Origin of the sequence: Mesorhizobium sp. M0870 (assembly GCF_040319775.1) — a bacterium.
Classification (GTDB): domain Bacteria; phylum Pseudomonadota; class Alphaproteobacteria; order Rhizobiales; family Rhizobiaceae; genus Mesorhizobium.
This window is the reverse complement of the sequence record NZ_JAMYOI010000001.1, coordinates 227656-283496: the sequence shown is the minus strand read 5'-3', so window position 1 is coordinate 283496 and position 55841 is coordinate 227656. Positions and strand designations below refer to the sequence as shown.

The 55841-nt window shown below is 61.5% G+C and carries 54 protein-coding genes and 1 tRNA gene (2 of these 55 only partly in view); 28 read left to right on the top strand and 27 right to left on the bottom strand.

Annotation, left to right across the window (positions count from 1 at the left end):
* Positions 1 to 214: the final stretch of a ribonuclease HI gene (rnhA, locus tag NKH97_RS01320; RefSeq protein ID WP_352795248.1), read on the top strand. Its footprint begins 317 nt before the window's first position; 214 of the gene's 531 nt are visible here — the last part of the coding sequence; its start codon lies off the left edge, out of view; the stop codon is at positions 212 to 214.
* Between the two features lie 137 nt (positions 215 to 351).
* Here rnhA and NKH97_RS01315 read toward each other — a convergent pair whose 3' ends face one another.
* The 3 genes from NKH97_RS01315 to NKH97_RS01305 form a co-directional block, all read right to left on the bottom strand.
* The gene (locus NKH97_RS01315) at positions 352 to 822 is read right to left on the bottom strand and encodes a DUF2938 domain-containing protein (protein WP_352795247.1); all 471 of its coding nucleotides are present in this window, start codon (positions 820 to 822) and stop codon (positions 352 to 354) included.
* 91 nt (positions 823 to 913) lie between these two features.
* Positions 914 to 1390, bottom strand: a complete 477-nt coding sequence (locus NKH97_RS01310) for a peroxiredoxin (protein WP_023808596.1) — start codon at positions 1388 to 1390, stop codon at positions 914 to 916.
* Positions 1391 to 1474: 84 nt separating this feature from the next.
* Complete coding sequence (locus tag NKH97_RS01305; RefSeq protein WP_027164141.1) at positions 1475 to 2281, bottom strand: protein-disulfide reductase DsbD domain-containing protein; 807 nt, start codon at positions 2279 to 2281, stop codon at positions 1475 to 1477.
* Positions 2282 to 2453: 172 nt separating this feature from the next.
* Between NKH97_RS01305 and NKH97_RS01300 the strand changes: the two genes are divergently transcribed.
* Complete coding sequence (locus NKH97_RS01300) at positions 2454 to 3062, top strand: YqgE/AlgH family protein (protein ID WP_292185166.1); 609 nt, start codon at positions 2454 to 2456, stop codon at positions 3060 to 3062.
* A gap of 298 nt (positions 3063 to 3360) precedes the next feature.
* On the opposite strand, the gene NKH97_RS01295 is transcribed toward NKH97_RS01300, so the two are convergent.
* The 4 genes from NKH97_RS01295 to thrC are packed head-to-tail and all read right to left on the bottom strand — an operon-like array spanning position 3361 to position 9569.
* The gene (locus NKH97_RS01295; protein ID WP_352795246.1) at positions 3361 to 6249 is read right to left on the bottom strand and encodes an EAL domain-containing protein; all 2889 of its coding nucleotides are present in this window, start codon (positions 6247 to 6249) and stop codon (positions 3361 to 3363) included.
* Between the two features lie 3 nt (positions 6250 to 6252).
* On the bottom strand, positions 6253 to 6849 hold the full coding sequence (locus NKH97_RS01290; RefSeq protein WP_352442778.1) for a GNAT family N-acetyltransferase: 597 nt from the start codon (positions 6847 to 6849) through the stop codon (positions 6253 to 6255).
* 15 nt (positions 6850 to 6864) lie between these two features.
* Complete coding sequence (locus NKH97_RS01285; protein WP_127290840.1) at positions 6865 to 8157, bottom strand: M16 family metallopeptidase; 1293 nt, start codon at positions 8155 to 8157, stop codon at positions 6865 to 6867.
* Positions 8158 to 8171: 14 nt separating this feature from the next.
* Positions 8172 to 9569 carry a threonine synthase gene (thrC, locus tag NKH97_RS01280; protein ID WP_023808590.1) on the bottom strand — a complete coding sequence of 466 codons (1398 nt, stop codon included), beginning with the start codon at positions 9567 to 9569 and terminating at the stop codon, positions 8172 to 8174.
* A gap of 128 nt (positions 9570 to 9697) precedes the next feature.
* Between thrC and NKH97_RS01275 the strand changes: the two genes are divergently transcribed.
* Positions 9698 to 10429 carry a hypothetical protein gene (locus tag NKH97_RS01275; RefSeq protein WP_023808589.1) on the top strand — a complete coding sequence of 244 codons (732 nt, stop codon included), beginning with the start codon at positions 9698 to 9700 and terminating at the stop codon, positions 10427 to 10429.
* A 25-nt stretch (positions 10430 to 10454) separates the two neighbouring features.
* Here the strand turns inward: NKH97_RS01275 and NKH97_RS01270 are convergent, their stop codons facing one another.
* From NKH97_RS01270 to NKH97_RS01260, 3 genes are all read right to left on the bottom strand, one after another.
* Complete coding sequence (locus NKH97_RS01270) at positions 10455 to 10745, bottom strand: type II toxin-antitoxin system RelE/ParE family toxin (protein WP_023808588.1); 291 nt, start codon at positions 10743 to 10745, stop codon at positions 10455 to 10457.
* Positions 10745 to 10981, bottom strand: coding sequence for a transcriptional regulator (locus tag NKH97_RS01265; RefSeq protein WP_023808587.1), 237 nt, complete (start codon positions 10979 to 10981; stop codon positions 10745 to 10747). The genes NKH97_RS01270 and NKH97_RS01265 overlap by 1 nt, the downstream gene beginning before the upstream one ends.
* Positions 10982 to 11127: 146 nt before the next feature.
* Positions 11128 to 11814 (bottom strand): HAD family hydrolase, encoded by a 687-nt coding sequence (locus NKH97_RS01260; protein WP_023808586.1) that lies wholly within the window; start codon positions 11812 to 11814, stop codon positions 11128 to 11130.
* Between the two features lie 176 nt (positions 11815 to 11990).
* Between NKH97_RS01260 and NKH97_RS01255 the strand changes: the two genes are divergently transcribed.
* Entirely contained in the window at positions 11991 to 13124 is a 1134-nt protein-coding gene (locus NKH97_RS01255; protein ID WP_023808585.1) for a site-specific DNA-methyltransferase, read from the top strand.
* An 8-nt stretch (positions 13125 to 13132) separates the two neighbouring features.
* Here the strand turns inward: NKH97_RS01255 and NKH97_RS01250 are convergent, their stop codons facing one another.
* The 3 genes from NKH97_RS01250 to mutY are packed head-to-tail and all read right to left on the bottom strand — an operon-like array spanning position 13133 to position 15314.
* Positions 13133 to 13516 (bottom strand): WapI family immunity protein, encoded by a 384-nt coding sequence (locus NKH97_RS01250; protein ID WP_023808584.1) that lies wholly within the window; start codon positions 13514 to 13516, stop codon positions 13133 to 13135.
* 12 nt (positions 13517 to 13528) lie between these two features.
* Positions 13529 to 14140, bottom strand: coding sequence for an HAD family hydrolase (locus NKH97_RS01245; RefSeq protein WP_023808583.1), 612 nt, complete (start codon positions 14138 to 14140; stop codon positions 13529 to 13531).
* Positions 14133 to 15314, bottom strand: a complete 1182-nt coding sequence (gene mutY / locus NKH97_RS01240) for an A/G-specific adenine glycosylase (protein WP_352628650.1) — start codon at positions 15312 to 15314, stop codon at positions 14133 to 14135. The genes NKH97_RS01245 and mutY overlap by 8 nt, the downstream gene beginning before the upstream one ends.
* A gap of 53 nt (positions 15315 to 15367) precedes the next feature.
* Between mutY and NKH97_RS01235 the strand changes: the two genes are divergently transcribed.
* The 3 genes from NKH97_RS01235 to smc all read left to right on the top strand — a co-directional run bounded on the left by NKH97_RS01235 (position 15368) and on the right by smc (position 20342).
* Positions 15368 to 15868 carry a DUF721 domain-containing protein gene (locus NKH97_RS01235; RefSeq protein WP_127290824.1) on the top strand — a complete coding sequence of 167 codons (501 nt, stop codon included), beginning with the start codon at positions 15368 to 15370 and terminating at the stop codon, positions 15866 to 15868.
* A gap of 163 nt (positions 15869 to 16031) precedes the next feature.
* Positions 16032 to 16775: a DsbA family protein gene (locus NKH97_RS01230; protein ID WP_352442782.1), complete on the top strand. Its 744-nt coding sequence runs from the start codon at positions 16032 to 16034 to the stop codon at positions 16773 to 16775.
* A gap of 105 nt (positions 16776 to 16880) precedes the next feature.
* The gene (gene smc, locus NKH97_RS01225; protein ID WP_352721745.1) at positions 16881 to 20342 is read left to right on the top strand and encodes a chromosome segregation protein SMC; all 3462 of its coding nucleotides are present in this window, start codon (positions 16881 to 16883) and stop codon (positions 20340 to 20342) included.
* Between the two features lie 73 nt (positions 20343 to 20415).
* Here smc and NKH97_RS01220 read toward each other — a convergent pair whose 3' ends face one another.
* From NKH97_RS01220 to NKH97_RS01195, 6 genes are all read right to left on the bottom strand, one after another.
* Positions 20416 to 20583 (bottom strand): hypothetical protein, encoded by a 168-nt coding sequence (locus tag NKH97_RS01220; RefSeq protein WP_196815284.1) that lies wholly within the window; start codon positions 20581 to 20583, stop codon positions 20416 to 20418.
* 12 nt (positions 20584 to 20595) lie between these two features.
* The gene (locus NKH97_RS01215) at positions 20596 to 20811 is read right to left on the bottom strand and encodes a hypothetical protein (protein WP_081734726.1); all 216 of its coding nucleotides are present in this window, start codon (positions 20809 to 20811) and stop codon (positions 20596 to 20598) included.
* 182 nt (positions 20812 to 20993) lie between these two features.
* The gene (locus tag NKH97_RS01210; RefSeq protein ID WP_352795245.1) at positions 20994 to 21362 is read right to left on the bottom strand and encodes a VanZ family protein; all 369 of its coding nucleotides are present in this window, start codon (positions 21360 to 21362) and stop codon (positions 20994 to 20996) included.
* Between the two features lie 90 nt (positions 21363 to 21452).
* Positions 21453 to 21668, bottom strand: a complete 216-nt coding sequence (locus NKH97_RS01205; RefSeq protein ID WP_196815283.1) for a hypothetical protein — start codon at positions 21666 to 21668, stop codon at positions 21453 to 21455.
* Positions 21669 to 21978: 310 nt separating this feature from the next.
* On the bottom strand, positions 21979 to 23181 hold the full coding sequence (locus NKH97_RS01200) for a polysialyltransferase family glycosyltransferase (protein ID WP_280940275.1): 1203 nt from the start codon (positions 23179 to 23181) through the stop codon (positions 21979 to 21981).
* Positions 23182 to 23846: 665 nt separating this feature from the next.
* The gene (locus NKH97_RS01195; RefSeq protein WP_352795244.1) at positions 23847 to 25484 is read right to left on the bottom strand and encodes an ABC transporter substrate-binding protein; all 1638 of its coding nucleotides are present in this window, start codon (positions 25482 to 25484) and stop codon (positions 23847 to 23849) included.
* A gap of 128 nt (positions 25485 to 25612) precedes the next feature.
* On the opposite strand from NKH97_RS01195, the gene NKH97_RS01190 reads away from it, so the two are divergent.
* The gene (locus tag NKH97_RS01190; RefSeq protein WP_127290810.1) at positions 25613 to 26512 is read left to right on the top strand and encodes a LysR family transcriptional regulator; all 900 of its coding nucleotides are present in this window, start codon (positions 25613 to 25615) and stop codon (positions 26510 to 26512) included.
* 89 nt (positions 26513 to 26601) lie between these two features.
* Here the strand turns inward: NKH97_RS01190 and NKH97_RS01185 are convergent, their stop codons facing one another.
* The 4 genes from NKH97_RS01185 to NKH97_RS01170 form a co-directional block, all read right to left on the bottom strand.
* Positions 26602 to 27474, bottom strand: a complete 873-nt coding sequence (locus NKH97_RS01185; protein WP_352795243.1) for a phytanoyl-CoA dioxygenase family protein — start codon at positions 27472 to 27474, stop codon at positions 26602 to 26604.
* A 168-nt stretch (positions 27475 to 27642) separates the two neighbouring features.
* Positions 27643 to 29733, bottom strand: coding sequence for an O-antigen ligase family protein (locus tag NKH97_RS01180; RefSeq protein ID WP_352628665.1), 2091 nt, complete (start codon positions 29731 to 29733; stop codon positions 27643 to 27645).
* 227 nt (positions 29734 to 29960) lie between these two features.
* Positions 29961 to 30035 (bottom strand) — tRNA-Gln (locus NKH97_RS01175).
* Positions 30036 to 30163: 128 nt separating this feature from the next.
* Complete coding sequence (locus NKH97_RS01170) at positions 30164 to 30508, bottom strand: VOC family protein (RefSeq protein WP_127290804.1); 345 nt, start codon at positions 30506 to 30508, stop codon at positions 30164 to 30166.
* A gap of 223 nt (positions 30509 to 30731) precedes the next feature.
* Here NKH97_RS01170 and ppdK point away from each other — a divergent pair, with 223 nt between their 5' ends.
* From ppdK to NKH97_RS01155, 3 genes are all read left to right on the top strand, one after another.
* On the top strand, positions 30732 to 33410 hold the full coding sequence (ppdK, locus tag NKH97_RS01165; protein ID WP_352795242.1) for a pyruvate, phosphate dikinase: 2679 nt from the start codon (positions 30732 to 30734) through the stop codon (positions 33408 to 33410).
* A gap of 118 nt (positions 33411 to 33528) precedes the next feature.
* A complete protein-coding gene (locus tag NKH97_RS01160; RefSeq protein ID WP_352550784.1) occupies positions 33529 to 34632 on the top strand; it encodes a glycosyltransferase family 9 protein in 1104 nt (367 codons plus the stop codon).
* 169 nt (positions 34633 to 34801) lie between these two features.
* Positions 34802 to 35542 (top strand): polysaccharide deacetylase family protein, encoded by a 741-nt coding sequence (locus NKH97_RS01155; protein ID WP_352795241.1) that lies wholly within the window; start codon positions 34802 to 34804, stop codon positions 35540 to 35542.
* A gap of 39 nt (positions 35543 to 35581) precedes the next feature.
* Here NKH97_RS01155 and NKH97_RS01150 read toward each other — a convergent pair whose 3' ends face one another.
* Positions 35582 to 35971 carry a DUF427 domain-containing protein gene (locus tag NKH97_RS01150; protein ID WP_352721765.1) on the bottom strand — a complete coding sequence of 130 codons (390 nt, stop codon included), beginning with the start codon at positions 35969 to 35971 and terminating at the stop codon, positions 35582 to 35584.
* Positions 35972 to 36113: 142 nt separating this feature from the next.
* Entirely contained in the window at positions 36114 to 36470 is a 357-nt protein-coding gene (locus NKH97_RS01145) for a hypothetical protein (RefSeq protein ID WP_023808564.1), read from the bottom strand.
* A 183-nt stretch (positions 36471 to 36653) separates the two neighbouring features.
* Between NKH97_RS01145 and NKH97_RS01140 the strand changes: the two genes are divergently transcribed.
* Together NKH97_RS01140 and NKH97_RS01135 are read left to right on the top strand one after the other, a co-directional pair.
* Positions 36654 to 38282, top strand: a complete 1629-nt coding sequence (locus NKH97_RS01140; protein ID WP_352442762.1) for a fatty-acid--CoA ligase — start codon at positions 36654 to 36656, stop codon at positions 38280 to 38282.
* Between the two features lie 80 nt (positions 38283 to 38362).
* Positions 38363 to 39148: a DUF1499 domain-containing protein gene (locus NKH97_RS01135; protein WP_023808562.1), complete on the top strand. Its 786-nt coding sequence runs from the start codon at positions 38363 to 38365 to the stop codon at positions 39146 to 39148.
* Between the two features lie 13 nt (positions 39149 to 39161).
* On the opposite strand, the gene NKH97_RS01130 is transcribed toward NKH97_RS01135, so the two are convergent.
* A complete protein-coding gene (locus tag NKH97_RS01130; protein WP_128302515.1) occupies positions 39162 to 40160 on the bottom strand; it encodes a LacI family DNA-binding transcriptional regulator in 999 nt (332 codons plus the stop codon).
* Between the two features lie 195 nt (positions 40161 to 40355).
* On the opposite strand from NKH97_RS01130, the gene NKH97_RS01125 reads away from it, so the two are divergent.
* From NKH97_RS01125 to NKH97_RS01105, 5 genes are all read left to right on the top strand, one after another.
* On the top strand, positions 40356 to 41396 hold the full coding sequence (locus NKH97_RS01125) for an ABC transporter substrate-binding protein (protein WP_352442761.1): 1041 nt from the start codon (positions 40356 to 40358) through the stop codon (positions 41394 to 41396).
* 27 nt (positions 41397 to 41423) lie between these two features.
* Positions 41424 to 42461: an ABC transporter ATP-binding protein gene (locus NKH97_RS01120; RefSeq protein WP_128302533.1), complete on the top strand. Its 1038-nt coding sequence runs from the start codon at positions 41424 to 41426 to the stop codon at positions 42459 to 42461.
* The gene (locus NKH97_RS01115; RefSeq protein WP_352795240.1) at positions 42458 to 43345 is read left to right on the top strand and encodes an ABC transporter permease; all 888 of its coding nucleotides are present in this window, start codon (positions 42458 to 42460) and stop codon (positions 43343 to 43345) included. Before NKH97_RS01120 ends, NKH97_RS01115 begins: the two co-directional genes overlap by 4 nt.
* Entirely contained in the window at positions 43338 to 44129 is a 792-nt protein-coding gene (locus NKH97_RS01110) for an ABC transporter permease (protein ID WP_128302516.1), read from the top strand. Before NKH97_RS01115 ends, NKH97_RS01110 begins: the two co-directional genes overlap by 8 nt.
* A gap of 74 nt (positions 44130 to 44203) precedes the next feature.
* Positions 44204 to 45064 (top strand): phosphorylase family protein, encoded by an 861-nt coding sequence (locus NKH97_RS01105; protein WP_352613256.1) that lies wholly within the window; start codon positions 44204 to 44206, stop codon positions 45062 to 45064.
* Between the two features lie 19 nt (positions 45065 to 45083).
* On the opposite strand, the gene NKH97_RS01100 is transcribed toward NKH97_RS01105, so the two are convergent.
* Positions 45084 to 46010 (bottom strand): MBL fold metallo-hydrolase, encoded by a 927-nt coding sequence (locus NKH97_RS01100; protein ID WP_352550771.1) that lies wholly within the window; start codon positions 46008 to 46010, stop codon positions 45084 to 45086.
* 117 nt (positions 46011 to 46127) lie between these two features.
* Between NKH97_RS01100 and NKH97_RS01095 the strand changes: the two genes are divergently transcribed.
* The 10 genes from NKH97_RS01095 to NKH97_RS01050 form a co-directional block, all read left to right on the top strand.
* Positions 46128 to 46718 (top strand): biotin transporter BioY, encoded by a 591-nt coding sequence (locus tag NKH97_RS01095; protein WP_127412038.1) that lies wholly within the window; start codon positions 46128 to 46130, stop codon positions 46716 to 46718.
* A 363-nt stretch (positions 46719 to 47081) separates the two neighbouring features.
* The gene (locus NKH97_RS01090) at positions 47082 to 48359 is read left to right on the top strand and encodes a sugar transferase (protein WP_352795239.1); all 1278 of its coding nucleotides are present in this window, start codon (positions 47082 to 47084) and stop codon (positions 48357 to 48359) included.
* Positions 48360 to 48402: 43 nt separating this feature from the next.
* Positions 48403 to 49677, top strand: a complete 1275-nt coding sequence (locus NKH97_RS01085) for a nucleotide sugar dehydrogenase (protein WP_352795238.1) — start codon at positions 48403 to 48405, stop codon at positions 49675 to 49677.
* Entirely contained in the window at positions 49677 to 50702 is a 1026-nt protein-coding gene (locus tag NKH97_RS01080; protein WP_352795237.1) for an NAD-dependent epimerase, read from the top strand. Before NKH97_RS01085 ends, NKH97_RS01080 begins: the two co-directional genes overlap by 1 nt.
* Before the next feature lie 97 nt (positions 50703 to 50799).
* Positions 50800 to 51630: a glycosyltransferase family 2 protein gene (locus NKH97_RS01075; protein WP_023808550.1), complete on the top strand. Its 831-nt coding sequence runs from the start codon at positions 50800 to 50802 to the stop codon at positions 51628 to 51630.
* Positions 51627 to 52895 (top strand): polysaccharide biosynthesis protein, encoded by a 1269-nt coding sequence (locus NKH97_RS01070; protein WP_128302896.1) that lies wholly within the window; start codon positions 51627 to 51629, stop codon positions 52893 to 52895. The genes NKH97_RS01075 and NKH97_RS01070 overlap by 4 nt, the downstream gene beginning before the upstream one ends.
* Positions 52888 to 53664 carry a class I SAM-dependent methyltransferase gene (locus NKH97_RS01065; RefSeq protein ID WP_352441361.1) on the top strand — a complete coding sequence of 259 codons (777 nt, stop codon included), beginning with the start codon at positions 52888 to 52890 and terminating at the stop codon, positions 53662 to 53664. The genes NKH97_RS01070 and NKH97_RS01065 overlap by 8 nt, the downstream gene beginning before the upstream one ends.
* Positions 53665 to 53669: 5 nt before the next feature.
* Positions 53670 to 54479, top strand: a complete 810-nt coding sequence (locus NKH97_RS01060; protein WP_128302898.1) for a class I SAM-dependent methyltransferase — start codon at positions 53670 to 53672, stop codon at positions 54477 to 54479.
* Positions 54457 to 55614 carry a glycosyltransferase gene (locus NKH97_RS01055; protein WP_352441360.1) on the top strand — a complete coding sequence of 386 codons (1158 nt, stop codon included), beginning with the start codon at positions 54457 to 54459 and terminating at the stop codon, positions 55612 to 55614. The genes NKH97_RS01060 and NKH97_RS01055 overlap by 23 nt, the downstream gene beginning before the upstream one ends.
* Positions 55611 to 55841, top strand: the beginning of a protein-coding gene (locus NKH97_RS01050; RefSeq protein ID WP_352795236.1) for a glycosyltransferase family 4 protein. The gene runs 912 nt beyond the window's last position; only the first 231 of its 1143 coding nucleotides appear in the window; its start codon is at positions 55611 to 55613; the stop codon falls past the right edge of the window. The genes NKH97_RS01055 and NKH97_RS01050 overlap by 4 nt, the downstream gene beginning before the upstream one ends.

Genomic DNA, 55841 nt, shown 5'->3' with positions numbered 1-55841 from the left:
GCTGGACGAGGCCAACAAGCGCCACAAGGTCACCTGGAACTGGGTCAAGGGCCATGACGGTCATGTCGAGAACGAGCGCGCCGACGAGCTTGCGCGCGAAGGCATGGCACCGTTCAAGAAAGGTCCGTTCAAGCCTGCAGCCGCGCCAAAGCCTGCTTCGCCGGCCAAACAACTGGCAATCGCGAAAGTGCGGCGCTCGACCCAGAGCTATTGAATTTCCGGAGCGGCGCGGCTCTCCAGGTATGAAGAAGCGGATCAGCCAGCGGGCGGCGGCAACTACTACGATATCGGCGCGCATCGCGTTGTCTACGGCTGGCTGCCGATCGACTGGCCCTGCGCAGTTGTATACCCTTATCGGATCAGCAGCGCTGTGCCCCAAAGCCCGAGCGCGAACACCGTATGCGACACCAGGTTCAGCGCACGGATCAGCATCGGGTTGGGCCGCTTCGAGGCGGCCCAACCGGCGCCCATGCCGGGTGCCAGCAGGAACCAGCCGGCGCCGACGGTGACGATGCCGAGGATGAAGGCCGGCAGGAATGTCGGCGCGGCAAGCCAGCCCGCTCCGGCCAACACCACCAGGATGATGCCGTAGACGATGCCGACAAAATAGTGAAAGGCCCAGCCCAGCGCCTTTTCATGCGCGTAGGGCGCTGCACCGCCGATATCATCGTGAAAGACCTTGTCGCGGAGATGCCAGCGACCGACCGGCCCCCAGTTCGGCCGTGGCTGCCCGAACGCCTTGTGCAGGAAGATGGCCCAGAGATCCATCGCCACCGTAGCGCCGATGCCGATCGCGATAGCACGCCAGAACATGTCAAACATCGAGGTCCCCCCAAAGGCAATCCCTGGAATACAAGGGCGATCGTCGGGCGGCGGCAACCGTTGCGGTCCAGCCCGACGTTGTCGCTGAAGTTCAGAGCTGCCCCAGAATATGAGCCGCACCGGACTCGTCGACACCGGGCTTGGTCTCGACATTGAGCGCGGTGACCTTGCCGTCGTCGATGATCATTGAGAAGCGCCTCGAGCGCAGGCCCATATCGTTGCTGATGTAATCGAGGCCCACCGCCTTGGCGAAATCGCCACTGCCGTCGGCGAGGAACAGGATCTTGCCCTCGCCGCCGGTGAAGTGCGCCCAGGCGCCCATGACATGGACGTCATTGACCGAAACGACGGCGATGGTGTCGACGCCGCGCGCCAGGATGGCATCGTGGTTCTCGAGATAACCCGGCAAATGGTTGTTGCTGCAGGTAGGTGTGAAGGCGCCGGGAACCCCAAACAGCACGACCTTCTTGCCCGAGAAAATCTCGGCCCCGGTGATCGGCTTGGCGCCATCGGCGGTCATCGTCTTGAAGGTCACGTCAGGCAGCTTGTCGCCAACGGAAATGGTCATGGATTCCTCGCTTGGGAAAATGGGAAGGACGTGTCTTTGCGTAGCGAACTCAACGGCTTCCTGCAATCGTTGGGACAGGCTGGATCAAGGGAAAGGCAGAACCCCTTCGACCGCGCCCGCCGCACTCGTCAGCGTATAGTGAAGCCCGCCATCGGTCGGCGTCGTCGAGGGGCGATCGAGGATCGGCACGGTGAAAATCAGCTTGCCGTCCTTTTCGCTGCGGGCCGGGGTGCCGAACATGTAGTCCCGCTCGCCGGCAACGAAGAAATCCGCCGCCGCCGGATCGCCGGGAAAGCTCGCCTCGACAATCAGCGTCTCGTGGTCGCCCGGCAGCACATTGATGCCGAAATCGGACCTCGCGGGCGCAGGCAGTGCCGTGAAGCTCGCCTTCACCAGCGCCGCGTCCTCGGCATTGTCCGGATCGGAGGCGGGATCGACTGTCAGCCGCGTCTGCACCGGAATGCAGATCGTTTCGCAGATGCCGAGAAAGATGTCGGCATCGATCACCGCCGGCTGGTTCGGTGTCGCCAGCGTGAATGTCACCGGCAGCGAAACCGGATAGTTATAGCCAGCCCATTTGCCATAGCCGTCGTCATGGCGCTGGGGGGCAGGAAACGACAGAGCGGCGTCGGCGATGTTGGTGCTGGCTGAAATGTCGAGCTGCGGCGGCACGCCCGCGTCGCCCGGATCGCGCCAGTAGGTCTTCCAGCCGGGCTTGAGCGCGATGTCGAGAACGCCTTGGATGCGGCCGGCGTCATCGGCTTTGCCTGATGTCACCAGGCGGACCTTGCCGCCCTCGCTGTTGTACCACGCCGATGAGGAGGCGGCGGCGGGAAGAGCGGTCGCCGATCCGATGGCGGCGCCGAGCAGCAGGATTTTCAAGCTTCGCATGGCGGTGATTTGATCGTCCGTTCGTGGCCGCGCAATGATTTCATGGCCTTGCCGGTATCATATTTGCGTGACCTGGAGGGAGAAGAATGCTCGAGCCGGCGGCATAGGCTTTCGTCGAATTCCCGCACGGCGCATCTTTTCGACGCTTTGGAAACGCGTTACGCTCCCTTTCATGGACTTGTTGCGCCACAAGAAGACGGTCGCCAGCCGCGGCTTTCTCGACGACCAGTTCCTGATTGCCATGCCCGGCATGAAGGACGACCGCTTCACGCGCTCGGTCATCTATGTCTGCGCGCACTCCGATGAAGGCGCCATGGGCCTGATCATCAACCAGACTCAGCAGATGCTGTTTCCGGATCTGCTCGTGCAACTGGGCATCATGAACGAACAGGAGGCGATCCGCTTGCCGGCCCAGGCGCGCGATTTCGTCGTGCGCAATGGCGGACCCGTGGACCGGAGCCGGGGCTTCGTCCTGCATTCGGGCGACTACCGGGTGGAATCGTCGCTGACCGTTTCGGACGATATCTGCCTGACCGCGACCGTCGACATATTGCGCGCCATATCGTCCGGCCGTGGGCCGCGTCACGCGCTGATGGCGCTCGGCTATTCCGGCTGGGGCGCCGGCCAATTGGAGACCGAGATCGCCGAGAATGGCTGGCTGACCTGCCCGGCCAATGCCGAGCTTCTGTTCGACACCGACATCGAGCGCAAATACGACCGCATCCTCGCCGCGATCGGCATCGACCTCGCGCATCTCAGCTTGGCGGCCGGACACGCGTAATCGCGAACAGTCATGCGCAACATTCGCGGCTAGCCGAAGCCGCCTACACCTTCGTCATCCTAGGGCGAAGCAGGAGCGAAGCTCCGTCGCGGAGACCCTGGGATCCATTCCGCGACCTATGTCGAAGGATGCAGCGGCGAAGAAATCTGAACCGTTTTCAACGCTTTAACCTCACGGCATGGATCCTAGGGTCTGCGCCGCGTCGCTGCGCTCCTTGCTTCGCCCTAGGATGACGAAGCGATAGGCGTCTCGGCCAATCGCAGAGGTCCGCGCCTGGGCGACGCGCGCCTGAATCACATCACGCTTGCGTCAGCGGATACTGCTCCTTTAGCGTCTTCAGCACCTGGTCGCCCGGCATTGGTGCGCCGAACATGAAGCTCTGGACATATTCGCAGCCCATCTGGCGCAGTTCCAGCGCGTCGCTCTCGTCCGAAATGCCCTCGGCGACGACGGACAGGCCGAGTTCATGCGCCATGTTGACCATCGATTTCAGCAGCACCGCGCGCTTGGGCGTGTTGTCGTCAACGAAGCTCTTGTCGATCTTGATGGTGTCGAAGGGAAAACGCGTCAGATAGGCCAATGAGGAATAGCCGGTGCCGAAATCGTCCAGCGACAGGCCGATGCCGAGCTGCTTCAGCTTGGTCAGCACATGGGCGGTCTGCTCGGGATTGTCCATCACAAGCGATTCGGTGAGCTCCAGCCGGAAGCAGCGCGGCTTCAGATTGGCCCGAGCGATGACCGAGCGGACGTCGCTGACCAGGTCGCGGCGGATCAGCTGGCGGCTGGACAAATTGACCGAGACCGACAGCGGCGCGTCGCCGATCTGCTTTTGCCAGCTGGCGAGGTCTTCCGCCGCCTGCTGCATGGCAAACAGGCCGAGCTGCACGATAAGCCCACAGCTTTCGGCGACCGGGATGAAATCCGCCGGCGGGATCATGCCGCGGCGCGGGTGGTCCCAGCGCAGCAGCGCCTCGAAGCCGGCGACGCTGCCATCTTCGAGCCGCACGATCGGCTGATAGGCAAGCGTGAATTCGCGCCGCTCGATGGCGCGGCGCAGGTCGGATTCGAACTGCAGCCTGTCGGTGCCGACGGTGCGGAAGGCCGGGCGGAACGGCTCGATCCTGTCGCCGCCGAAGCGCTTGGCCTGATGCATGGCAAGCTCGGCATCCTTGACCATGTCCTCGGCCGACATCTGCGGCGAGTTCCAGGTGATCAATCCGATCGACGCCGTCAGCACGATCTCGCGCTTGGCGAAGGTGATGGGGTTGTTGATGGCATGCTTGATGGCGTCCGCCACGGCGGCGATGCGGGCCGGGTCCTGTTCAGACAGCAGCATCAGCGCGAACTGGTCGCCGGCAAAGCGCGACAGCGAATCCTTCGGCTTGAGAAGCCGATGCAGGCGGCGCGCGATGGTCAAGAGGATAGTGTCGCCGGCCGAGATGCCTAGTCCGTCATTGACCTGCTTGAAACGGTCGATGTCGATGACGAAGACGGTTGGCCGCACCTTCTCTTCGGTGCGGGCGATCGAGATGATCGCCTCCAGCCGGTTCATCAACAATTCGCGGTTCGGCAGGCCGGTCAGATTGTCGTGCACGGCATCGTGCAGCAACCGCTCCTCGGACTTCTTCTGCTCGGTCACGTCGACCATGGTACCGACGCAGCGGATGACCTCGCCGTCAGACCCGATGACCGGGCGCGCGCGTAGCGAGAACCAGTGATAATGGCCGTCGGCGCCGCGCAGGCGGAAGTTCTGCGACACCCGGCCGCGCCGGTGTTCGAGCACGACGTCGAGCGTCGTACGGAACGTATCGCGGTCGTCGGCATGCAGCACCGGGAGCCAGTTGCGGGCCGCGCCGCCAAGGCTGTTCGGCGCCAGTCCGAGCTGGATGCTGACGTCGGGCTTGGTGACGACGCGGTCGCGCAGCACGTCCCAATCCCATACCGTGTCGCCCGAACCGGCCACTGCCAGCGCCTGCCGCTCGAGGTCGGAGAACAGGCCCTGATGCAGCGCGCCGCCGGCAAAAGCATGCTGCATGACTGTGAAGCCGATCAGAAGGATGATCAGGATCAGCCCGCCGCCCAGGGCCGGCTGGGCGATATCGTTGTCGAGCATGCCGGTGATCGCCATCCACGATCCGCATAGCCACAACAGCACCATGACCCAACTGGGCACCAGCATGATGGCACGGTCGTAGCCGCGTATGCCGAGGAAGATGATCAGGCCGAGCCCGGTCAGTGCGGTGGCGGCGAAGGACAGCCTGGCAATGCCGGCGGCGACCGCCGGATCGACGATGGCGACGCCGGCGATCAGCACCAGTCCGAGGATCCAGACCAGCGCGCCATAACTGAAATGGCCGTGCCATCGGTTGAGGTTGAGATAGGCGAACAGGAACACCACGAAGGTTCCCGCCAGCGCCACCTCCGTTCCCGCTCGCCACATCTGCTCATTGCCGGGCGATATCTCGATGATCTTGTTGAGGAAGCCGAAATCGACGCAGATATAGGCCAGAACCGCCCAGGCAAGTGCCGCGGTTGCCGGGAACATCGAGGTTCCCTTGACCACGAAAAGGATGGTCAGGAACAGCGCCAGCAGGCCCGCGATGCCGATGACGATGCCGCGAAACAGCGTGTAGGAATTGACCGAGTCCTTGTAGGATTCCGGATCCCAGAGGTAGACCTGCGGCAGCTTCGGCGAGGCCAGTTCGGCGATGAAGGTAATCACCGTGCCGGGGTTCAGCGTCACCCGGAAAACGTCGGCGTCGGGGCTGGTCTGGCGATCGAGCGCGAAGCCTTCGCTGGGCGTGATGGCGGCGATGCGGGTCGAGCCGAGATCCGGCCAGAAGATGCCGGAATTCACCAGGCGGAAATGCGGTGCGACGATCAGCCGGTCGAGTTGCTGGTCGGTGGTGTTGGCGAGCGCGAAAACAGCCCAGTCGCCGGTGGAACGGGCATCATTGGCCTCGACCTCGATGCGCCGCACGATACCGTCCGGACCCGGCGCGGTCGACACCTGGAAATTCTCGCCTTGGTTGCGGTAGATCTCGACGGCGCCGGAAAGGTCGAGCGCGACGTCGTCCCGGGCAATCTTGATCGGTTCGACGGCAAAGGCCGACGATGCCGCCCACAGCGTCAGGAGTGTCGCGAGGACAAAGGCGAACAGCGACCCGTTTCGCAGGAAATTCGTCAAAAATCAGTCCTTCGTTCCAACGCCCGGCGGATCGTCCGCGATCCGGGCGTAGAGGTAGTGGTCCTGCCAGATGCCGTTGATCCTGAGATAGGATCGCAGCAGTCCTTCACGCCGAAATCCGGCTTTTTCAAGCACGCGGATCGACCTGATGTTGTCGGGAATACAGGCCGCTTCAATCCGGTGCAACCTCAGCGTATCGAAGGCGAAGCGGGCCACCACCTTGACCGCGTCGGTCATCAGGCCGCGGCCGCCGAAGCGCTCGCCGATCCAGTAGCCGACATGGCCGCTCTGCGAGACGCCATGGCGTATGTTGCCGAGCGTGATGCCGCCGGCCAGCTTGCCACTGCTCCTCTCGAAGATGAAGAAGGCGATAGCGGTTCCTTGCGCATAATCCTCGCGGTAGCGGCTGATGCGCAGCCGCCATGCGTTGCGGTCGAGTTCATCGGGAGTCCAGCGTGGCTCCCAGGGTTCGAGGAAGGCGCGGCTATCGCCACGCACCGCCGCCCACTCGCGGAAGTCGTTGGTGAACGGCACGCGCAGCGTGACGCGGTCGCCTTTCAGCGCCGGCAGGTCGCGGCGGAAGAAAGGGAGCGCGAACACGACGCTTCGAGGGGCTTAGACGGCGAGCTTACGGGCCGTGGTCTGCGTGCCTGCGAGCGATTCGAGGATCGCCTCGTATGGCGCCAGTGTGCCCACAGGCCCGACAGCGGTAAGCGTCGGCTTGGTCGAGAACAAACGCGACGATAGATCGGTCAGCCGCTCGACCGTCAGCGCCGACAGCCGTTCCATCAGTTCCTCCTTGGCGATCGGCCGGCCGAACAGAAGCAGCTGCCGTGCGATCTGCGAAGCGCGGCTGGCCGGGCTTTCGGCTGACATGATCAGTCCGGCGCGATATTGGGCGCGCGCCCGGTCGAGTTCTTCCTGCAGGATTTTCTCGCCGGCCTTCTGCAGCTCGTCGATGATGACAGGCACCAGTTCGGCGATGTCGCTCTGGCCGGTCGCGGCATGGACGCCGAAGACGCCGGTGTCGGAAAAGCCCCAATGGAAAGCATAGACCGAATAACACAGGCCGCGCTTCTCGCGGACCTCCTGGAACAGGCGCGACGACATGCCACCGCCGAGGATCATCGACAGCACCTGCGAGGCATAGAAGTCGCGCACATGATAGGCCCGGCCTTCGAACCCCAGCACGATCTGCGCGTCCATCAGGTCGCGGTCCTCACGGAAGTCGCCGCCGACATATTGCGCATATTGCGGGATGGTGCTGTCGGCCTTGCTGCGGAAGCCGCCGAGTTGCTTTTCGACCTCGCGCACGAAATTGTCATGCTTGATGTCGCCGGCGGCGACAATCACCATGCGCTCGGCGCCATATTGCCGCTCGATGAAGTCGTGGAGTTGCTTGGAGGTGAAGGATTTGACCGTTTCGGGTGTGCCGAGAATGGAGCGGCCGATGGTCTGATGGCGATAGGCGGTTTCCGTGAAACGGTCGAAGACGATGTCGTCGGGGGTGTCGTGCGCGGCGCCGATCTCCTGCAGGATCACATGCTGTTCGCGTTCGAGTTCCTGCGGGTCGAATTCGGACTCTTGCAGGATGTCGGCAAGAATGTCGACGGCCAGCGGCACGTCGTCGGAGAGCACCCTGGCATAGTAGGAAGTGGTTTCGACGCTGGTGGCGGCGTTGATTTCGCCGCCGACGTCTTCGATCTCCGAGGCGATTTCGAAGGCGCTCCGCCTTTTCGTGCCCTTGAACGCCATGTGCTCGAGCAGATGGGCCATGCCATGCTCGTCCTCACGTTCATTGCGGGCACCCGACTTGACCCAGGCACCAAGGGCAACCGATTCGATGCTTTGAAGGGTTTCGGTGGCGACTGTCAGGCCGTTCGACAGACGGCTTACCTCAACACCCATATGGCTAGTACTCCTTAACGCGCCGCCCGCGCGCGGCGGCCGACATAATCTTCCACCATTTTCAGGTCGGAGGGAAGTACCGTGTATTTTTCCTCCGATGTCATCAACCCACCTAGCCATGCGGGCAGTGCGGGCGACACGCCGCTGGCGGCTTCGACGGCGGCCGGGAATTTTGCCGGGTGTGCGGTACCCAGCACCACCATCGGCACGGCGCCTGACGCCTTGCCCGCAGCGACATGCACAGCTGCCGCGGTGTGCGGATCGAGCAGATAGTTGCTGGCCGCGAGCGTCGAGCGGATGGTGGCGGCGACCTCGTCCATATCAGCCCGGCCGGCGTCGAATTCCGACCGCATCCCGGCGATTTGCTGGGGTTCGATGGTGAAAGCGCCGGACTGCTTCAGACCGTCCATGTAGCGCCGCACGGTCGCCGCGTCACGGCCGGAGGCCTCGAACAGCAGGCGTTCGAAATTGGACGACACCTGGATATCCATCGACGGCGACGTGGTCGCAAAGACACCCTTGGTGCGATATTCCCCTGTCGCGAAGGTCCGCGCCAGGATGTCATTGTCGTTGGTGGCGATGACCAGCCGCTCGATCGGCAAGCCCATCTTCTTGGCCGCGTAGCCGGCGAAGATATCGCCGAAATTGCCGGTCGGCACGGTGAAGGAGACCGGCCTGTCCGGCGCGCCAAGCGACAGCGCCGAGGAGAAATAATAGACGATCTGGGCCATGATCCGGGCCCAGTTGATCGAGTTGACGCCCGAAAGCGCCACCCGGTCGCGAAATCCGTGATCGTTGAACATGTCCTTGAGCAGGCCCTGGCAATCGTCGAAATTGCCTTCGATCGCCAGCGCATGGACGTTTGCAGCCGTCGACGTCGTCATCTGCCGCTGCTGCACCGGCGAGACGCGGCCGTGCGGGAAAAGGATGAAGATGTCGGTCCGGCTGCGACCGGCAAAGGCATCGATGGCCGCCCCGCCGGTATCGCCCGAGGTGGCGCCGACGATGGTGGCGTGCTGGTCGCGTTCGGCAAGCACATGGTCCATCAGCCGGGCCAGAAGCTGCATCGCCACGTCCTTGAAGGCGAGCGTCGGCCCGTGGAAGAGTTCCAGGATGAAGGTGTTGGGGCCGGTCTGCACCAGCGGGCAGACGGCCTCGTGGCGGAAGGTGGCATAGGCTTCGCGCACCAGCCGCTCGAAAACGGAGGCCGGGATCTCGTCGCCAAGGAACGGCGACAGCACGCGGATGGCAAGTTCGGGATAGGCAAGGCCGCGCATGGCGCGGATCTCGGCGGCGGAAAACTGTGGCCACTCGCGCGGCACGTAGAGCCCGCCGTCGCGCGCCAGCCCGGCCAGCACGGCGTCGGAAAATCCAAGAACGGGGGCTTCCCCGCGGGTACTCACATAATGCATGTCACAATTCCGTTACTGCTTGGCTTTTCCATCCACCGCAAGGTGGTTAATTTCTGCGCTGGCTCAGTCGCATTTTTGCCGCGCGGTTGATATACGTCACCAGCTTTGCGAGAGGGAAGTGCAGTTTCATGGCGTTTCGTACATTCAGTGGTCGCTTTTTGGCGGGTCTTGCGCTCACCGGCTTTATGCTTGCCGCCGCCGGCTGCCAATCGGGCGACAATGGCATCCTGAACCTCGGCATAGGCAAGAAGGAGGACCCGACGGCGCCACCGCCGCCCCAGGATCCCAAGATACTGGCCAGCCAGTTGCAGGCCTATTGTCCCAGGGTGACGGTGCGGGACGGCACGGCTTTCTTCAACACCTATTCCAAGGAAGCTCAGAAGCCCAAGCCCAGGATCAAGAAGACCGGCGACGCCGCGCAGGATGCCGCGGCCCAGGCCGAGGCTGACGCCGCTGCTGCAACTCCGCCCGACGAATCGGCCAACATCATCTACCAGGCATCGGTCAGCGACGTGACACGCGACTGCAGCCGTGCCAACGGCCAGCTGACGATGAAGATCGCGGTCGCCGGCAAGATTGTCCCCGGACCGAAGTTTTCTCCAGGCACCATCACCATGCCCATCCGCACGGCTGTGATGCATGGCACCGAGGTCCTCTATTCGCAGATCCACCAGTATCAGGTCCAGGTCACCGATCCTTCGGTCGCCACGCAGTTCGTCTTCACCGATTCCAATATTGTCGTGCCCGAGCCGACGGCGCAGGACTATCAGGCCTTTGCCGGCTATGACGAAACCGCGCATCAGGCAACGGCCGACAAGCCGAAGAAGAAGCAGAGGAAGAGAGCCGCCGCGACGAACTAAGCGGCGAACACAAGACATGGGCGGGCTATGTGAGGCTCTCCGGCCATTCTCTGGCCCCATGGACAACGGCGATGATTTCAACGTCACTGCCGCGCACCCGATAAACAACGATATAGGATGTCCGCGCTATCACAAGCTCGCGGGTTCCGCCCGCTCGTCCCTTGCGTCCGACCATGGGATTTGACGCCAAGAGTTCGTCGGTGCGACCAATCAGATCGGCTGTTAGCCGATACGCCGCAACGGGACTGTCCTGCGCGATAAAATCCTGAATCTGGTCGAGGTCGTCGAGAGCGGCGCTCGTCCATGAAACCTGCATCAGGTGGGGCGGTACTTGTTCAACACCCGCTCGATATCGGCACGGCTGGCAAATTCACCACGGTCGGCCGCTTCAATTCCTGCGTTCACCTTGTCTAAAAACCGCTCCTGCCACTCAAGGGAGTGGCCGTTCTCAAGCGCGTCCGCAACGACTTCCGACGCGGACAGGCTGGACCGCGCCGCGATAGCATCGATGCGGGCCTGTAACTCTGGCGTGATTTCAAGCTCAATCGTCATGACGCAATCATCGCATAGCCATCAGGGTTTTGAAATGAAAACCAGCTCCCAAAATTGCAGTATCGCCTCCTACCACTCTGAAGCACGAGAACGGTAGACCGACCGGGCGAGAAAAGTCCCGCCACGAGGGCGAAATTCAATCGCCCTCAGGCGTCCGACCACTCCGACAGCGCCGCGATCACGCTTTTCAACTCTGCCCAGCGGCGGATCACCGTTTCGGCGCCGGCCTCGGTGAGCGCGTCGGCATGGCCGGGATAGCTGTGGGCGGCTCCGGTGAAGCCGATCACCCGCATGCCCGCCGTCCTTGCGCCGTGAACGCCGTGCACGGAATCCTCGATAACGAAAGTGTTCGCCGGGTTGGCGCTGAGTTTCTCCGCCGCGAACAGGAACACGTCCGGCGCCGGTTTCGTTTTCCCGGTCGGTGTTTCCATCGCCGAAAAAATCCGGTCGGTGAAAAACGGCAGAAGATGCACCTTTTCCAGCATGAATTCGATCCGCTCGGAGCGTGAATTCGAGCAGACGCAGCGCGGCACGCTTACCGCGGCAACGGCCTCGCGCACGCCATCGATGGCGCGGACGTCGCTGCGCAGTTTGCGGTCGACCAATTGTTCCTCCCTGTCGATCAGAGAGGCCTGGAAGGGGATGCGGGACTTTTCCTCGACCCGCAGCATGATGTCCTTGAAGGTCAGGCCGGCATAGCTCTCCGAAATCTCCTCAGCCGATATCTCGTATCCTGCCAAGGTCAAAAGCTCGGCGTCGACGCGGGCGGCGATGATCTCGGAATCGACGAGCACGCCGTCGCAATCGAAGATGACAAGGTCTGGCTGGGGCATGGTGATCCGGACAATAGGAGGGCGAAGTGGCCTCGGAAGGCTCAGGCGGCGCGGCATACACCAACAGGGCCGCCTTCGCAAATTCGCCACACCCGTCCCTTGGCCTTCACGGAATATTTACGCTGATCGGTAACCATAACGGAGAGTAAACAGTAACGCGTGCCTTGGGTGTCAGAATGTCTGCCGTGCGTCTTCTCGACGAGCTATCCCACGCTCCCCAGCAATCCGAATGGCTGGACACGATCCTCAAGGGCGACTGCGTCGCCGCGCTCGACCGGTTGCCCGAAAAATCGATCGACGTCATCTTCGCCGATCCGCCCTACAATCTGCAGCTCGACGGCGACCTGCACCGCCCCGATCAGTCCAAGGTCGACGCCGTCGACGACGACTGGGACCAGTTCGAGAGTTTCGAGGCCTATGACGCTTTCACGCGTGCCTGGCTGCTGGCGGCGCGCCGGGTGCTGAAGCCCAACGGCACCATCTGGGTCATCGGCTCCTATCACAACATCTTCCGGGTCGGCGCCAAGATGCAGGATCTCGGCTTCTGGATCCTTAACGACGTCGTCTGGCGCAAGACCAACCCGATGCCAAATTTCCGTGGCCGCCGCTTCCAGAACGCGCATGAGACGATGATCTGGGCTACGCGCGATCAGAAGGGCAAGGGCTATACCTTCAACTACGAAGCGATGAAGGCGTCCAACGACGACATCCAGATGCGCTCCGACTGGCTGTTTCCGATCTGCACCGGCGGCGAGCGGCTGAAGAACGACAATGGCGACAAGCTGCATCCGACGCAGAAACCGGAAGCGCTGCTTGCCCGCATCATGATGGCCTCGACCAAACCGGGCGACATCGTGCTCGATCCCTTCTTCGGCTCAGGCACCACGGGCGCGGTGGCCAAGCGTCTCGGCCGCCATTTCGTCGGCATCGAACGCGAGCAGGCCTATATCGACGCCGCCAACGAGCGCATCGACGCGGTGCGGCCGCTGGAAGAGGCCGACTTGACCGTTCTCACGGGCAAGCGCGCCGAGCCGCGCGTCGCCTTTGTCAGCCTGATCGACACCGGCCTGATGATGCCGGGCGCGACGCTCTACGATGCCAAGAAGCGCTGGGCGGCCAAGGTGCGCGCCGACGGCACGGTGGCGATCGGCGACAGCGCCGGCTCGATCCACAAGATCGGTGCCGAAGTGCAGGGGCTGGACGCCTGCAACGGCTGGACCTTCTGGCATTATGAGCGCAGCGGTGGCCTGACCCCGATCGACGAGCTTCGCCGCATCGCGCGGCTCGGCATGGAGCGGGCAGGGGCCTGATCGGCAGCTCAGGCCTTGTCTTCCTCCAGGATGATTTCGCTGACCTCGCCTTTCGCCATCAGTGAGAGCTGACTGGCAAAACGCGACAGACGCGAATAGTCCGTCCGGAGTCGCACACGCGCGAAGTCACGGGCTTCGATCTCCTCCGCGACCTCGATCCGGACGAACAGGTGACCGACGCCATCCGCCGGGAAAACCGAGATGCTTATCAGGCCGGGCGATCTCAGGACCAGATCCGCGCGTTTAAGCGGATAGGCCTGCAATGACACAATAAATTCGCTTACCTCGTCGGTCGGGAAATAGGCATCGCCACGTCCTCGAAAGTGGCCATGCTCGACACTGGCGTCAAGTATTGACCATTCCGGGTTGAAGGTCAGAACGAGCTTGCCCATTGCCGGTCTCGATCAGGTCGCGATGCCATGCCGCTCAAGGTCTGCTTGAAGCGCCTTTGCATCGGTGAACAGCACCGACTGCCAGCCGGCCGCCTTGGCGCCGTCGACATTCTTCTGGCTGTCGTCGATGAACAGCGTCGCGGCCGGTTCGAGGCCGAAGGCGGCGATGTGATGATCGTAAATGCCGCGATCGGGCTTGATCATGCCGATCTCGCCGGAGATGGTGACGCCGCGCGGACGATTGAGAAAATCGAAGCGCTCGCGGGCTTCGGCCAGCGTGTCGCTGGCGAAGTTGGTCAGCATGGTCACGTCGTGGCCGCTCTCGATCAGGCCGACCATGATGGCGACGCTGTCGTCATAAGCATGCGGCACCATCTCGTGCCAATGGCGGCGGAAACCGCGGATGTTTTCCGCGTGATCGGGATGGTCCGCGATCAGCAGCGCCTCGGCCTCTTCCCAGGTGCGGCCGCGATCCTGCTCGATGTTCCAATCATGCGTGCAGACATTGTCGAAAAACCACTTTCTCTCTTCGGCATCCGGAATGAGGCGGCTGAACGGAATGTTGGGATCGTAGTGGATCAGCACTCTGCCGATGTCGAAAACGATGTGGCGTATTTCAGTCATGGGGCCTCTTTGCACTGTGTGGCGACGGCTTTTTCGTCGCGCCGGGTATCGCAGCCTCGATTGCCTTTTTCATGACAGTCGGCAGCGCCTCGCCGGAAATCTCGTGAGCGAGCGACCAGAAATGCCCGTCTGGCGCATCACCTTTGATGTGAGCGTGAAAGACTTCGAGTTCGAGAGCGAAATGCGTGAAGACATGCGCAATGCGGCCCGCATGCCGCCAGTCGGCGGGAAAGGGCGCGGCCGCTTCCGTGGTTGCCCCATCGATCCGCGCGGTCCAGCCCGTCGTCGGCACCTCGGTCATGCCGCCGAGCAAACCCTTCTCTGCCCGTTTGCGCAGAAGGATGGCGCCGTCGGCCCGCACGGCGACAAAGGCCGCGCCGTGCCGCTGCGGCTTGTCGGCCTTGGGCAGGCGCACCGGGAAGTGCTCGGGATCGCCTGAAACGACCGCGCTGCAGTCTTCGCGCAGCGGGCACAGCATGCAGCGCGGCCGGCGTGGCGTGCAGATGGTGGCGCCGAGATCCATCATCGCTTGGGCGAAGTCGCCAGGCCTTGTCCCGGGCACCATGCGCTCGACATGGGCACGGATCTCGGGCTTGGCTTCGCTGAGCGGGGTTGTGATCGAAAACAGCCGGGAGATGACACGTTCGACATTGCCGTCGACAACGGCGGCGGGGCGATCGAAGGCAATCGCCGTGATGGCCGCCGACGTATAGGCGCCGATGCCGGGCAGTTCTCTCAAACCCGTCTCCGTGTCGGGAAACCGGCCGCCACGCGCGGCCACAAGATCGGCACAGGCCTTGAGATTGCGGGCGCGGGAGTAGTAGCCGAGCCCGGCCCAGGCCTTCATCACGTCCTCGGTGGGCGCCGCGGCCAGCGCTTCGACATCGGGCCATTTCTCGACGAATACCTTGAAATAAGCCTTCACCGCTTCGACGGTGGTCTGCTGCAGCATGACCTCGGAGAGCCAGATGCGGTAGGGATCAGGCCGCACGCCGCGCGCATGCTCAATTGGTGTGATGCGCCACGGCAATTCACGGTGATGCACATCGTACCAGCTGAGCAGGCGGGATGCGATATCGTCGCTGACACCGGATGCAGCTGTGCTGCTATCTCCGGATGTGGCTTTGCCACTATCCCAGGATGCGGTCTTGCGGGTCTGGTCTGCTGGTGCCATTGATCTTGTATTGGCCTGGCCGGTATCTGCTGGGTCGTCGCTGGAGGACGTACATGGCAGGGAGAACGCCCTACGGCAATCCCGTCCCGGTCAGCGATCTCGCGACCAGGATCCTCGATCCGGTGCTGCGCAAGCGGGCCGGCATTTCGATCGGCCTCGTCCAGTCATGGGACGAGATCGCCGGCCCGCGGCTGGCCAGCCATTCGCGCCCCGAAAAAATCCAGTGGCCGCGCCGTATGCATGAGGACGATCCGTTCGAGCCGGCCGTGCTGGTCATTGCCTGCGAAGGCATGGCGGCACTTCATCTGCAGCACGAGACGGGCGAGATCATCAACCGGGTCAACGCCTTCCTCGGCTTCACCGCCATCAACCGCATCAGGATCCTGCAGAAGCCGGTGACAGCCGACAAAGGAAAGCGCAAACCGGCCCTGAGGCCGCTGACGGCGGCTGAGAAGACGAAATTGTCGGGAACTGTCGGCCTGGTCGATAATGATGAACTGCGCGCCTCGCTGGAGAAACTTGGCGCGACCATTATTGGGGAGAGAAAATCATAGGCGTCTTGAAGAAAGTCATGGATTCGTCGTCAATATCTCGCATTCGTGATCGCCCTTGTCAGGTTTCGCGATTGGATTGGGGATCGAGATGCCTTAATTCGCGCCAACTCTCGCCTTTTCGTGTCTTTGCATTGCAAAATCCAACCCTTGTCAGGTGATTCGTATGAACCGTCCCCCGTTTGGTCAAAGCTTGTCTCGCAGAAATGTCCTGTCTTCGCTGGCCGCCATTCCGGCGGTGGCCCTGCTCGCCGCCTGCAGCGACTCTGGCGAGGAGGCGAAGGCCGCGGATGTGAAGCCTGCGGCCCCGGCCGCCCCCGCGAAGGCGGCCACGCCGGCCGCCGCCACCGCGCCGGAGGCCCAGGGCACCGTGGATGTGGCGGAACTGATGAAGCCGGGTGCGCTGCCCGACAAGCAGCTTGGCAAGGATGACGCCAAGGTCACCATCGTCGAATACGCCTCGATGACCTGCCCACACTGCGCGCATTTCGCCGAGACCACCTTTCCGGACCTGAAGACCAAGTACATCGACACCGGCAAGGTCCGCTACATCCTGCGCGAATTCCCGTTCGATCCGAGCGCCGAAGCCGGTTTTATGCTGGCGCGCTGCGCCAAGGATAACTATTACCCTATGGTCGACGTCCTGTTCAGGCAGCAGGCGAACTGGGTTGGCGTTCAGAATACCAAGGATGCGCTGCTGCAAATCTCGAAGCTCGCCGGTTTTACACAGGAGTCCTTCGAGGCCTGCTTGACGGACCAGAAACTTCTGGACGATGTGAGATCGGTCCAGAAGCGCGGCGCCAATGAATTCAAGGTCGACTCGACACCGACCTTCTTCATCAACGGTAAGACCTACAAAGGGGCGATGTCGATTGAGGAAATGTCGGCCATCATCGACCCTCTGCTCTGACATCCAGTCAGCCCTGAGGCGGCGGCGCTTCGGCGTGCGCGGCTTCCTGTCGTGCCGCGAATTCCTTTCGCAAAATCACGGAAATCCGCTTAGTGGGCGGGGCGAATGAAGTTTTCGCGCCTTCGCCTCCTCGGTTTCAAGTCCTTCGTCGAGCCCGGCGAGTTCGTCATCGAACGCGGCCTGACCGGCATTGTCGGGCCGAATGGCTGCGGCAAGTCGAACCTTGTCGAGGCGCTGCGCTGGGTGATGGGCGAAAGCTCCTACAAGAACATGCGCGCGTCCGGCATGGACGACGTCATCTTTTCCGGCTCGGGCACTCGGCCCGCACGCAACACCGCCGAAGTCACGCTTTTCCTCGACAACAGTGACCGCTCGGCGCCCGCTGCCTTCAACGATGCCGACGAACTGCAGGTGTCGCGCCGCATCGAGCGCGAGGCCGGCTCGCTTTACCGTATCAACGGCAAGGAGGCCCGTGCCAAGGACGTGCAGCTTCTGTTCGCAGACCAGTCAACCGGCGCGCGTTCGCCGTCGATGGTCGGTCAAGGCCGCATTGGCGAACTGATCCAGGCCAAGCCGCAGGCACGCCGCGCGCTGCTCGAAGAGGCGGCAGGCATTTCCGGCCTGCACACCCGCCGCCACGAGGCAGAACTGCGGCTGAAGGCGGCCGAGCAGAACCTCGAACGACTGGACGACGTCGTCGGCGAGCTGGAAAGCCAGATCGAAAGCCTGAAGCGCCAGGCGCGCCAGGCGTCCCGCTTCAAGAACCTGTCGGCCGATATCCGCAAGGCAGAAGCGACGCTTTTGCATTTGCGCTGGACACTGGCCAAGACCCAGGAAGGCGAGGCACGTTCGGCGCTGGCGGTTGCGACAGCACTGGTCGGCGACCGCGCCGCAGCCCAGATGGCCGCCGCCAGGGAGCAAGGCATCGGCGCTCATAGGCTGCCGGACCTGCGCGACGCGGAAGCCGCCGCCGCCGCTGCCTTCCAGCGCCTGTCGATCGCCAAGTCGCAGATCGAGGAGGAAGCCGGTCGCATCCGCGCCCGTCAGAGCGAACTCGAGCGCCGGCTGCAGCAGCTCGACGGCGATATCGCACGTGAAGAGCGCATGGTCCGCGACAATGCGGACATTCTCGAGCGCCTTCGCACCGAAGAGGCAGCACTCAATTCGGAAAATGCCGGCGCCGCCGAACGCGAAGCCACCACCCGTGCGGCGTTCGAACAGGCGGCGTCGACGCTTTCGCAAAGCGAAGCCAAGCTCGCCGCGCTGACCGCCGAACGGGCCGAGGCTGCCGCCTCGCGCAACCAGATCGAACGGACGCTGCGCGACACCGCCGAGCGCCGCGACCGCTTCGCGCGTCAGCTTGCCGATGTCGACCGGGAATTGTCGGAGATACTCTCCAAGGTCGCTGGCCTGCCCGATCCGGCCGAGAAGCGCGTGCTGGTCGAACAGGCCATGGCGCTGCTGGAGGAGGCCGAGGCTGCCGTGTCCGAGGCCGAGCAGTCGGTCATCGATGCCCGCGCTGTCGAAAGCGCCGCCCGGCCACCGCTTCAGGATGCCAGGGCCGAGCTGGCACGGATCGAAACCGAAGCGCGCACTCTGGCAAAAATCCTGAATGCCGCCAGTGGGGATCTCTTCCCGGCCGTGTTGGAACAGATCAGCGTCGATCGCGGTTTCGAAACGGCGCTGGGTGCGGCCCTTGGCGAAGATCTCGACGTGCCGCTCGACCGCAGCGCTCCGGTGCATTGGGGCGAAAGCGGGATCCAGCCCGGCGACGCGGCCCTGCCCGAAGGCGTAAAAAGCCTTGCCAGCGTGGTTCACGCGCCGGCACAGCTCGCCCGCCGCCTGGCGCAGGTCGGTATCGTCGATACCGCCGGCGACGGCCGCCGGTTGCAATCGCTGCTTGCTCCCGGCCAGAGGCTGGTCAGCCGTGAAGGCGCGCTCTGGCGTTGGGATGGCTTTACCGCCAGCGCCGATGCGCCGACCGCCGCAGCACAACGGCTGGCGCAGAAGAACCGGCTGGCTGAGCTCGATGCCGAGGCGATACAGGCGACGCTCGTCCTGCGCCAGGCCGAGGAGGCGCTGGGAGAGGCTGAACAGGCGCTGCGCCTGGCAAGCGAGGCCGAGCGCAACACGCGCCAGGCCGGTCGTGACGCCCAGCATCGGCTGGACGCTGCCCGCAATGCGTTGGCCGAGGCCGAGAGAGCCGGCGGCGAATTGCAGAGCCGGCGCGCCGCGCTCGATGAAGCGCGCGCCCGCATCGTCGACAGCCATGAGGAGATTTCGGCCGCCTTCGCCGAGGCGGAAATGCTGCTGCAGGACGCGCCCGATCTTGGCGATCTGCAATTGCAGCTCGAACAGTCCTCGGCCAATGTCGCCCGCGACCGCGCCGCGCTTGCCGATGCGCGTGCCGTGCATGAGGGGCTGCGGCGCGAAGCCGAGGCGCGCGCGCGCCGGCTCGATGCCATTGGCGCCGAGCGCAGCAACTGGCTGGAGCGGGCCGAAAACGCCTCGACGCAGATCGCATCGCTCGGCGAACGCAAGGCCGAGGCCGAGGCCGAACGCGAGCGGCTGGCCGATGCTCCCGATGAAATCGACGCCAAGCGGCGTGCCTTGCTGTCGCAGCTCACCGAGGCCGAGAGCTTGCGCAAGGCGGCGGCCGACCGTTTGCAGGAAGCGGAGAACCGGCAATCCGAACTGGACAAGGCCGCCGCCGGCGCCATCCAGTTCCTGGCCGAGGCGCGCGAGACCCGCGTTCGCGCCGAAGAGCGGCTGACCGCAGCCGACGAACGCCGGCTGGAGGTCGAGGCGCGCATCCAGGAGACGCTGAACACACCACCGCATCTGGTCATCCGCCACACCGGTCTTGAGGCTGACAGCCCGATGCCTGAAATGGCCGAGATCGAGCGTCAGCTCGATCGGCTGAAGATCGAGCGCGAACGGCTCGGCGCCGTCAATCTGCGCGCCGAGGAGGAGCAGAAGGAGCTATCCGACCGGCTGGAGGCGATCGTGTCGGAGCGCGAGGACATCATCGAGGCGATCCGCAAGCTCAGGCAGGCGATCCAGAGCCTCAACCGCGAAGGCCGTGAGCGGCTGCTGGCCGCCTTCGAGGTCGTCAACGGGCATTTCCAGCGGCTGTTCTCGCATCTGTTTGGCGGCGGCACGGCGGAATTGCAGCTGATCGAATCCGACGATCCGCTCGAGGCCGGTCTCGAAATCCTTGCCCGCCCGCCCGGCAAGAAGCCACAGACCATGACGCTGCTGTCCGGTGGCGAGCAGGCGTTGACGGCGATGTCGCTGATCTTCGCTGTGTTCCTGACCAATCCGGCGCCGATCTGCGTGCTCGATGAAGTCGACGCGCCGCTCGACGACCACAATGTCGAACGCTTCTGCAACCTGATGGACGAGATGGCCGCCACCACCGAGACGCGCTTCGTCATCATCACCCACAATCCCATCACCATGGCGCGCATGAACCGGCTGTTCGGCGTGACCATGGCCGAGCAGGGCGTCAGTCAGCTGGTGTCGGTCGACCTGCAGGCGGCCGAAGCGATGCGCGAGGCAAGCTGACCCAGGTCGCGCTACCTGCGAATGGGCGGCTCTGGAGCGATTTCAGGGAAAAGTGTGAACCCCGGCAAAAAAATCAGAGCGTCGGATTGTGTTTGTGCGAATGCAGTTTGGCCGAAGCCCAGACGAAATAGAGTGATCCCAGCTTCAGCACAGGCACCCTGCGATCCCGCTCGCGATCACGCAGTTCGCGGTAGGTCTTCACCTTCAGTGTGCCCCCCGGCAATCTGATTCGCAAAGCCATGATGCATAGAGCTTACGTGCCTTCTCCAGTCGATGGAAGGGTCATTTCAAGCTCCTTGTCAGTATTCGAGCTCTTGGAGGGTCGATCAGGAATTGTACTGGGCCACCAGATGACGAAATATTTGCCACACTGCCAGACCGGGACTTCGCCCTTGTACTCCCGCCGCCGCAGTTCATGACGTTGCTTGACCTTCAACACACCACCCGGAAGCCTGATCTTGATCGTCATCGTCCCTCAATACTGATGGTGCGCTTCCTGGGTGCCGCGCCCGAAGCTTCATCTGTCCGGCCAAGGTAGAAAAATCGCCACTCCCGGATCGGATCGTTGCAATCCGATTTCGCCGAGTCAATGGAGCCGAGGGCGAACTCCTGTGGCTATCGGCGCCGTGCACATAAGGCCTGACAACAGGCTCAACCTCTGCGCCGCAAGATCCAGTTCACACAGATCACGGCCACGAGGCCACATGCGATGCCGGCGCAATCGGCAACCCAGTCGAACACATCCAGATCACGTCGTATCAGCGCCGTGCCCTGGAGGACCTCGATCGCCGCTCCAACCATGGCGAGGAAGACGATCAGCCTTGTCTTGCGATCGGGCCAGCCGAGCCCTCCAAGGAAAGTCATGACGGCAAAGGCGCTGGCGTGGTTCAGCTTGTCGGACCGGAAACCGATATCGACCCCATACTCCTCGAGTCGGGGTATAGGCAGCAATGCAAGGGCAAGAACAGCGATAAGCGTGCCGAAAAAAGCGATCCGTTCGGCGGCTGGATAAAATCTCATTCTGTTCCAATCTGTGCCTGGCCGCCGCAAAGGTCGAATCCGGCTCGGTATTGGCGGTTCAGGCTGAAACTCAGATCGACGGCGTGTCTCTCAAAGCCGCAATTTTTGCTTGAGCCTCTTTAGCCAGGTTTGTTCCGCTTCATCCTGGCTTTGGTGCACCGGAACATAGCGCGGCCGTATCTTTTTTCCTTTGATGTAAAACGGCTTTTCGACTTCTCCAACCAGATTGACGAAAAGCCGGCATTTGGCTGTGGGCTGGCGGACTGTGACGCCGTGGACCGATTCAATCGAATTGATGAACAACACCAGCAGATTCCTGTCGTACTTGACGGTTTCAACGCACTCCAAGTGGGTGTCGTCGACATAGGCATCATTAAACAGCGCGGCTCTGTCCTCGAGCGTGACATACTTGGATTAAAACGACTGATTGTCGGGTCCCACAACGGCGTCGTAGTCTGCCGGTCTCATATAAAACAGGCCAGAAAATAGTTTGTCGCCATTATCGATGTGGCTTGTCCGCACCGAACCAGCATTGGTTACCGCGTGTTCCCGCTGAGCATGGCATCCATCAGGATATCATGGGTGCCATACGTGTCACTAAACCGGACACCCGCCTTCAACAGATACCTGCTTGTGTCTCATTCGAAGATTGGAGCGCTGAAAAAGGCATCGCATGGGTCCTTACCATGTCACTCATTAAAATGTCCGCGCCGGTCATGAGCGGGATCAATGTTTCTGCAAATGTGTATGCTTTGATGCCGTAAAGCCATTTCAGATAAAGAAGGGCGGCTGACGTGCCGGAGACGCAGCAAACGATATTCATCCGGGATACGATAAGCTCTATCGGGTATGTGTGCGGAAGGTTCGCCTCCGTGATCCTGGTGCTGGGGTCGGATGTCATATTTCCGACCGCATCAAGCAACTCGGGGAAGAAGGGCGCCCTTATTCTAGGATGTTCCTTCCAGACGATATCGTATCCCCTCTCGACGATCTGCTCCGCAATGTGCCGATAGATCGCCGCCTCTTGCGCGTACGACATTATGCCGTTTCGTGACAATGCCTGGCCCAGCAGCAGGATCCGCGGGTTGGTTGACGCACGGCAATCTCCATTGTCGCCGGAAAGCGCATCCCTGCTGACCTCATCTATTAAATCGCGCATCAGTGAAGCGCCGACCTGCGATCTCGGTACATCCGCCAGAGCATATGGAACGGGGATTTCGCTAAGCAAAGAGTAAAAGAGTCTCACCCGTTTCAGGTGGCGTCTTTCTATCTTGTCAGCCATTTTCCTTAAACGGAGCGCCGGTGAAATTGCAGAGAGGCCTGCAATAAAGGCTCCGGTGATGCGCTTTCGAAGCCTGGTGCCTGGCGGCCGTGCCATGGTTGACACTTCAAACGGAAGGTATGATGTCAAGCCATCCTCATACAGAACGATCTTGGCTCTTGGGTATGAGTCCAGCAGTATTTTTTCCGATGGCCGGTTAACGAAGCAGGCCCAGATTTCATCTGCAGAACTCACTTCAAGACCTATCGTGGCTCGGATCTGATGATGGATCCGGAAAATTTGCAGTTGCCCATATTTACGCTCGGATGTCAGAAGGTCGTATGCCCATATGATCCGTTTCCAGGTCCATACTGTAGACGCAAGCTTAGCAAGATCAGTCTTGAAATGCTCGGAAACGCCGGCCGTTTCATAAAGGACAAGATAGTCCTCATGCTCCTGTTGCGGCGGCGAGCTTTCATCTGCTATTGACTGGCGAAGTGAGGCAACCAAGCTGAGCAATTGCCAGGTCCCAAAGACGCAGCATATTCGGACTGGCAATTTAGAATCTCCAAATCGGATGGGAATAACTCCGCTTGTTCCGTCATTTCAACATGCCATTGCGTCAAATCCAACAGGCCGTGTGTGGCTCGGGACTGGTTGCGTCCGCTTCACAATACTCGCTCTTGCTTCAGCAAGAAATGTCTTGCCGGGCTTAACGTCCGCGGCAGACCGGAGTTCCGCGTAACAACAAGTCGGGCGATTTCCGCTAAACTGCGCGACGGACGCCTGTTAAGATCCGGTATGATCACAAGGAGGAGGCGGCAAGATCGCTCAAGTGACTCGATCCTGCCGCCGCGGGTCTTGTCTTCCGGTTGGCATCCAGGCGTGAATTCTCCCGGTTTTCGGGAAGGTCGTTGTCGGGGAAAGCGGGTTTCGCTGCCGTCAGGCAAAAGTAAGCTCCAGTTGTGAACCGGAGTGTGACGATGACAGACGCAGAAACCAGAATGTTTCGCATGCTTGGTGTGCCGGCTGGTCTGATGTGGCGGCCTGAGGTCCCTGCTGACCTGCCATGGCAGGGCATGTGTGGGCGCATCTGTGCATCGTGTCCGATGCGAAGCCCGCACTGCTCCACGACCGTTCTTGATGGCGGCGCCACGCCGCAACTTTCCCGGTGACCAAGGGTAAAGACGGCGCTGCAGAATGCGCCGCCCTGTCGCCCGCGATCAGGCGGCGAGCCAGGCCCGGGTGAAGTCCTGCTCATAGGCCTGATGCATCTGGTAACCCATCAAGGCAGGTTTCATATGGCAGAACAGCTTTCGCCAGTAGGGCTGAACGATGATGCCGGAATCCTGCAGCATGACCTGCAGTTCCTTCATCACCGCACGGCGCTGCTCCGGATCGGCGATGGCGTTGGCCTTGTGGACCTTGGCATCGAAGTCGGGATCGGCGAACCCTGTCTCGTTCCATGCCGAACCGGTCTGGTAGGCAAGCGCATAGGTCTGGATGCCGAGCGGTCGGGCGTTCCAATTGGTGGTCGCGAAGGGATACTTCGTCCAGTCGTTCCAGAATGCCGATTCCGGGATGACGGTGCGTTTCACCTTGAAGCCCGCGTCGCGCATCTGCTGGGCGACGGCATCGGAGCTTTCCTTGCGGTAATCGGCTTCGACCGAGATCAGATCGAACTCGAAATCGAGCTGGCCGGCTTCCTTGAGCAATGCCCTGGCCCGGGCCGGATCACGTTTGATCGGCGGCAGGTCGGCGTGTTCGGGATGCATCGGTCCGACATGATCGTTCTGCGCGACGATACCCATGCCGTCGGCGCCCAGTTGCAGCACCGCTTCGTTGTCGACCGCAAGCTGTATGGCGTTGCGCACGCGCTTGTCGTCATAGGGTTTGGCGTTGACGTTGCAGCGCGAGACCAGGGTGGCGGCAGTGACGATCTCGCTTTTCTTCAGGCCCAGCCTGTCGAGCATGGCGACGTCATAGGACTGCGTCTGCCCATTCAGGTCGATCTCACCGGATTCGAAGGCGGAGACGGTGGCGGCCGAGTCGGTGCCGTAGTCGGTCCAGTCGATGCCGTCGAGGAACACCTCGCCGCCCCACCACGACCCGTCCGGCCGCTTGCGCACCGAGGCAGCAACGCCGACATCGAGTTTTTTAAGTTCGAACGGGCCCGTGGAAACGGGGTTGGCCGACAGTGGCGCAGCCTTCGGATTGAAGGTGTGGTGGACGATCAATGCCGGGTAGTCGGTCATCGCGGGGATGATGGTGATGTCGGGCTGGGACAGTTTCAGGACCACGGTGTGGCTGTCGCGAACCTCGATAGCACCAGTGCGCGCCACCTTGGTGTCGGGATCGATCAGCGCGGTCATGCGCCTGGCCATCGAGTTGCCGGCGGCATCCTTCTCGCACCAGCGCGTGATGTTGAAGGCGACATCCGTGGCGGTGAAATCGTCGCCGTTCGACCATTTCACCCCCGGGCGCACCTTGAGCACATATTCCGTGGCGTCCGCATTGATCTCCCAGCTCTGCAGCAGCACCGGCTCGAAGGTGAAATCCGGCTTCCAGCGCACCAGCGGTTCGAGAAACTGCATGGCGATGTTGCCCATCTGCGAAACCTTGAACTTGCGCGGGTCTTCCAGCTCCATCACCTGCATGGCAACACGCAGCACGCCGCCCTTCCTGGGTTGGGCGGCTTCCTCGGCCCGCGCCGGGACCGGCTGACCGATGAGCCCATAGGCAATCGCGGTGCTGGCGCCGAAGGCGCTAGCCAGCGCCAGGAACTCGCGGCGGCCAAGCGCGCCGCTCTTCGCGCCTTTCGCAAATGTGCCGATCGCCGGATGAAGAGGTCTGGATGTCATATCGGTTCTCCCATTGTTGATTTTACGCCCAAATTCGGTGGAATGCCCTTGCCGCGTCGTTGCTGGGCGCTGTTTTCTACAGGACGCAGCCGATGGCGGCGGGGCCGCGACGGCGAGGGGAAGGCAAGATGAATCTTCTGACGGCGATGCGGGTGTTCGATCGAGTCTGCCTGCTGGGCAGCCTGTCGGCGGCGGCCCGCGATCTCAACATGTCGACGACGGCGGTCAGCCGCACCATCAAGGAACTGGAAGACGACCTCGGCGTCCGGCTCATCAATCGCACCACAAGGCGTCTTAGCCTCACCGAGGCGGGCCGCGACTATGCTCCGCGTGCGCGCAGCCTGCTCGACGACATTTCCGAACTGCAGGATTCGACGCGCGGCCTGCACAAGGAGACGCGCGGCCTGATCCGGGTTTCCTGCTCCAATGTTCTGGGCCACACGCGCATAACCAAGCTGGTGCCGAAATTCCTCGAAGAAAACCCGCTCACCACGATCGAGTTCGACCTCACCGCGCGTTATGTCGTCGGCATTGTCGAGGAAGGCTACGATGTGGCCATCCGCTTCGGCGGTCAGGCGGATTCCGCCCTGATTGCCCGCCGGCTTGGTGAAGTCCGCAACTATGTCTGCGCCACGCCCGATTATTGGGATGCAAACGGCCGTCCGGTCCACCCGGATGAGCTGGCAAGCCATTCCTGCGTGCTGAGCAATTTCGCCAAGCGCCTTGGCACGTGGCCATTCATCGGACCCGACGGCCCTTTCGATGCGGCTGTCGGCGGGCGCATCTCGACCAACAGCGTCGAGGCCGCCTATCAGATGACCACCGCCGGTTTCGGCATCGGCAACCTGCCCAGCCTGCTGGTCGACGCTGCGATCAGGGACGGCCGGCTGGAAGTGCAGCTGGATGAGTTTCGCCCCGGCTCCAGCCCGATCTACGCGCTCTATCCGCACCGCACCTATATTGCGGCCAAGGTGCGCGCGTTCGTCGACTTCCTGATCCGCGAACTGTCGGCCGACTTCACTGCCTGAAATGCTGCCCGATTGCCCATGGCCAACGCCGTCAGGGGCCGGGGGCGAACGCCTGGCCCCCTCTGCCCCCGTCGCCCGACGCGGCAGCGTCATTTCCACCAGGCGGTGGTGTCGTACATCGGTCCCGGCTCCTCGAAGAGCTTTTCGTATTTGCACAGTGCCGGCGTCTTGCCGAGCGGCACCGAAACACCGCCCCTGAACGCCCATTCGCCACGTTGCGTCGTATCGGCCCGCACATAGCTGGACAGCGCAAAGGCCCGGTCGTGCTGCGATTTGTTGGGCGAGGAGCCATGCACGGTAAGCAGCCCCCATAAAGCAAGGTCGCCCGGCTCCAGCACCAGCGGAACGATGGTCGCCGGGTCGATGCCGACCTTGCGCAACTCTTCTTCGGCGGTCAGGCCCTTCATCAGTTCGCCGGTTCCCTCGTCCGACAGGCCGAGATAGCCGAGCTTGTGGCTGCCGGGCACGACCTGAAGGCAGCCATTGTCCAGCGTCGCCCGATCGACCGCGAGGCCTGTTGTCACGGTGGCGTCGGCGACATTGTCGAAGGCGGCCTGGTTACGGAAGCGCAGATCCTGGTGGAAGCGATAACCCGTGACATTGGCGCCGGGCGGCTTCCAGTGCAGCTGTTGGGCGATCTGCCTTATGTCACGGCCGATCAGGCCCTCGAGCAGCTTTAGATAGTCGGGATTGCGGCGGAATTCTTCGAAATAGGAATTGATCCAGGAAAACCAGTAAGCCTGCAGCACATATCGTTGGCCAAAGTCCGATTCAGGCAGGATCTGGAAATTCAGGTTGCCGTGCCGGAAGGTGGCGTGATGCTTGAGGCCTTCGGCATAGACCGCATCGGTTTCCTTCTTCAGCCGGATCATCTCGTCGCCGTCGACGAATTGTCGAACGACCGCGTATCCTTCCTCGCGGTACTGCTCCACCGCCTCGCGTGCCTGCCTGTCCGTCAGCATGTCCGTGACAACCCCTGTCTGTGATCCGTGTCGATCGTAACGAAGGGGTTGCCGGCGATAAGCCATGGATTTTGGCATCGACTTTCCCGATTATCGGGAAATTGAGCGGGGCGTCAAAGGGGCATTGGTCGCAATCGGCTGGTCAGATACGTGCTGCGCCGGCAGGCCCTAAAAATAGGTCCGCGGCGCGACAAGGTTCTTCTGCTGGCGAACATAAAAACAGTAGAAGCCGAACGCCGCGGCAAACCACATGAAGGCCTCACCCATGGCCAGCCGGTTGTTGGAATTGGTAAGGATGGTTAGGGCGAAGAAGACCAGTGTGGAGATGTAGCAGGACCATGCGGCCGGAGCGACAAGCTTGGCTCGCATGGCCAGTAGAACCTGCCTGGCCGACCAGGTGTAGAGAAAGGCAAAGAACGCCAGTCCGACCACACCATAGCGCACGGCAATCTCCAGATAACCATTGTGGAAGACGTTGAAGATCATGGGATGATAGGTTCTGTTCTCCCACTCGGTCAGCCAACTGGAACTGGCTCCGAAGATCGGGTGGCGTTTCCAGATATTGATCGCATCCGCCCACAGCATCAGCCTTTCCTTGGCTGCAAGTGGCACCGCATCGCTCGCGATGGCGCGATCGAAGGCGGGGAGGATGCCATGCCTGAACACATCCGGAACCAAGGTTTTGACGAAGGCCATGGTATCGTCGGCGGTGGACGAGAAGATGTTGTGTGCTGCGACAATGCCGGCCGCCACGATCACCAGCACGCCACCCGAAACCAACAGTTCGCGACGATGGCCTCTCGCCAGGGTCATGACCGCCAACAAGAGCAGAGCGAGCGCAAGCGCAAGCCACACTCCCTTTGACCGCATCTCGATGATATTGACGAGGGCAAGCAGCAGGACGGCTGTCGACAGGACCCAATGCAGGTTCTTGGTTGCTTTCCCGAGGTCCGTTCTCTGGGCCGAGTAGGCCATGAATTGCAGCGTGCAGAGGAAGATGAAACCGGCCGCTACCGACGCGTGGATGGGATTGTTGAAAAGCCACGGGGCCGGTTGGATGCCTTGAAACATGTCCGAATAGAAGGTGTCCGCAGCCAGGAAGACGAGACTGAGGATCATGAACCAGAGCACGAGCCGTGCGGGTTGCCTGACAAACAGCAGAAACGCGAAGCCGGTCGTCGCGTAGAACAGCGGAAACATGTAAATGCCTTCGGCGCCACCCAACTGGTGGGTGCCGAAATAGACGATCGCCAGTCGGATGAAGACATAGAGCGACCAGCCCAGACACAGAAAGCCGACCCAACCGATCAGCGGTTTGCTGTAGGTCCACAAATCCACTCTGAACCAGCGGATGACCGCGAACAGGGCCAGCGCCAGGCCCGCATAGCGGTAGGTGTCGGCCTCGCGCCACACCGCGGAGACCAAAGCGAGAATGGCGAGTGCCGCAAGCAACAGAAGCAAGGTGTGGCGCGGCGCGTTGTCCTTGGCATCATCCAGGGCATCTCGCGGCAGAGGGGGCGGCAGCAGGACGTGATGCAGGCGGCGCAGCTCGTCGCTGGCCCGCAACACCCCGGCACGTAGCCGGCTCGGCCCGCCCAGCCTTGCGGATTTGTAGCTTCCCGAGGGGCCGGCTATGCCCGAGATCCCACTGCTGGCGGCGAAGCCAAGCACGTTTTGGCGGACCGAATAGACTTTCAGGCCGGTATCCCAAAAGCGCTCGAGTGCAACGTCCCATGGCATTTTCATAACGGCGAGCGCCGACAACAGACCCTGCGCGCCCTCCCGCGTCACCAGATAGGCGGCGGCCGAGCCTTGCGGGCCATGCAGCGCACGACCGATCTCGTCGCCTTCCGTCGTCTCGACGGCGCGCATGAAGAAGCTCATGCGATGGTTGGTCAGCTTGATGACGTCGAAATCCGGCACCGCCGCGATGATGGCCTCGATGCGCCGTATGGTGTTTTCGCTGAAGAGGACGTCGTCCTCGACAATCAGGCCATAGGCGCCGCCACCCGCGAGGAATGCCTCCAGCGCCTGGATATGGCTGCGGTAACAGGCATATTCGCCCGAAAGGATGTCGCGCCCGCTCAGCTTGCGCGCGGCTGGCAGATCGATCTCCGTCCAGTCTTTTTCAGCAAGCGCCCGACCGTCGACGGCGGCAATGCGCTGCAAGGTCAGTCCTGCCGCTTCGGCGCTGGCGAGCAATTCGCTCCAGCGCTGGGTCTCGCGATCGAGGTTGATGGCGAAGATAGGAAGGTTCATTGAAGTTCCATGTTGAGCCGCCACCCACCTGGCCGACCTATGTATGGAAAGAGGAAGATGTTCAAGGCGACACTGTCCAGATCATGTGCAAATGCTGACCCGAATTTGCCGCGATGGCGTTGGTTTCGCTGAACTTATGACGCAGTCGAACTATTAACCGACCGGCTTCATGGAAGATCGCAAATGTACTCTCGGGTCCTATGTGTCCGGAACGGACCTGAGCGAGATGGCTGGGGCGCCAGGATTCGAACCTGGGAATGTCGGTACCAAAAACCGATGCCTTACCACTTGGCGACGCCCCAATTGCCGTCAGAGTCGCTTGTGCGGCGCGTTATTAGCAGAGCAGCCAAAAAGCACAATCCTTATGAGTGACGGTTGGAACGCTCGAATTGGGCAGGCAACGCAGCGCTGCCAAATGATATGCAGCGGGCTATTCGGACCACACCGCCATCTCGTTTCCGGCTGGATCGACGAAGTGGAAGCGCCGGCCGCCGGGGAACGGGAAGATCGGTTTGACGATCGTGCCGCCGGCGCTTTCGACAGCGTCGAGGGTTTGCTCCAGATCCCTGCTGTAGAGCACGGGCAGCGGCTTTGATGGCGCTTCCGCGGCATCTGCCTGGAAGCCTCCGTCCAGGCCTTCGGCAAAGGCCGAATAGGTCGGCCCATAATCGGTGAACGACCAGGCAAAGGCAGTACTGTAGAAAGCCTTCAGCCGGTCCAGCGTTCCACCGGTCGCGGGCATTTCCAGATAGTCGAGTTTTCCGGGCAGTTTCATGGCGCACCTGTTTGTTCCCTTTATGTTCTACATCAAAAACCTCGGAATGGCAAGTCATTTTGCCGCATCTTCGGACGCGGCTTTTGCTTAATCGATTGTAGAAGGCCGACCGCTTTGCCGGCGCTTGCCTTTCGCACTGCAGCATCATATCGCTCCAAGGACGGACCGGCGGAACTTTCCGTTTCGCCAATCTTTCCAATCTCCTGCAACCGGAGAGCGATGCATGACCAAATGGGTTTTCACCTTTGGCGATGGTGCGGCGGAAGGCCGTGCCAGCGACAAGAATCTCCTGGGCGGCAAGGGCGCCAACCTGGCCGAGATGTGCAGCCTGGGGCTGCCGGTGCCGCCGGGCTTCACCATCACCACGGAGGTCTGCAACGCCTACTACGCCAACGGCCGTATTTATCCGGCCGGGTTGGAAGCCGATGTCGCGGTCGCGCTCGATCACATCGGCCGGCTGACCGGCCGTCGGTTCGGCGACCCGTCGAAACTGCTGCTGGTGTCGGTGCGTTCGGGCGCTCGCGCCTCGATGCCCGGCATGATGGACACCGTGCTCAATCTGGGCCTGAACGACGAGACGGTCGAGGCGCTGGCCGCCGATTCCGGCGATGCGCGCTTTGCCTATGACAGCTACCGCCGCTTCATCCAGATGTATTCCGATGTCGTCATGGGCCTCGACCATGAGGTGTTCGAGGAAATCCTGGAGGATCAGAAGGGCGGGCTCGGGCACGAGCTCGACACCGAACTGACGGCGCTCGAATGGCAAGGCGTCATCGCGCTCTACAAGGCCAAGGTCGAGGAAGAGCTCGGCAGGCCTTTTCCGCAGGATCCGCACGAGCAGCTCTGGGGCGCGATATCAGCCGTGTTCTCGAGTTGGATGAACAACCGCGCCATCACCTATCGCCGCCTGCACGATATTCCCGAAAGCTGGGGCACGGCGGTCAACGTCCAGGCCATGGTGTTCGGCAATATGGGCGAAACCTCGGCCACCGGCGTTGCCTTCACGCGCAACCCTTCGACCGGCGAAAAGATGCTCTATGGCGAGTTCCTGGTGAACGCGCAGGGCGAGGACGTCGTCGCTGGCATCCGCACGCCGCAGAACATCACCGAAGCGGCGCGTATCGCAGCCGGCTCGGACAAGCCGTCGCTGCAGAAGCTGATGCCTGACGCGTTCCAGTCCTTTGTCACCATCTCCGACAATCTGGAGAAGCACTACCGCGACATGCAGGATCTCGAATTCACCATCGAGCGCGGCAAATTGTGGATGCTGCAGACCCGCTCCGGCAAGCGCACCGCCAAGGCGGCGCTGAAAATTGCCGTCGAGATGGCGCAGGACAGGCTGATCACGAAAGAGGAAGCCGTCGCCCGTATCGACCCGGCCTCGCTCGACCAGTTGCTGCATCCGACCATCGACCCCAAAGCCGCGCGCGATGTCATTGGCATTGGCCTGCCGGCGTCGCCCGGTGCCGCCACCGGCGAGATCGTCTTTTCCTCCGGTGACGCCGAGGAATTGAAGACGCAAGGCCGCAAGGCGATCCTGGTGCGCATCGAAACCAGTCCCGAAGACATCCACGGCATGCATGCGGCGGAAGGCATCCTGACCACGCGCGGCGGCATGACCAGCCACGCCGCGGTGGTGGCGCGCGGCATGGGCAAGCCTTGTGTCTCGGGTGCCGGCTCGCTGCGTGTCGACTACAAGGCCGGCACGCTGATGGCGATGGGCTCGACCTTCCGCAAGGGTGATATCATCACCATCGATGGCAGCAACGGCCAGGTGCTGAAGGGCGCCGTGTCGATGTTGCAGCCGGAACTTTCCGGCGATTTCGCCGCCATCATGGAATGGGCCGACGCCGTGCGTCGCATGAAGGTGCGCACCAATGCCGAAACGCCGCTCGACGCGCGCATGGCGCGTTCCTTCGGCGCTGAAGGCATCGGCCTTTGCCGCACCGAGCACATGTTCTTCGACGGCGAGCGCATCGTCGCCATGCGCGAGATGATCCTGGCCGACACCGAAAAGGACAGGCGCGCCGCACTTGCCAAGCTTCTGCCCATGCAGCGCTCGGACTTCCTCGAACTGTTCGAGATCATGGCCGGCCTGCCGGTGACGATCCGCCTGCTCGATCCGCCGTTGCACGAATTCCTGCCGAAGACCGAGGAGGAGGTGGCCGAGGTCGCCGCCGCCATGAAGGTGTCGCCGGACAAGCTCAGGCAGCGCACCGAGGCGCTGCACGAGTTCAACCCGATGCTCGGCCATCGTGGTTGTCGACTTGCCGTCTCCTATCCCGAGATCGCCGAGATGCAGGCGCGCGCCATTTTCGAGGCGGCCGTGGAGGCCGGCAGGAAGGCCGGCGCCCTGGTGGTCCCCGAGATCATGGTGCCGCTCGTCGGCCTGGTGAAGGAGCTCGATTACGTCAAGGCGCGCATCGATGCGGTTGCCAAGAGCGTCATGGAGGAAACCGGCGTCAAGATCGATTACCTCACGGGAACCATGATTGAGCTCCCCCGCGCCGCGATCCGTGCCCATGTCATTGCAGAGTCGGCCGAATTCTTCTCCTTCGGCACAAATGACCTGACCCAGACGACCTTCGGCATCTCGCGCGACGATGCGGCCTCGTTCCTGGAAACCTACCGCCAGAAGGGCATTATCGATCAGGACCCGTTCGTCTCGCTCGACATCGACGGCGTCGGCGAACTGGTGCGCATGGCCGCGCAAAAGGGCAAGGCGACGCGGCCCGACATCAAGCTCGGCATCTGCGGCGAACATGGCGGCGATCCGGCCTCGATCCGCTTTTGCGAAGAGGTCGGCCTCGACTACGTGTCCTGTTCGCCTTATCGCGTGCCGATCGCCAGGCTGGCGGCCGCGCAGGCAGCGGTGCTGGTTGCGAAGGCAGGCCGCCGATAGGATCCATCCAGCTTACCGTTTTGTAAGGCAATTCACGCGAACGTGCTGGCGGCGTCGCGTAATCTCGACATTGTTCCTGCCCAATTTGCGGCCATCCGCAAATTGCTCCCGGAAACACATGCTGCAGATTTCTCCCGCGCCGTTCCACTCGATCCTGGTCGTCCAAACCAAGTTCATAGGCGATCTCGTCCTCGCCTCGGCGCTCGCCAAAAACCTGCGGCTCGAATTCCCCGGCGCCAGCATCGTCTTTCTGTGCGAGGCCCGCTTCGAGAGCTTCGTCATGGCCCATGGTATCGCTTCCGAGGTGGTCGCATTCAGGCGCGACCGCATGCGCGGAACGCCCTTGGAGCGCGGGAAGGAGCTCTACGCCATGGTGCGGGCGTTGCGCCGCTTCCGTTTCGACCTGACCATCGACCTGACCGATTCGAAGACGTCGCGCATGGTCACCGGGCTCGTCAACGCCAAGACCCGTGTCGGTTACAATCCTTCCGAAAGACCCTTGCGTATGTTGGAGCGGCAACCCGCCAATGTCTTTGCCAAGCCCTACGGCTTTGATGGTCAGCATTTCCTGTACCGCTACCTCTCGCCGCTCGAAGCGCTCGGCATCGAACTTCGCACGGTGATTCCGAACCTTCAGCCGCTGCCATCGGAGACGGCGAAAGCATTGGCGCTGCTGGGTAAGCACCATCTGCGGCCAAACGCATTCATCGCCGTGCATGCGGGTGCAAGCTTCGAGGGCCGACGTTGGCAGCCGGAGCGGTTTGCAGCAGTGATCGTCGAGATTGCCGGCGAGACCAGCCTGGATGTCGTCTTGGTGGGCGGCCCGGACGAGCGCGAGATCGCCGAACGTATCGTCGCCAGAACCGCGCCCTCGGTCGTCAATCTCGTCGGTGACCTGTCGCTTGAAAGCCTGCTGGCGTTGCTGAAACAGGCTCGGCTGTTTCTCGGCAATGAGAGCGGCCCGATGCACATGGCCGCAGCCACCGGAACCCCGGTTGTCGGATTGTTCGGTCTGACGGAGCCGTCGCGCTGGGGGCCCGTCGGCGTGCCCAGCATCTCGCTCCAGCCGCCGATGCCTTGCGCCTGCATGGCCGAAAACCTCTGCCGCGCGCCGGATCCGAGCAAAGCATGCTGCGTCTGGGGCCTAGAGGTCAAGCCTGTGGTCGATGCGGTGCGCGAGGTTCTTTCGCGCACCGAAATGAAGCTGGAACGCGCCATCTGAGATCATGCGCCGCATGCACGACCGCTCTCGACGCGGTGGAATGACCTGTCGCCCACAGGAACGGTCACATTGTCGCGGAGCGCTTTTCAGCTATGCATCATCCCGATTTCCGCCTTCATGCGGGTCGTTGGGATGCCTGCTTGAAATGACGGGTCCGGGAATCGGTTTGATGCGCCTGCTGCAAAAAAATCTCTGTATGATCGCCATGTTGTGGGCGATGGCATCCGCCAGCCATGCCGCGCCGCTCGTCGAGCCCACCCTGCATATCAGGCCGGAGGCAAGCGGCGCCGGTCGCGTTGCGCTCACGCTCGACGCCTGCGGCGGACAGACCGACAGCCGGATCCTTTCGGCATTGGTGGACAATAAGATCCCCGCCACCATTTTCGTCACCGGCATCTGGCTGAAGCGGAACGCCGCCGCCGTCGAGATCATGCGGGCGCATCCCGATCTGTTCGAACTGGAAAATCACGGCGGCCGCCATATCCCGGCGGTCGACACGCCGCAAAAAATCTACGGCATCCGCAGCGCCGGCAGCCCGGACGCGGTGCTGGCCGAGGTCGAGTCGGGGGCCGCCGCTCTTGCCGGGACCGGCGAGCCGGCACCGAAATGGTTCCGTGGCGCAACCGCCGAATACAGCCCGTCGGCAATCGCCATGATCCGCAAGCTTGGCTTCAAGGTCGCGGGTTTCTCGATAAACGGCGACGGTGGCTCTTTGCTCGGCGCCAAGGAAACCGCCCGGCGCATCGCGGCGGCCAAGGACGGCGACGTCATCATCTCGCACATCAACCAGCCGACCCATGCGGCCGGCGAAGGCGTGGTGCAGGGGCTGCTGGCGCTCAAGGCCAAGGGCTTGACCTTTGTGCGGCTCGACGATGCCGAAGGCATCGGCAACAACGGCACGACGGAGTGACTGGCCAGCCGAGCGGATCTCGATGCCGTCGGCGTGGGCTCAGTCTGGTTTGGCTTCGATCGTGACCTTGCTGGCGTAGAATGCGCCGTGGTTGCGGATTTCAGCCATTTCGTCGAAAGGCCGCTCGTAGGCCCACATGGCGTTCTGGCCGGTCTCGCCGGCAGGCAGCACGCTCCAATAGCTTGCATCGCCCTTGTAGGGGCAATGGGTCGAGTGGTCGGTGCGGCCGAGCTTGCCGAAATCGATGTCGGCGAACGGAATGTAGAACGCCGCCGGATAGGGGGCCTCGGTCAGCACCTTGGCCTTCGCTGTTGAAGCGATGACCACGTCTCCGGTACGCACGGTAACGGTGCCGGCATAGGGCTCGATGGTGATGATTTTGTCCGGGTTGCGTTGGAAACCGGGTGCGGGGTTGGCGATCTGATCCATGCGGGGCTCTCCTTGCGTCGACTTTAAGGTGTGTCGCGCAAGCGCATTGTGCAAGCCGCTATCGCCATCCAGTACGCAAAACTTGCCGGGCCGACGCCGATGGATCGCGCCTTGGAACCCTCGAGATACTTGTCGTCAGCTGTCAGGCAGCGGCCTTGAACACGTCCATGAGACCGGCATAGGCGGCAGCGATCCCGGCGACCGGGTTGCTGCTTCTCGATACGGTCTCGACCTTCAAGGAACCGCCGCCGGTAGGCAAGGTGAGCAGCAGGAACTGGCGGTTTCCGCCATCGCCGACTGACGCGGCCGCGACGTGCTGGTCCTCGCCCTGATTCTGGACGCACATCTTGAACAGCAGCGTGCCGCCGACCGCTTCCAGCGCGCCGCCGACAACTTCAACAAATTCATCTTCGGAAACAGTCTTTGTGTCCGGCACCACATCGGCCAGACTTTCGGCAAGCGTACTCTCGAGAGCCTTGTCGTCGAGCTGCGCGTCCATGCGAACCTCTTTCAGTCGCCAATCGCACCCCTTTGCCCGTTAACGAAACTTAACGCGGACGATGGCCGGATTGTGGCGGTTTTCCACCAATGCGGCGCTGGGTGGTGCTGGCGGCTGGACAATCGGCCGGTTCGCTCCACAATAGCCCGAAAAGCACAACGCAAAAGCGTGAGGGAGGACCGAATGCTGGGACTGATGCAGGAATGGCCGCTGCTTTGCCATAAGCTCATCGACAATGCCGAGCGGCAGCATGGCGTGCGTAAGATCGTGACGCGCTCGATCGAGGGGCCGATCGTGCGTACCACTTACGCCGACATCCATCGTCGTGCCCTGAAGGTCGCCCAGCGGCTGGAGCGCGACGGCTATGGGCTGGGCGACCGCATCGCGACGCTGGCCTGGAACACCGCACGCCATATCGAGGCCTGGTACGGCATCATGGGCATCGGCGCCATCTACCACACGCTCAATCCGCGGCTGTTTCCCGAGCAGATCGTCTGGATCATGAACCATGCCGAGGACAAGGCAGTCTTCGTCGACCTGACCTTCGTGCCGCTGCTCGAGAAAATCGCCGGCGCCGTAAAATCGCTGAAACAGGTGATCGTGCTGACCGACAGGGCGCATATGCCGCCGACGACATTGCCCAACGCGGTCGCCTATGAAGACTGGCTTGACGAGGCGGATGGCGACTTCGCCTGGAAGACCTTCGACGAAAGCACCGCCGCCGGCATGTGCTACACGTCCGGGACCACGGGCGATCCCAAGGGCGTCGTCTACAGCCATCGTTCGAACGTGCTGCACGCCATGATCGCTGCCATGCCCGACGCCATGGGACTGTCGTCGCGCGATACGATCCTGCCTGTCGTGCCGATGTTTCACGCCAATGCCTGGGGCCTTGGCCAGAGCGGGCCGATGATCGGTGCCAAGCTGGTCATGCCCGGCTGCAAGATGGATGGCGCCTCGATCTATGAATTGCTCGACACCGAGAAGGTGACCTTCAGCGCCGCCGTGCCGACCGTCTGGATGATGCTGCTGCAGCATCTGGAGGAGACCGGCAAGAAGCTTCCCTATCTGAACAAGGTTGTCATCGGCGGCTCGTCGTGCCCGCGCGCGATCATGACCAAGTTCCAGCAGAACTACGATGTCCAGGTCATCCATGCGTGGGGTATGACCGAAATGTCGCCGCTCGGCACGCTGTGCACCCTGAAGCCGGACCATGCCGGTCTTGAGGGCGAAGCCCGGCTCGATGTCCAGCAGAAACAGGGCCATCCGCCCTTCGGCGTCGAAATGAAGGTGACCGACGACGACAACAACGAGCAGCCTTGGGACGGCAAGACTTTTGGCCGCCTGAAAGTGCGTGGGCCGGCCGTTGCCCGTGCCTATTATGGCGGCGCCGGCGTGGAGCAGTTCGATGAGGATGGCTGGTTCGACACTGGCGACGTCGCCCACATCGACGCCGGCGGCTACATGCAGATCACCGATCGCGCCAAGGACGTCATCAAGTCCGGCGGCGAATGGATTTCGACCATCGACCTCGAGAATCTGGCTGTTGGCCATCCCGATGTCGCCGAGGCGGCAGCCATCGGCGTTCAGCATTCGAAATGGGGCGAACGGCCGCTGCTGGTCGTCGTCCGCAAACCGGGCAAGGAACCGACCAAGGCTGACATTCTCGACTTCATGGACGGCAAGGTGGCCAAATGGTGGATGCCGGACGATGTCGCTTTCGTCGGTGAAATTCCGCACACCGCCACCGGCAAGATCCAGAAGATCACCTTGCGCCAGCAATTCAAGGACTATCGCCTGCCGACGGATTGACGCGATGGTGCATGTTTCGGCTTCATGCCATCGCAAAAAGGCACTAAGTCTCCGTTCGGGTTGGGGCAGCACGGAAAACGATGGTTAGCATTCCTGAACGGCAAACGTCGAAGGCGGCCGGCTGGTCGCGGCGCACGGCCGCTTTTTCGTTGGTGCTGCTGCTGACGGTCTTCGTCGGCCATCGCTTCGATCTCGTCGAAACACCTGTCTTTCTGTGGGTGCTGGGCATTGTCGCGCTGCTGGCGGCGATGGCGCTGTTGTTTGCCGGGTTTGCCTTTTCGCGGCTCTGGAATTTCGGCGACCGCGGCGGTCGCGACCTGACGGTCGGCGCGCTGCTGGCACTGCTGGTGCTCGCACCCTATGGCGTCGCCGCCTACTGGGCGACGATCTATCCGCCGCTCAGGGATATCTCGACGGATTTCGACGAACCGCCGGCGCTCGACGTGAGCGACCGGAGGAAGGATATGAACGTGCTTGCGCCGTCGACGCCTGGGGAACAGCGGCTGCAGACCGATAGCTATCCGCTGGTCAGCGCACGCAGCTACGACCTGCCGTTCGAGACCGTCGTCAATGCCGTCGAAACCGTGCTCGACCGGCGCGACTGGGAGCTGTCGGAACCCTATCCCGATCTCGCCGGGCAAAGCGAGGTGACCATCACCGCCGTCGCCAAGGGCTTCGTGATCGGCCTTCCCGCCGACGTGGCGATCCGCGTGACGGACGATGGCGACACGGTCATCGTCGACATGCGGTCGGCATCCCGCTACGGCCGCTACGACCTCGGCGACAATGCGGCGCGCATCACCGAATTTCTCGCGGAACTCGACCAGGAAGTCGCCGGTCAGGTTGGCGCCGCTCCGGTCGAATGAGACCCAGGGGAGGCTATTCGCCAGGGTCGAACTCTCCTTTGAACAAGACTGTCGCGACCGGTCCAATCGGATTGGCGATCCGGCTCTCCAGGACTTCGACAAGTTTGCGTCCGACACCCGCTATGTCCACGAAATGAACGCCGATCTTCGCAGGCAGGAAGCGCGATAGCCGCGTGCTGTCCCGAGTGACAATGTGGATGTCACTCCCTGGCGCGAGACCTCTTCTGCCGAGAGCGTGTAATGCCCCCAGAAGGCCCAGTTCGTTGGCGCATGCCAAGCCCGTCGGCGGATCTGACCAGGCCAGCATGCGATCGAACCAGGCTGCGCTCGATTCCATGGTGAACATTCCATGACCGATCAGCGACTGGTCGATCGGAATACCAGCCTCGGCCATTGCCCTTCCATACCCGGAAAGACGCATGGCACTCGCCTGGTCGCCCGGAACGAGAAGTTGCAGCGCAATGCGTCGGCAGCCCTTGTCCATGAGCCGCCGGGTCGCCTCGTAGGCAATCTGTTCATTGTCGATGTCGACATAAGGATATGCTGTATCCAGGTCAGTTCTTCCAAACGCGACGAATGGCATGCCTCTATCCAGCAATAGCTTAACGCGCGGATCACCCGAGACCATGCGTGTGATAATCAGTCCGTCTGTGCTGCCCGCCTGAAGCTGTCGCTGCACACTCTCGATGGGATCATCATCGGGCGTGGTGGAGTAGATGGATAGGCTATAACCCGCTTGCCGCGCCGCCAGCGTCATGCCTTCGATTAACGGAAGCTTCAACAGATCGGACAGATGATCTTGTGTTTCCATCGGGTATATTGCTGTCATCGTCAGCGTGCGGCCAGTTTTGAGCGCGAAGCCATGATGATTTGGCACATAGCCGACCCGCTGCGCCACTTCCTTGACGCGAGCGATGGTGGCGGGATGAACCTCCGGCCCATCCTTCAGCGCGCGGGATACCGTGGTGACCGAAAGGGAAAGTTCCGCCGCGATCTGTTTCAGGTTGGTCATGTCGCCCGACCTCATTTGCGAAAGCGCCGGCTGATTTGCTGACTTCCACTACGTGACCGAATTCCACCTCACGGTCAATCCAAGCTCTCGCTAAAGCAGCTTGACTCTCCTGCAATTGGATGCAATCGTAACGTTACGATTGTCAAGAATTGGCCATTTTGAGCGCGTCTCAACAAATTCTAGGGAGGAGAACCTATGTCTTGGTTACGCATTTCCTTGACGGCATTAGCATTCTCGGCCGCCGTGCCGGTCTATGCCCAATCAGTCACCATCACGACCGCGGGCGGCGATTATGGCAACGCCATGAAGGAAGCCATGTGGGCCCCCGCTGCAAAAGAGCTTGGCTATGATGTCCGCGAGGAGACCCTCAGCGACGGCTTGGCCGCCCTGAAGATGCAGGTCACCTCGGGCGCGGTCACAACCGACGTCATTCACCTGGGCTCACCGGAGGGCGCGCAGGCCGCCGCACAGTCGCTGCTGGAGCCGCTCGACTACAAGATCATCGATCCAAAGGCCGTGCCGGATGGCGCAAAGTCCGACTACTGCTATCCGTTCGACTCCTATGGCACCGTCATGTCCTGGAACACCAAAACCTATGGCGAGAACCCGCCAAAGACATGGGCGGAGTTCTGGGATGTTGCCCAATTTCCGGGCCGTCGCGCCCTCCGCGCCAATGCACAGGACTCGATCGAGATCGCGCTGCTCTCGGACGGCGTAGCACCGGCCGACGTGTATTCCGTGCTCAGCACGCCGGAGGGCCTGGATCGCGCGATCAAGCGGCTTGAAGCGATCAAACCAAATGTCGCGGTGTGGTGGACTTCGGGAGCTCAGTCCGCGCAGTTGCTGAAAGATGGCGAGGCGGATTTGGTCGTTACCTGGAACGGGCGGGCCCAAACCGTGAAAGCGGATGGCGGCGCGGTCGATTACACGTTCAAGGGTTCCGTCATCGGTACGGATTGCCTCGGGGTACCGAAGGGGGCGCCGAACAAGGAAGCGGCCATGAAACTCATCGCGGCGATGACACAGCCCGCGCGCGTGGCGAAGCTGACCGATTTCATCGCTTATGGCCCGGTCAATCCTGCTGGCTATGAGGGTGGCCTTATTCCCGAGGACCGTCTGAAGACCCTTGCGACCGCGCCTGAAAATGCCGGCACTTCGGTGTTTTCGAATGCGGACTGGTGGGTCAAGAATGGCGAAGCTGCTCAAAAAACCTTCGATGAGATGATGGCCCGCTGAGTCTCAGCTTTAAGGCTGAAGCACATGATGAAGTCGCTCCCGATCACCATCGACAGCGTGCGCAAGACCTACGGATCTTACGTCGCGCTGGACGATGTCTCGCTCGACATTCAGGCTGGCGAATTTCTCACGCTCTTGGGGCCGTCCGGATCGGGCAAGACCACGCTGCTCATGGCTTTGGCCGGATTTGTCCGGCCCGATTCCGGTAAACTTTTGTTGGACGATCGGGACATTACCCGCCTGGCCCCCAACAAGCGCGACATCGGCATAGTCTTCCAGAACTACGCCCTGTTTCCCCACATGAACGTTCTGGCAAATGTCGAGTATCCGTTGGTGCTGCGCAAGACGCCGAAAGCCGAGGCCCGCCAGAGGGCACTCGACACTTTGGCCCGCGTGAAGCTTGAAGGTTTGGCGGAGCGCAACATTGCCGCATTGTCCGGCGGCCAGCGCCAGCGGGTGGCGTTGGCGCGGGCGATCGTCTTTGAGCCACGCGTGATGCTGATGGACGAGCCGTTGTCGGCGCTCGACAAGAACCTGCGCGAAACCATGCAGTACGAGATCCGGCGTCTGCACGATGATCTGGGGATCACCACCATCTATGTGACGCATGACCAGCGCGAAGCGCTAATCATGTCCGACAGGATCGCGGTGATGAATTCCGGCCGCATCCAGCAGATCGATACGCCACAGCGGATCTATGATCGTCCATCGACCCGCTTCGTCGCGGAGTTCATGGGCGAGGCCAACATTGTGGCCCCGGGCTCGGCGCGCAGAATAGACGGCGCCGATGCGTCACGCGAAGCTCTGATGATCCGCGCGGAATGCTTCCATCTTGATGCGAAGCTCGTCGGGCCAGACGGGGTGGCCCTTGAGGGAACGCTGCGCGCCAAGGCGTTTCGTGGCGAGAACTGGCTTTTGACGCTGGCGCTTGACGGCGGGCAAGAGATACTTGTCTGCATTCCGGCGGCGCTGGCCAGCGGCTGCGCCGAACTAGCCGCCGGTCAGCGGGTGACCGCCTATGCACCAGCAGCGAAAGTTCACGCGATACCGGGAGTGGTAGCGTGACCGTCCTTGCCGATCCTGCGCTCGCGGCAGACGCGCGACGCGAGCGGCGGTTCTTCCTCTCGCTTTCACTGCCTGCGCTGTTCATCGTCGGACTGGCGGCGATACTGCCTATCCTATGGATCATCCGGCAATCCTTCCTGACCACGGGGGGCGAGTACACCGTCGGCAACTACGAGAAGGTGCTTTCGAGCGGGCTGACATGGTCGGCACTGGTCACAACCCTTGAACTGTCCCTGGGCACGCTGGCGATCTGCATTCTTCTCGGTACTCCCCTGGCGCTCGCCCTGGCCAGCGCCAGACCAAGGGTGGCCAATTTGCTGATGGCCTTCGTCATGCTGCCGTTGTGGACCTCCATTCTGGTGCGCACCTATGGCTGGCTCGTGCTGTTGCGGCGCGATGGCCTGATCAACGCAACTTTGACGGGTTCAGGCCTGACAGCTGAGCCATTGCCGCTGGTCTACAATTTCACGGGAACGCTGATCGGCATGGTTCACTACATGCTGCCGCTTTTTCTGCTGCCCGTTTATGCGGCGATGCGCGATATCGATGCAAACCTCGTCCGCGCGTCGGCGAGCATGGGCGCCACTCTCGGGCAAACGATCCGCAGGGTCGTCCTGCCGCTTTCGGCCGGCGGCATCTTCTCGGGTTCGATCATCGTCTTCATTTACACCATAGGGTTCTTCATCACGCCCGCGGTGCTTGGCGGCGGCAAGGTAAATCCGCTTTCCACCCGGATCGAGCGCACGCTATCGACCTTCCAGGATTGGGGCTCGGCGAGCGTCCTGGGCATTCTGCTCCTCGTTCTTATGGCGTTGGTGGGGGTGATGTTCCTGGCTGCGCGGCGGCTCATTGCCGGACGCAGCATCGGCACAGCCCATGCTTGAAGCCTATCCAGACAGCAGGCTGGCCCGCATCCTCCTGTGGAGCTTTTGTGCGCTCGTTATGGCGTTCCTGATGCTGCCGACGCTCGTCGTCGTCCCGCTCTCCTTTTCGGCGTCCAATCTTCTCGAGTTCCCACCGCGCGCATACTCGTTGCGCTGGTACGAGACTTTCTTCGGTTCGGCGACATGGATGGCCGCACTCAGGACGAGCCTGATCCTCGGCACATTGACAGCGATGATCACAGTGCCGCTGGGGCTTCTGGCCGGCATCTCGATCAACCGGCTCGGCGGAAAGGCCGCCGTAACCATTCAGGGCGTTCTGCTCACCCCGTCCATTGTGCCGGGGATCCTGCTCGCGATCGGTCTCTTCTTTGTTCTGGCGGCGCAACGTCTTGTCGGAACGCTGTTCGGTGTCCTGGTCGGACATGTGGTACTAGCCATTCCGGTCGCGTGCATTGTGTTGTTGCCCGCCTTGGCCCGCTTTGACTGGAACCAGGTTCAGGCGGCGCGCAGCCTGGGCGCAAACTGGGCGAGAGCCATTGGCGGAATAATTGTCCCCCAACTTCAGATCAGTCTGTTGTCGGCCACACTGATGGCCTTCCTGACCTCGCTAGACGAATCCGTCATTTCGATCTTCGTCGCGAGTGGTCAAAACAGCACGCTGCCGAAGCTCATGTTCCTGTCGCTGCGCGATCAGATCGACCCGACCATCGCGGCGATTTCGACCTTGTGGACCGTCATCGTCGTGGTCGTTGTCCTGGTCGTGACCCTTCGCCAAAAATCCTGAGCGAGACTGAAAACATGCCCAACAATCATCATGCAGCCGACGATCTGGCCGATCATTCAACGGACATACCCCAAGTGGGGTTGGCGATCATCACCGGATCGGCGAATTGGGGTCTCGCCTTTCCGGAAGATGTCGAAGTTGATGGCGTCCGCACCTTGCAGCGAGACATGAGTTTCCAAACGCCTTTCGGTCCCAGCGACAATTGGAAGCTGCTCGAATTCGATGCATCTATTACCGTCGAGGGCAAAACGAAACGTGCCCTGTGCATGTATTCGCACGGCAATCCCCGAGACCATATCGACCATTCCTGTCATCGCCGCGCGTTCTGGGTCTTGATGAAAGCGGGTGTAAGGCAAGTGCTGGCCTGCTCGACTGTTGGCGCCGTCAACAAGGCGATCCAGCCCGGCGACATAGTCGTAAACGCCGATATCATCGAACTGTCGCAGACCCCGTTTTCGCTGCTGCCTGGCCGCCAGAGCTTCGACTGCTCGGGCAAGCAGATCGTATGTCCAAGATGTGCGGCATTGTTGGCCGAGACCGCCCGGCGCCATTGGCCAGCCGAATGCCGCGTCCATGGCATCGAGCAGCAGTTGGTGGCTGCCCACTGCTACGGGCCGCGACTGACAACTCCCGCCGAAGCTCTGGCATATCGAAACATGGGAGCGGACGTGCTCAACCACTCGATCGCCCCTGAGGCCACCTTATCGCGCGAGATCGGCGCCTGTTTCGTGCCCCTGGCGTTCGTCACGGCCGGTTTCAACGACTATATGGACCGCGAGCGCCAGAAATTGCTGCAGGAGCACGTGCTGCCGAGCCTCTCCATGACAGCCTCGCGGGTTGCGCTGGAGACCGCGGCACGTCTTCCAACGGATCCCGAATGCTCTTGCCAGGGCTTGAAGTCGCCTCAGCCAGCAGAGCGCTCCAGCCGGTTCTAGAGCGAATGGCGCCGATAGCTTAGCCAGCCGGCGTGAAAATGCCGTCGATGGCCGGTGCGGCATCGGTCACAACCAGGCCGCGCGCCGTCAGATCCTCGAGATGGGCAAGCACCGACAATCCGGCGGCGCCATGCAGCCGCGGGTCGGTGTCCCTGTAGATCGCCTTGACCATGTCCACGATCGTCCGGTCGCCCTCTTTGACCCGCTCCAGTATGGCGCGCTCGCGCATCTTGCGATGCGTCTTCAACCCGCGCATGAAAGCGCGCGGTGCTGTCACCGGCCCGCCATGTCCGGGCAACAGCAAGCGGTCCCCGCGTTCGATCAAGCGATCCAGCGAGGCCATGTAGTCGGCCATCGCTCCATCCGGCGGGGCGACGATGGAGGTTGCCCAAGCCATGACATGATCGGCCGAAAACAGGATGCCGGTTCCCTCCAGCGCGCCAATTCTTTCCAGCGCGAATGCCGCATGATTGGCGGTGTGGCCCGGGGTCAGAACCGTCCTGATCGACCAGCCGTCGCCGTCGACCACCTCGCCGTCGGGCAGGGCGACATCAGGGACGAAACCCGTGTCGGCACTGGCATCGAGCGCATTGGTCTCGCCGATATGCAGGGCTCTTGCCGGCCGGTGCGGCCCCTCTGCCAGCACGAGGGCGCCGGTGCGCTCTTTCAGCCGGGCCGCCAGCGGGGAGTGGTCGCGATGCGTGTGGCTGACGAAGATATGGCTGACCGGCCGGTCTGCGATCACGCCGAGCAGGGTCCGCAGATGCGCCTCGTCATCCGGCCCCGGATCGATCACCGCCAGCGTATCGCGGCCAATTATGTAGCTGTTGGTGCCGTGAAAGGTGAAGGGGCTCGGATTGCGGGCCGTGATGCGCTGGACATCGGGCGCGACGTTCACCCCCTGGCCATAAAAGGGGTCGAAGCCGGTATCGAATTTCAGTGCCATGCATCGGTGCCTTGTTTCGGGAAACGGCAAAACCGATTGCCGCATAACACGCAAGCCAATATAGGAGGATGTGAGGCCGCGAACATCGGTGTGCGGCAATCGGATTGGGGAAATACCATGGCAATTGCAACTACGATGCGTCCGCTTGTTTCTCTGGCTCTGCCGCAAAATGGCGCGGCGCGGCTGGCAACGCAGCTTTTCCTGGCCATCGCCGGAACGCTTGTGCTGACCCTGTCGGCCAAGACCAAGGTTATGCTCGGGCCGGTCGACATTTCGATGCAGACGCTGGCCGTGCTGCTGATCGCCGCCGCCTTCGGCATGCGTCTCGGCGTCGCCACCCTGCTGCTCTACATGGCGGAGGGCGCCATGGGCTTCCCCGTCTTCCAGAGCACGCCTGAAAAGGGTCTCGGCATTGCTTACATGCTCGGCTCGACCGGGGGCTATCTCGCCGGCTTCGTGGTCATGGCGGCCATTGTCGGCTGGGCCGCGGATCGCGGCTGGGACCGCCATCCGATCAAGCTTTTCAACGCCATGCTGGTTGCCGAAGTCGTCATGATGGCAATGGGCTTTGCCTGGCTGGCGCTGCTCATCGGTCCGGAAAAGTCGTGGCAGTTCGGCGTCGTGCCGTTCATCGTCGGCGACCTGATCAAGGTGGCTCTGGCGGCAAGCCTGGTGCCGGCCGTCTGGACGCTGCTCAAGCGCGGCTGAAGCGCGCGATCGAAGAAACGGCCAGGGGCAATCAAGCCACTGGCCGGAGCGGCGTGACTGGCCGATTCCGGTCTGGTGTCCGCCAACCTCGATAGATTGTCGGTTATATCGCCCTAGACGCTGCGACATCTTCAGTAATGATCATCAAGCCGCTTTATTAGCCCAGGCTTTTCAATTCCCGAACTGTTGACCTAAGAAATAGATGCTTGCTGGCGCAGCCGCGCTGTCGTAGCTCTTGGTCTTCGACTGTATCGAATCGCCGGGGGGCGAGACGTCCGATTCGTTGTTGTGAGCGATCAGGTCAGATGCACTATCGCGCTGGTCTGTCGCCGACACGGCAGCTTCGGGGAAGGGGGGAAGACGTTGAATGTCGCAGCGTCGACTATTGTCGGAAGCCGGCACTTCCTGTTCAGGATTCGGTTTCAACTGCTTGGCGGACTGACATTCGCGATTTTTGCGCCGGCGATCATCCGGATTGTCTTCAATCCTGAATTTATCTATTCGGCCAATCTTCAGGTCACGGTGGCCGCTGCGGTCATCGCGCACCTTGTGGGCTTTTTGTCCTATCGCCGCATCGGAAATTTCCCGGGCGTGGCCGCGGCAAGTTACATCTTGCCGACATTTGCCCTGTCCTACGGGGCTGTTTTCCTGACCATCTTCTTTTTTCGGTTCGAGTACAGCCGGTTTCAGGCCGCTGCCAGTTTCACGCAGTCCACGCTCTGGTACTTCGGCCTGAGCCTGTTGACGCGGCGTCTCGATCCGTACCGGCTCGTGGTGATTCCCGGCGGAGATGTCGAGCGCCTCAAGACGTTACCGGGTGTGCATTGGTTTTGGATCAAGTCGACCAGTACGATAATCGAAAGAGCCAGCGGCGTGGTCGTTGATCTGCGTGCCGATCTTGGCGCGGAATGGGAACGGTACATCGCGGATCGGGCCCTTTCGGGAACGCCCGTATACCACGTCAAGCAGGTCAGCGAGTCGCTGACCGGTCGGGTCGAGATCGAGCACCTGTCGGAAAACACGCTTGGTTCGCTCAATCCGAACCAAGCCTATCTCAAGATCAAGCAGGCGGTCGACTGGGTCTCGGCACTTGTCTTGATTATCGTTTTTTCCCCGGTTCTGGCGTTGATAGCACTGCTGATCCGGCTGGATTCCGATGGTCCTGCGCTGTTTCGCCAGCAGCGCATGGGCTACCGGGGCAAGATCTGCACGGTCTACAAGTTTCGCTCGATGAGGCAGCATGCTGGCGCCGGCAGCGACAAGGAGAGGGCGATCACCAGGCACGACGATGATCGCATCACCCGAGTCGGGCGTTTCCTGCGAAAATCCAGGATCGACGAACTGCCGCAGGTCATCAACATCCTGCGTGGCGAAATGAGTTGGATCGGACCGCGACCGGAAGCTGTCGTGCTGTCACAGTGGTACGAGGCTGAGCTGCCATTCTATCGCTACAGGCATATCGTCAGGCCAGGCATAAGTGGGTGGGCACAAGTAAATCAGGGGCATGTGGCTGCCGTCGATGACGTTATGGAAAAATTGCACTATGATTTCTATTACATAAAGAACTTTTCGCCTTGGTTGGACGTTTTGATAACTCTCAAGACAATGAAAACGATGCTTACCGGCTTTGGTGCGCGATAACCAATGCGAAGCATGGCTCTGGAATAGCAAGCGCAGGAAGCAGATGGATCTCGCCTCCAGGAAAATAGCGATCATCGGGCTTGGCTATGTCGGCCTGCCGCTGGCGGTCGCCTTCGGTGCCGGCAGGGATGTCGTCGGTTTCGACATCGACCAGTCGAGGGTGGACGCGCTGAGGCGTGGCGACGACCATACGCTGGAAGCCAGCAGCGATGAGATCAGTGCTGCGTCGCGGCTGACATTCACCACCGACAAGGCCGATCTGCGCGATTGCGGGATTTTCATCGTCACGGTTCCGACGCCGATCGACAGGGCCAATCGTCCGGATCTGAAACCGCTGATCATGGCATCGACTTTGGTCGGTGAGGTCATATCGCCAGGCGCGGTGGTGATCTTCGAATCGACGGTCTACCCCGGCTGCACGGAAGAGGTGTGCGCTCCGCTGATCGAGAAACATTCGGGCCTGCGCTACAATGAGGGGTTCTTCCTCGGCTACAGTCCCGAGCGCATCAATCCGGGCGACCGCGAGCATCGGTTGCAAACGATCGTCAAGGTCACCAGCGGCTCGACGCCGGAAGCGGCCGAAGGTATCGATGCGCTCTATGCCTCGATCGTGCCGGCAGGCACACACCGTACCTCGAGCATTGCGGTCGCCGAAGCGGCCAAGGTCATCGAGAACACTCAGCGCGACCTCAACATCGCGCTGATGAACGAGCTGTCGCTTATCTTCGGCAAGCTCGGCATCGACACGTCCGAAGTGCTGGAAGCCGCCGGCACCAAATGGAATTTCCTGCGCTTCACGCCTGGTCTCGTCGGCGGCCACTGCATCGGCGTCGATCCCTACTATCTCACCCACAAGGCCCAGGAACTCGGCTATCATCCGGAGGTGATTCTTGCCGGCCGCCGTATCAATGACGGCATGGGTCAGCACGCGGCGGATCAGACGGCCCGCCTGATGATGCGCAAGGGAATACCTGTCGTTGGCAGCCGGATTCTGGTGATGGGCGCGGCCTTCAAGGAAAATTGTCCGGACCTGAGGAATTCCAAGGTCGCCGATATCGTTGCCCAACTGAAGGAATACAATGCCGGCATCGACATATGGGACCCCTGGGTCAACGCGCAGGAATGCGCGCGTGCCTTCGGCATAGCCAGCATGAAGGACATTCCCGATCAGCGCTATGACGGCGTTATCGTGGCCGTCGGCCACAGGCAGTTCCGCGCGCTGGGCGTCGACGGCCTGCAGGCGCTTTGCAAGACCCCGGGCGTCATCTACGACATCAAGGGTCTGTTCCCCAGGCATGTTACGGATGGGCGCTTCTGATGAGGGTTCTGGTCACCGGCGCGGCCGGCTTCATAGGGTATCACGTAGCGAAGCGGCTGCTGGAGCGCGGTGACGAGGTCGTCGGCATCGACAACGTCAACGACTACTACGATCCGCAGATCAAGGAGGCGAGGCTGCGGCTTCTGGACGAGGCGAGCCGCAAGACCAATGCCGGCTATCATTTCATCCGCGGCAATCTCGCCGACAAGAGCGTGGTCGACGCCTGCTTTGCCGACCATGCATTCGACCGGGTGATCCATCTCGCCGCCCAGGCCGGGGTTCGCTACAGCCTGGAAAACCCGCATGCCTATGTCGAAAGCAACATCGTCGCCTACACCAACATGCTGGAGGCCTGCCGCAACAGCGCCGTCGCGCACCTGACCTATGCCAGCACGTCGAGTGTCTACGGCGCCAACACCGACATGCCGTTTTCCGAACATCGTCCGGCCGACCATCCGCTGCAGTTCTACGCCGCGACCAAGCGCGCCAACGAGCTGATGGCGCACAGCTACAGCCATCTGTTCCGATTGCCGACGACCGGGCTTCGCTTCTTCACGGTGTATGGTCCCTGGGGTCGCCCGGACATGGCGCTGTTCCTGTTCACCAGGAACATCCTGGCCGGCGAGCCGGTCAAGCTGTTCAACAACGGCAACCACACGCGCGACTTCACCTATGTCGATGACATCGCCGAAGGCGTGATCCGCGCCAGCGACAGCCCGGCCACGGGCAATGCCGCCTGGGACTCCAGCCGTCCCGATCCGGCCACGAGCAGCGCCCCCTGGCGCATCTTCAACATCGGCAACAACAACCCGGTGAAGCTGACCGCCTATGTCGAGGCGCTGGAAAACGCGCTGGGCCGCAAAGCCATCGTCGAACTCTTGCCGCTGCAGCCCGGCGACGTGCCCGATACCTTCGCCGACACCTCGGCGCTGGAGCAGGCGGTCGGCTACCGCCCGACGACGACAGTGACCGAAGGGGTGGGGCGGTTCGTCGAGTGGTACCAGGCGTATTTCGGGCGGGGATAAGGCTCGGCGTTTCCCGGCTGATCCGCGCTGTTCCATGATCACGTAACCAGGAGCAGATGGAATCGATACGGCTCGCAAACAGGCAGTCTGCAATCCATTGCAGTCCCAGGCGCTATTGAGCGTCTGCATCCCCACGTTCAATCGGCGGGATCGCGTTGCGGCGCTGGTTCAGCAACTGTTGCGTACGGACTGCCCATTGCAGATATGCGTCCATGTCGACGGTTCGACCGATGGAACGAACGAAGCGCTTGCGGAAATCGCATCTCGCGATGCCAGTTTGGTGGTCACCACCGGCCCGAATGACGGCAGAGGCCGCGCGATGTTTTCGGCGATTGCTTCCGCGACTGGCGACTATTGCATGGTCTTCGATGATGACGACGATCTCTTCACCGATCGCTTGCCGGAAGTCTGTGAGCACCTCTCGCAGAGAAGTGTCGATGAGAAGATTGCGGGTTTTGTGTTCTCGATGGCTCTTGGCCACCCAGAGACGGCAGCAGAGCCATTTCCATCGGAACGGACAAACCTGATAAAGATGCGGGCCGACGAACGGGTGGTCGGCGACAAGAAGGAGGTCATCAAAACTCCTTTGCTTAAACGGGTTGCCGTGCCCCCAGCGGGGCGGTTCCGCCGTGTTCCAACATCTCTTCTCTGGTCCAGATTGGCGATCGAGTACGACGTTATCTGTGTCAATGTCGAGATTGGACGAAAACGATATTTGCCGGAGGGGATGACGGCAAGGATTCGGCTTCTTCAGCGGCAAAATGCATACCCGATGTTGTTGCTGAACTTGAACTACATCAAGGCGTTCTGGCTAGGACGATATCGGTCGGTTCGGTTCCTGGGCAAGGCGGTTCTTGCCTGTTTGAGCTTTGGTGCCTTGAGTTTCCCGTTCTTGCTCAAGAGGTCATTCGTGCGGGTGACTTCATGAAAGAAGCCAGCCTGTGGAAGTTGGTGGAAGCCATCGTAATACGAATTGTTCCTGGTCTTCTGAACATAGCGACGTTGCTGTACATCGGCAGCCATCTGGAGACTGGACAGTACGGTATTTTCAGCACGACGATTGCAACAGTTTCATTTATTTCGACACTTGTTTTTGGAGTCGCGACCTATTCGATAATGCCGGTTTCCGCAAAAATGCATGCCGCGGGAATGGGTAGAGAGTACGTATCGTCCATCTTGACCGTGCTGGCAGTTGTGGCGTTGTTTGTCGTCCTGTCTGGACTGGCACTGACGTGGCTGGGATTTGGCAATGCCGTTGCCGCGACCATCATCGTTTCTTTCGGCTTGCACACCGCACTTCAAGAGATTTTGAGGTCACAACTGCGCTTGTGGGCGTACGGTTGGTCGGCGATTGGCCAGGCCGTCGCATACCAGGCAGGAGCCATAGTCCTGCTTGTCGGAGATGCGAAAGTAGGCTCGGCTCTTGCAGCCTTTTCGCTCAGCTATTTCGTCGGAGCGCTGATTTCATTTGCCTTGCTGGGACCTAGGAATCTGAGACGGCCTGGCTTTTCCTATCTTGCCGGGTCTCTGGTCACTGGCTGGGGATTTGTGTTGAGCAATCTGGCCGAGAGCGGCGTGTTTGTCGGCATCCGATACATAGTTTTGTTGCTTGGCTCCGAGACCCATCTCGGTGTCTTCTCGTTTTGTGTCGATCTTTCACAACGGTCCGTCGGCTTCTTCATGAATGCGGCCAGCTTCGTTTTCGTGCCAAGGGCGTTTCTCAGCGCCGCAAATGGAAACGTCAGGGAGTTTCGGCGCGGACTGTTCGAGGGAGCGGCCATCGCACTCATTTTTGCGACCGCGGCGGCGGCCGGAATAGTTGGCCTGTTTTTCTCGGGCCATGCCTCCGGATGGCTGGGGAAGTCTTTTGACCCTGTGGTGTTCGGGATCGTTTCTTGTGCTGTTCTGGTCAACAGGACGAAAAAGGTGATCATCGATCCGTTTGCGCTTCGGTCGAGCAAAGCGATGACGTTGACCTATTCCTACGCGATAGGGGCGTTGGCTTGCTGTTGTCTGGCGGCATTGGGCCTTTGGTGGCGGGTGCCGCTTGGCAGTGAAATGGCGTTTTTGTTCGGATATGTCGTTGCCGCTGCCTGTTCCTTTTTCGCATTGAGGAATGTGATTGCAGACCAAGGGCCTGATGCGAAACAGCGCACTGTTTTGGTGGTCGGGCCGGATGCCAGAAATGAATGAGAAGAAAGCACTCTACGACGAGGAAAACAGGCGCATCGTCCATGTCGGCACGGTGGCTGATGACGACTATTGGGATTCTCACTGGGCCGAAGGGATTGTCTTGAGGCCGGATCGCTTTGTCGTTGAAACCACCAGGCGATACCTGACCGGATCGGCCAAGATCCTGGACGCTGGATGTGGCTTGGCCAATACGGTCCATGGCCTCCACCAGGCAGGCTTTTCCGCCTACGGGATCGACTTCGCGCAGAAGACCGTGGGGATGGTGAACCGTGCCGCGCCCCATTTGCAAGTGACCGTGGGGGATGTTCGAGCAACGGGCTTCGCGGACGAATTCTTCGATGGGGTGTGGTCTCTGGGGGTGATCGAGCACTTCTTCGACGGTTACGATGAGATCGCATTGGAGATGAGGCGCATCATCCGGTCAGGAGGAGTTGCCTTCGTGACAGTGCCGAGCATTTCTCCTCTCCGACGGCTGAAGATCAGAATGGGTCTCTATCCCAGGTTTTCAGGTGAACAGGCCGGATTTTACCAGTTCGTTCTTGAGCCGTCTTCGATTGTTTCCAGTTTCGAACAGCACGGCTTCAAGCTTCTGGGATCACAGCCAAGGGGAGGCTTCAAGGGGCTGAAGGACGAGACATTTTTCTCCAAGCCGATGCAGGCCTGGTACGACAGCAAGAATGGAATCCTGAGAGGTTTGCGTGCTGCCGCGGACCGGTTGCTCGGCCCATTTTCGCATCATACGCGGCTCTACGTCTTCCACAGGATATAGCGCGGATGTCAAATCCGAGTGGGCGCAGATCGCCAGACGAAACCGGTGGTGAAGCAGTGTCGATATTGCGAAAGTTTGTTCGCGCGAATGTGGCCATTTCCGAGCTCCTGGACAGTGCTCTGCCGCGGCGCCTTCGCATCGACGGCAACCGGACCTTTGCGACGGAGATAGCACCTCCCTTACTTACCTCAAACGCACGGGTTTACGATCTTGGCGGGGGTGCCAGGCCGTTCGTCAGTCTTTCGGAGAAGCGGCGCCTGGGGCTTTTTGTCGTTGGGCTCGACCTCGACGCGGAAGAGTTGTCGAAAGCGCCACGCGGAATATACGACGAGGAGATTGAAGCGGACCTTACCTCGTTTAGGGGGAGGGGCGATGCTGACGTCGTCATTTGCCAGGCAACGCTCGAGCACGTCCGTGATGGCGAGGGTGCCCTGCGCGGCATTGCCAGTTGCGTGAAGCCGGGAGGCATGGTTGCCATTTTCTCGCCCTCGCGCAACGCCGTTTTTGCCAGATTGAATCGGGTCCTGCCGGAGGGGATGAAGCGACGGCTGCTTTTTGCGATCTATCCTGAAAAGGGCATGGGTCATGACGGGTTTCCGGCCTTCTACGACAAGTGCTTGCCCAGTGACGTCGAGACAATCGCAAAACGGAACGACCTGGAACTTGTCGAGCGCCGTCTGTTCTGGAAAAGCTCCTACTTCTATTTTTTCGTGCCGGCCTTTCTTGCCTGGCGCATCTGGTTAGGCGTTTCGGCCCTGTTTCTCCGCAAGGATGCCGCGGAAACCTACGCCTATGTCTTTCGGCGAAAACAGTGAGTTCCCGCGGCTCATGAAAAGGAAGCTCGCGCTGATCGCCATTCCGCTCGACAGAAGAGGCGGTGCCGAAACCATCCTGAAACTTGTTGCGCGCGCACTCGCGAGGCGACCCGACTGGGACGTCGAAATCGGTTTCTTGGGTAGCCAGGCGGCGGGCGAGGCCGCTGGATCACACCAGGACGGAATTCGGTGCAGCTACGGCTTTGGCGGCGGCAAGGCCATGAGCGAGTTTTTGCTCGCCCCGCGGCTGCTCCGGCGTCGGTACGATTTGGTGTTCTCGAGTCACGCACGGGTAAACTCGTTTCTGGCTGCCGCCCGAAGCATTGGACTTCTCCGCAGCCATAGGCTGGTCGCCCGCGAGTCCACGGTACTTCTGGATCGCTTCAAGGGTCCTCGCGCGCTCGCTTACAAGGCGCTCTACGCTGCCTATGGCAGCCAAGACATGATAGTCGCGCAAACGAGCTATATGAATGAACGCCTGCGTGACGTATTGCCCCGGCGAGCAATCGCCAAGCTGTGTACTTTGCCCAACCCGGTCGACGAAGATCTCATCGTCAAAATGTCCATGCAGGCATTGTCCGGGCACGACGCCGAGATACTTTCCCGCCGTCCGCAGATAGTCTGGTGCGGCCGGCTGATCGATGTGAAGCGTCCGACGATCGCGGTTGATGTGCTGGCCGAAGTCAGACGAAGGACCGGCGAGGATTATGAGCTGACCATGGTTGGCTCTGGCCCCATGGAAGCGGAGTTGAGAGCCCGCGCCGGCAAGCTTGATCTGGCCTCGCGACTAAATCTGCTCGGCCAGAGAGACAACCCGTTTCCGCTGTTTCGCGCTGCGCGTGCCGGCTTGCTTACGTCGGCGACGGAGGGATTTCCCAACGTCCTTCTGGAAATGATGGCTTGCCGGATTCCCGGCATCGTCACCACCCCCTGTGCGGGAGATCTGGACATGCTGTCGGGCCTGGAGATTTCAGCCGGCTTTGGCGCGTCGGAAATTGCGGAAGCACTGCTGAAGGTCATTCAAGTCGGTGATCGGTCGGCCTTGTACGGAAAGACCTTGTCGGAAAGATCGCCGGATCGGTTTGCGGATATGCTGTTGAGAGCGCCGTCGTCATATCCGGGTGGGCAGAGATGACGGCCGTTGCTCGCAACAAGATAGTCGTCTCGATAAACACATCCTGGAATGTCGTCAATTTCCGCAAGGGACTGATCGAGGCGCTGCGGAGCCGTGGCTATGACGTGGTCGTCGTCGCGCCGAGAGACGAGTATTCTCCGCTGATTGGGGCCATGGGCTGCCGCTATGTCGAACTCGACATGGACAATTCCGGCACGTCACCGTTGCGGGATTTGGTCCTTCTGTGG

Bases quoted from the DNA above. Each gene is read 5' to 3' on its own strand.
- NKH97_RS01315 (WP_352795247.1), bottom strand. From the start codon at position 822: ATGTTTGACATGTTCTGGCGTGCTATCGCGATCGGCATCGGCGCTACG.
- NKH97_RS01310 (WP_023808596.1), bottom strand. From the start codon at position 1,390: ATGACCATTTCCGTTGGCGACAAGCTGCCTGACGTGACCTTCAAGACG.
- NKH97_RS01305 (WP_027164141.1), bottom strand. From the start codon at position 2,281: ATGCGAAGCTTGAAAATCCTGCTGCTCGGCGCCGCCATCGGATCGGCG.
- NKH97_RS01300 (WP_292185166.1), top strand. From the start codon at position 2,454: ATGGACTTGTTGCGCCACAAGAAGACGGTCGCCAGCCGCGGCTTTCTC.
- NKH97_RS01285 (WP_127290840.1), bottom strand. From the start codon at position 8,157: ATGGGTGTTGAGGTAAGCCGTCTGTCGAACGGCCTGACAGTCGCCACC.
- thrC (WP_023808590.1), bottom strand. From the start codon at position 9,569: ATGCATTATGTGAGTACCCGCGGGGAAGCCCCCGTTCTTGGATTTTCC.
- NKH97_RS01275 (WP_023808589.1), top strand. From the start codon at position 9,698: ATGGCGTTTCGTACATTCAGTGGTCGCTTTTTGGCGGGTCTTGCGCTC.
- NKH97_RS01270 (WP_023808588.1), bottom strand. From the start codon at position 10,745: ATGCAGGTTTCATGGACGAGCGCCGCTCTCGACGACCTCGACCAGATT.
- NKH97_RS01265 (WP_023808587.1), bottom strand. From the start codon at position 10,981: ATGACGATTGAGCTTGAAATCACGCCAGAGTTACAGGCCCGCATCGAT.
- NKH97_RS01260 (WP_023808586.1), bottom strand. From the start codon at position 11,814: ATGCCCCAGCCAGACCTTGTCATCTTCGATTGCGACGGCGTGCTCGTC.
- NKH97_RS01255 (WP_023808585.1), top strand. From the start codon at position 11,991: ATGTCTGCCGTGCGTCTTCTCGACGAGCTATCCCACGCTCCCCAGCAA.
- NKH97_RS01250 (WP_023808584.1), bottom strand. From the start codon at position 13,516: ATGGGCAAGCTCGTTCTGACCTTCAACCCGGAATGGTCAATACTTGAC.
- NKH97_RS01245 (WP_023808583.1), bottom strand. From the start codon at position 14,140: ATGACTGAAATACGCCACATCGTTTTCGACATCGGCAGAGTGCTGATC.
- mutY (WP_352628650.1), bottom strand. From the start codon at position 15,314: ATGGCACCAGCAGACCAGACCCGCAAGACCGCATCCTGGGATAGTGGC.
- NKH97_RS01235 (WP_127290824.1), top strand. From the start codon at position 15,368: ATGGCAGGGAGAACGCCCTACGGCAATCCCGTCCCGGTCAGCGATCTC.
- NKH97_RS01230 (WP_352442782.1), top strand. From the start codon at position 16,032: ATGAACCGTCCCCCGTTTGGTCAAAGCTTGTCTCGCAGAAATGTCCTG.
- smc (WP_352721745.1), top strand. From the start codon at position 16,881: ATGAAGTTTTCGCGCCTTCGCCTCCTCGGTTTCAAGTCCTTCGTCGAG.
- NKH97_RS01220 (WP_196815284.1), bottom strand. From the start codon at position 20,583: ATGGCTTTGCGAATCAGATTGCCGGGGGGCACACTGAAGGTGAAGACC.
- NKH97_RS01215 (WP_081734726.1), bottom strand. From the start codon at position 20,811: ATGACGATCAAGATCAGGCTTCCGGGTGGTGTGTTGAAGGTCAAGCAA.
- NKH97_RS01210 (WP_352795245.1), bottom strand. From the start codon at position 21,362: ATGAGATTTTATCCAGCCGCCGAACGGATCGCTTTTTTCGGCACGCTT.
- NKH97_RS01195 (WP_352795244.1), bottom strand. From the start codon at position 25,484: ATGACATCCAGACCTCTTCATCCGGCGATCGGCACATTTGCGAAAGGC.
- NKH97_RS01190 (WP_127290810.1), top strand. From the start codon at position 25,613: ATGAATCTTCTGACGGCGATGCGGGTGTTCGATCGAGTCTGCCTGCTG.
- NKH97_RS01185 (WP_352795243.1), bottom strand. From the start codon at position 27,474: ATGCTGACGGACAGGCAGGCACGCGAGGCGGTGGAGCAGTACCGCGAG.
- NKH97_RS01180 (WP_352628665.1), bottom strand. From the start codon at position 29,733: ATGAACCTTCCTATCTTCGCCATCAACCTCGATCGCGAGACCCAGCGC.
- NKH97_RS01170 (WP_127290804.1), bottom strand. From the start codon at position 30,508: ATGAAACTGCCCGGAAAACTCGACTATCTGGAAATGCCCGCGACCGGT.
- ppdK (WP_352795242.1), top strand. From the start codon at position 30,732: ATGACCAAATGGGTTTTCACCTTTGGCGATGGTGCGGCGGAAGGCCGT.
- NKH97_RS01160 (WP_352550784.1), top strand. From the start codon at position 33,529: ATGCTGCAGATTTCTCCCGCGCCGTTCCACTCGATCCTGGTCGTCCAA.
- NKH97_RS01155 (WP_352795241.1), top strand. From the start codon at position 34,802: ATGCGCCTGCTGCAAAAAAATCTCTGTATGATCGCCATGTTGTGGGCG.
- NKH97_RS01150 (WP_352721765.1), bottom strand. From the start codon at position 35,971: ATGGATCAGATCGCCAACCCCGCACCCGGTTTCCAACGCAACCCGGAC.
- NKH97_RS01145 (WP_023808564.1), bottom strand. From the start codon at position 36,470: ATGGACGCGCAGCTCGACGACAAGGCTCTCGAGAGTACGCTTGCCGAA.
- NKH97_RS01140 (WP_352442762.1), top strand. From the start codon at position 36,654: ATGCTGGGACTGATGCAGGAATGGCCGCTGCTTTGCCATAAGCTCATC.
- NKH97_RS01135 (WP_023808562.1), top strand. From the start codon at position 38,363: ATGGTTAGCATTCCTGAACGGCAAACGTCGAAGGCGGCCGGCTGGTCG.
- NKH97_RS01130 (WP_128302515.1), bottom strand. From the start codon at position 40,160: ATGACCAACCTGAAACAGATCGCGGCGGAACTTTCCCTTTCGGTCACC.
- NKH97_RS01125 (WP_352442761.1), top strand. From the start codon at position 40,356: ATGTCTTGGTTACGCATTTCCTTGACGGCATTAGCATTCTCGGCCGCC.
- NKH97_RS01120 (WP_128302533.1), top strand. From the start codon at position 41,424: ATGAAGTCGCTCCCGATCACCATCGACAGCGTGCGCAAGACCTACGGA.
- NKH97_RS01110 (WP_128302516.1), top strand. From the start codon at position 43,338: ATGCTTGAAGCCTATCCAGACAGCAGGCTGGCCCGCATCCTCCTGTGG.
- NKH97_RS01100 (WP_352550771.1), bottom strand. From the start codon at position 46,010: ATGGCACTGAAATTCGATACCGGCTTCGACCCCTTTTATGGCCAGGGG.
- NKH97_RS01095 (WP_127412038.1), top strand. From the start codon at position 46,128: ATGGCAATTGCAACTACGATGCGTCCGCTTGTTTCTCTGGCTCTGCCG.
- NKH97_RS01085 (WP_352795238.1), top strand. From the start codon at position 48,403: ATGGATCTCGCCTCCAGGAAAATAGCGATCATCGGGCTTGGCTATGTC.
- NKH97_RS01080 (WP_352795237.1), top strand. From the start codon at position 49,677: ATGAGGGTTCTGGTCACCGGCGCGGCCGGCTTCATAGGGTATCACGTA.
- NKH97_RS01070 (WP_128302896.1), top strand. From the start codon at position 51,627: ATGAAAGAAGCCAGCCTGTGGAAGTTGGTGGAAGCCATCGTAATACGA.
- NKH97_RS01065 (WP_352441361.1), top strand. From the start codon at position 52,888: ATGAATGAGAAGAAAGCACTCTACGACGAGGAAAACAGGCGCATCGTC.
- NKH97_RS01060 (WP_128302898.1), top strand. From the start codon at position 53,670: ATGTCAAATCCGAGTGGGCGCAGATCGCCAGACGAAACCGGTGGTGAA.
- NKH97_RS01055 (WP_352441360.1), top strand. From the start codon at position 54,457: ATGTCTTTCGGCGAAAACAGTGAGTTCCCGCGGCTCATGAAAAGGAAG.